This is a genomic window from Candidatus Krumholzibacteriia bacterium (assembly GCA_030748535.1).
In the GTDB taxonomy this organism is placed as follows: Bacteria; Krumholzibacteriota; Krumholzibacteriia; order JACNKJ01; family JACNKJ01; genus JASMLU01.
In genome coordinates this window covers 115,344-172,878 of record JASMLU010000003.1, presented here as the reverse complement: position 1 = coordinate 172,878, position 57,535 = coordinate 115,344, and the positions used below count along the sequence as shown (strand labels likewise).

53 protein-coding genes (2 of these 53 only partly in view) are annotated in these 57,535 nt (G+C 58.0%); 26 read left to right on the top strand and 27 right to left on the bottom strand.

Features of this window, described 5'->3' with window-relative positions; all coding sequences use genetic code 11:
- A protein-coding gene (trxB, locus tag QGH30_06025; protein ID MDP7021894.1) for a thioredoxin-disulfide reductase crosses the window boundary here: on the top strand, window positions 1-826 show its 3' portion. Its footprint begins 98 nt before the window's first position; the window shows 826 of its 924 coding nt (coding positions 99-924); its start codon lies off the left edge, out of view; the stop codon is at window positions 824-826.
- A gap of 46 nt (window positions 827-872) precedes the next feature.
- Here trxB and QGH30_06020 read toward each other — a convergent pair whose 3' ends face one another.
- The 9 genes from QGH30_06020 to gpmI all read right to left on the bottom strand — a co-directional run bounded on the left by QGH30_06020 (window position 873) and on the right by gpmI (window position 10,517).
- On the bottom strand, window positions 873-2,324 hold the full coding sequence (locus QGH30_06020; GenBank protein ID MDP7021893.1) for an N-acetylmuramoyl-L-alanine amidase: 1,452 nt from the start codon (window positions 2,322-2,324) through the stop codon (window positions 873-875).
- 9 nt (window positions 2,325-2,333) lie between these two features.
- Window positions 2,334-4,154: a choice-of-anchor J domain-containing protein gene (locus QGH30_06015; GenBank protein ID MDP7021892.1), complete on the bottom strand. Its 1,821-nt coding sequence runs from the start codon at window positions 4,152-4,154 to the stop codon at window positions 2,334-2,336.
- A 132-nt stretch (window positions 4,155-4,286) separates the two neighbouring features.
- On the bottom strand, window positions 4,287-5,339 hold the full coding sequence (locus tag QGH30_06010) for a methyltransferase (GenBank protein ID MDP7021891.1): 1,053 nt from the start codon (window positions 5,337-5,339) through the stop codon (window positions 4,287-4,289).
- On the bottom strand, window positions 5,339-6,034 hold the full coding sequence (locus QGH30_06005) for a hypothetical protein (protein MDP7021890.1): 696 nt from the start codon (window positions 6,032-6,034) through the stop codon (window positions 5,339-5,341). Before QGH30_06005 ends, QGH30_06010 begins: the two co-directional genes overlap by 1 nt.
- Entirely contained in the window at window positions 6,031-7,041 is a 1,011-nt protein-coding gene (locus QGH30_06000) for a transketolase family protein (protein ID MDP7021889.1), read from the bottom strand. Before QGH30_06000 ends, QGH30_06005 begins: the two co-directional genes overlap by 4 nt.
- On the bottom strand, window positions 7,038-7,907 hold the full coding sequence (locus QGH30_05995) for a transketolase (protein ID MDP7021888.1): 870 nt from the start codon (window positions 7,905-7,907) through the stop codon (window positions 7,038-7,040). The genes QGH30_06000 and QGH30_05995 overlap by 4 nt, the downstream gene beginning before the upstream one ends.
- 66 nt (window positions 7,908-7,973) lie before the next feature.
- Entirely contained in the window at window positions 7,974-8,171 is a 198-nt protein-coding gene (locus tag QGH30_05990; GenBank protein ID MDP7021887.1) for a ferredoxin, read from the bottom strand.
- Window positions 8,172-8,325: 154 nt separating this feature from the next.
- Window positions 8,326-8,640, bottom strand: a complete 315-nt coding sequence (locus tag QGH30_05985) for a hypothetical protein (GenBank protein MDP7021886.1) — start codon at window positions 8,638-8,640, stop codon at window positions 8,326-8,328.
- Window positions 8,641-9,002: 362 nt separating this feature from the next.
- Window positions 9,003-10,517 (bottom strand): 2,3-bisphosphoglycerate-independent phosphoglycerate mutase, encoded by a 1,515-nt coding sequence (gpmI, locus tag QGH30_05980; protein ID MDP7021885.1) that lies wholly within the window; start codon window positions 10,515-10,517, stop codon window positions 9,003-9,005.
- Between the two features lie 21 nt (window positions 10,518-10,538).
- On the opposite strand from gpmI, the gene xseA reads away from it, so the two are divergent.
- Complete coding sequence (gene xseA / locus QGH30_05975) at window positions 10,539-11,996, top strand: exodeoxyribonuclease VII large subunit (protein MDP7021884.1); 1,458 nt, start codon at window positions 10,539-10,541, stop codon at window positions 11,994-11,996.
- Window positions 11,993-12,217, top strand: coding sequence for an exodeoxyribonuclease VII small subunit (gene xseB / locus QGH30_05970; GenBank protein MDP7021883.1), 225 nt, complete (start codon window positions 11,993-11,995; stop codon window positions 12,215-12,217). The genes xseA and xseB overlap by 4 nt, the downstream gene beginning before the upstream one ends.
- Here xseB and QGH30_05965 read toward each other — a convergent pair.
- The 4 genes from QGH30_05965 to QGH30_05950 all read right to left on the bottom strand — a co-directional run bounded on the left by QGH30_05965 (window position 12,214) and on the right by QGH30_05950 (window position 16,301).
- Window positions 12,214-13,128 carry a DMT family transporter gene (locus tag QGH30_05965; GenBank protein MDP7021882.1) on the bottom strand — a complete coding sequence of 305 codons (915 nt, stop codon included), beginning with the start codon at window positions 13,126-13,128 and terminating at the stop codon, window positions 12,214-12,216. The two genes, xseB and QGH30_05965, sit on opposite strands and share 4 nt — an antisense overlap.
- Entirely contained in the window at window positions 13,121-15,028 is a 1,908-nt protein-coding gene (locus tag QGH30_05960) for an ABC-F family ATP-binding cassette domain-containing protein (protein ID MDP7021881.1), read from the bottom strand. Before QGH30_05960 ends, QGH30_05965 begins: the two co-directional genes overlap by 8 nt.
- Before the next feature lie 37 nt (window positions 15,029-15,065).
- On the bottom strand, window positions 15,066-15,311 hold the full coding sequence (locus QGH30_05955; protein ID MDP7021880.1) for a hypothetical protein: 246 nt from the start codon (window positions 15,309-15,311) through the stop codon (window positions 15,066-15,068).
- A 72-nt stretch (window positions 15,312-15,383) separates the two neighbouring features.
- Window positions 15,384-16,301, bottom strand: a complete 918-nt coding sequence (locus QGH30_05950) for a redoxin domain-containing protein (GenBank protein ID MDP7021879.1) — start codon at window positions 16,299-16,301, stop codon at window positions 15,384-15,386.
- A 218-nt stretch (window positions 16,302-16,519) separates the two neighbouring features.
- On the opposite strand from QGH30_05950, the gene QGH30_05945 reads away from it, so the two are divergent.
- From QGH30_05945 to QGH30_05895, 11 genes are all read left to right on the top strand, one after another.
- Window positions 16,520-17,347, top strand: coding sequence for a hypothetical protein (locus QGH30_05945; protein ID MDP7021878.1), 828 nt, complete (start codon window positions 16,520-16,522; stop codon window positions 17,345-17,347).
- Between the two features lie 130 nt (window positions 17,348-17,477).
- Complete coding sequence (locus QGH30_05940) at window positions 17,478-18,056, top strand: chalcone isomerase family protein (GenBank protein ID MDP7021877.1); 579 nt, start codon at window positions 17,478-17,480, stop codon at window positions 18,054-18,056.
- Window positions 18,057-19,265 carry a polysaccharide pyruvyl transferase family protein gene (locus tag QGH30_05935; protein ID MDP7021876.1) on the top strand — a complete coding sequence of 403 codons (1,209 nt, stop codon included), beginning with the start codon at window positions 18,057-18,059 and terminating at the stop codon, window positions 19,263-19,265.
- Window positions 19,265-20,380, top strand: coding sequence for a glycosyltransferase (locus QGH30_05930; GenBank protein MDP7021875.1), 1,116 nt, complete (start codon window positions 19,265-19,267; stop codon window positions 20,378-20,380). The genes QGH30_05935 and QGH30_05930 overlap by 1 nt, the downstream gene beginning before the upstream one ends.
- Window positions 20,381-20,435: 55 nt before the next feature.
- Window positions 20,436-20,681, top strand: coding sequence for a glutaredoxin domain-containing protein (locus tag QGH30_05925; protein ID MDP7021874.1), 246 nt, complete (start codon window positions 20,436-20,438; stop codon window positions 20,679-20,681).
- 22 nt (window positions 20,682-20,703) lie between these two features.
- Window positions 20,704-20,973, top strand: coding sequence for a co-chaperone GroES (locus tag QGH30_05920; protein MDP7021873.1), 270 nt, complete (start codon window positions 20,704-20,706; stop codon window positions 20,971-20,973).
- Between the two features lie 154 nt (window positions 20,974-21,127).
- On the top strand, window positions 21,128-22,144 hold the full coding sequence (locus QGH30_05915; protein MDP7021872.1) for a DUF1573 domain-containing protein: 1,017 nt from the start codon (window positions 21,128-21,130) through the stop codon (window positions 22,142-22,144).
- A 72-nt stretch (window positions 22,145-22,216) separates the two neighbouring features.
- Window positions 22,217-22,783, top strand: coding sequence for an RNA polymerase sigma factor (locus tag QGH30_05910; protein MDP7021871.1), 567 nt, complete (start codon window positions 22,217-22,219; stop codon window positions 22,781-22,783).
- Window positions 22,776-23,120 (top strand): hypothetical protein, encoded by a 345-nt coding sequence (locus QGH30_05905; protein MDP7021870.1) that lies wholly within the window; start codon window positions 22,776-22,778, stop codon window positions 23,118-23,120. Before QGH30_05910 ends, QGH30_05905 begins: the two co-directional genes overlap by 8 nt.
- A gap of 13 nt (window positions 23,121-23,133) precedes the next feature.
- On the top strand, window positions 23,134-23,691 hold the full coding sequence (locus QGH30_05900) for a hypothetical protein (protein MDP7021869.1): 558 nt from the start codon (window positions 23,134-23,136) through the stop codon (window positions 23,689-23,691).
- Window positions 23,692-23,785: 94 nt separating this feature from the next.
- On the top strand, window positions 23,786-25,459 hold the full coding sequence (locus tag QGH30_05895) for a sodium:alanine symporter family protein (protein MDP7021868.1): 1,674 nt from the start codon (window positions 23,786-23,788) through the stop codon (window positions 25,457-25,459).
- A 125-nt stretch (window positions 25,460-25,584) separates the two neighbouring features.
- Here QGH30_05895 and QGH30_05890 read toward each other — a convergent pair whose 3' ends face one another.
- Together QGH30_05890 and pabB are read right to left on the bottom strand one after the other, a co-directional pair.
- Window positions 25,585-26,925 carry a hypothetical protein gene (locus QGH30_05890; GenBank protein ID MDP7021867.1) on the bottom strand — a complete coding sequence of 447 codons (1,341 nt, stop codon included), beginning with the start codon at window positions 26,923-26,925 and terminating at the stop codon, window positions 25,585-25,587.
- Entirely contained in the window at window positions 26,922-28,430 is a 1,509-nt protein-coding gene (pabB, locus tag QGH30_05885) for an aminodeoxychorismate synthase component I (protein ID MDP7021866.1), read from the bottom strand. The genes QGH30_05890 and pabB overlap by 4 nt, the downstream gene beginning before the upstream one ends.
- A 73-nt stretch (window positions 28,431-28,503) precedes the next feature.
- Between pabB and QGH30_05880 the strand changes: the two genes are divergently transcribed.
- A complete protein-coding gene (locus tag QGH30_05880) occupies window positions 28,504-28,728 on the top strand; it encodes a redoxin domain-containing protein (GenBank protein ID MDP7021865.1) in 225 nt (74 codons plus the stop codon).
- Between the two features lie 57 nt (window positions 28,729-28,785).
- Window positions 28,786-29,499 carry a redoxin domain-containing protein gene (locus QGH30_05875; GenBank protein ID MDP7021864.1) on the top strand — a complete coding sequence of 238 codons (714 nt, stop codon included), beginning with the start codon at window positions 28,786-28,788 and terminating at the stop codon, window positions 29,497-29,499.
- 92 nt (window positions 29,500-29,591) lie between these two features.
- On the opposite strand, the gene QGH30_05870 is transcribed toward QGH30_05875, so the two are convergent.
- On the bottom strand, window positions 29,592-30,242 hold the full coding sequence (locus QGH30_05870; GenBank protein ID MDP7021863.1) for a hypothetical protein: 651 nt from the start codon (window positions 30,240-30,242) through the stop codon (window positions 29,592-29,594).
- 21 nt (window positions 30,243-30,263) lie between these two features.
- Window positions 30,264-31,628, bottom strand: coding sequence for an HD domain-containing protein (locus QGH30_05865; protein ID MDP7021862.1), 1,365 nt, complete (start codon window positions 31,626-31,628; stop codon window positions 30,264-30,266).
- A gap of 92 nt (window positions 31,629-31,720) precedes the next feature.
- On the opposite strand from QGH30_05865, the gene ispG reads away from it, so the two are divergent.
- On the top strand, window positions 31,721-33,289 hold the full coding sequence (gene ispG, locus QGH30_05860; protein MDP7021861.1) for a (E)-4-hydroxy-3-methylbut-2-enyl-diphosphate synthase: 1,569 nt from the start codon (window positions 31,721-31,723) through the stop codon (window positions 33,287-33,289).
- Here the strand turns inward: ispG and QGH30_05855 are convergent.
- Window positions 33,243-33,491, bottom strand: a complete 249-nt coding sequence (locus QGH30_05855; GenBank protein MDP7021860.1) for a hypothetical protein — start codon at window positions 33,489-33,491, stop codon at window positions 33,243-33,245. The two genes, ispG and QGH30_05855, sit on opposite strands and share 47 nt — an antisense overlap.
- Entirely contained in the window at window positions 33,488-34,513 is a 1,026-nt protein-coding gene (selD, locus tag QGH30_05850; protein ID MDP7021859.1) for a selenide, water dikinase SelD, read from the bottom strand. Before selD ends, QGH30_05855 begins: the two co-directional genes overlap by 4 nt.
- Window positions 34,514-34,688: 175 nt before the next feature.
- Between selD and QGH30_05845 the strand changes: the two genes are divergently transcribed.
- Window positions 34,689-35,345 carry a redox-sensing transcriptional repressor Rex gene (locus tag QGH30_05845; GenBank protein MDP7021858.1) on the top strand — a complete coding sequence of 219 codons (657 nt, stop codon included), beginning with the start codon at window positions 34,689-34,691 and terminating at the stop codon, window positions 35,343-35,345.
- Here QGH30_05845 and QGH30_05840 read toward each other — a convergent pair.
- The 8 genes from QGH30_05840 to QGH30_05805 form a co-directional block, all read right to left on the bottom strand.
- Window positions 35,326-35,865 carry a phosphohydrolase gene (locus QGH30_05840; GenBank protein ID MDP7021857.1) on the bottom strand — a complete coding sequence of 180 codons (540 nt, stop codon included), beginning with the start codon at window positions 35,863-35,865 and terminating at the stop codon, window positions 35,326-35,328. The genes QGH30_05845 and QGH30_05840 overlap by 20 nt on opposite strands.
- A 9-nt stretch (window positions 35,866-35,874) precedes the next feature.
- Complete coding sequence (locus QGH30_05835; protein MDP7021856.1) at window positions 35,875-36,510, bottom strand: NYN domain-containing protein; 636 nt, start codon at window positions 36,508-36,510, stop codon at window positions 35,875-35,877.
- A 14-nt stretch (window positions 36,511-36,524) separates the two neighbouring features.
- Complete coding sequence (locus QGH30_05830) at window positions 36,525-37,289, bottom strand: hypothetical protein (GenBank protein MDP7021855.1); 765 nt, start codon at window positions 37,287-37,289, stop codon at window positions 36,525-36,527.
- A 52-nt stretch (window positions 37,290-37,341) separates the two neighbouring features.
- On the bottom strand, window positions 37,342-40,755 hold the full coding sequence (locus QGH30_05825) for a methylmalonyl-CoA mutase family protein (protein ID MDP7021854.1): 3,414 nt from the start codon (window positions 40,753-40,755) through the stop codon (window positions 37,342-37,344).
- A 102-nt stretch (window positions 40,756-40,857) separates the two neighbouring features.
- Entirely contained in the window at window positions 40,858-42,483 is a 1,626-nt protein-coding gene (locus tag QGH30_05820; protein MDP7021853.1) for a zinc-dependent metalloprotease, read from the bottom strand.
- Between the two features lie 132 nt (window positions 42,484-42,615).
- Window positions 42,616-43,890, bottom strand: coding sequence for a thiolase family protein (locus tag QGH30_05815; protein ID MDP7021852.1), 1,275 nt, complete (start codon window positions 43,888-43,890; stop codon window positions 42,616-42,618).
- A 15-nt stretch (window positions 43,891-43,905) separates the two neighbouring features.
- A complete protein-coding gene (locus tag QGH30_05810; GenBank protein MDP7021851.1) occupies window positions 43,906-45,870 on the bottom strand; it encodes a 3-hydroxyacyl-CoA dehydrogenase NAD-binding domain-containing protein in 1,965 nt (654 codons plus the stop codon).
- Between the two features lie 67 nt (window positions 45,871-45,937).
- On the bottom strand, window positions 45,938-46,903 hold the full coding sequence (locus QGH30_05805) for a metallophosphoesterase (protein MDP7021850.1): 966 nt from the start codon (window positions 46,901-46,903) through the stop codon (window positions 45,938-45,940).
- 117 nt (window positions 46,904-47,020) lie between these two features.
- Here QGH30_05805 and QGH30_05800 point away from each other — a divergent pair, with 117 nt between their 5' ends.
- From QGH30_05800 to fabG, 8 genes are all read left to right on the top strand, one after another.
- A complete protein-coding gene (locus tag QGH30_05800; GenBank protein MDP7021849.1) occupies window positions 47,021-48,280 on the top strand; it encodes a 2-hydroxyacyl-CoA dehydratase family protein in 1,260 nt (419 codons plus the stop codon).
- 3 nt (window positions 48,281-48,283) lie between these two features.
- Window positions 48,284-49,078, top strand: coding sequence for an acyl-CoA dehydratase activase (locus QGH30_05795; protein MDP7021848.1), 795 nt, complete (start codon window positions 48,284-48,286; stop codon window positions 49,076-49,078).
- Window positions 49,071-51,149 (top strand): acetate--CoA ligase family protein, encoded by a 2,079-nt coding sequence (locus QGH30_05790; GenBank protein MDP7021847.1) that lies wholly within the window; start codon window positions 49,071-49,073, stop codon window positions 51,147-51,149. The genes QGH30_05795 and QGH30_05790 overlap by 8 nt, the downstream gene beginning before the upstream one ends.
- On the top strand, window positions 51,146-52,552 hold the full coding sequence (locus tag QGH30_05785; protein MDP7021846.1) for a sodium:solute symporter family protein: 1,407 nt from the start codon (window positions 51,146-51,148) through the stop codon (window positions 52,550-52,552). The genes QGH30_05790 and QGH30_05785 overlap by 4 nt, the downstream gene beginning before the upstream one ends.
- Window positions 52,553-52,638: 86 nt before the next feature.
- Window positions 52,639-53,514 (top strand): FAD binding domain-containing protein, encoded by an 876-nt coding sequence (locus QGH30_05780; protein ID MDP7021845.1) that lies wholly within the window; start codon window positions 52,639-52,641, stop codon window positions 53,512-53,514.
- Complete coding sequence (locus QGH30_05775) at window positions 53,507-56,308, top strand: molybdopterin-dependent oxidoreductase (protein ID MDP7021844.1); 2,802 nt, start codon at window positions 53,507-53,509, stop codon at window positions 56,306-56,308. Before QGH30_05780 ends, QGH30_05775 begins: the two co-directional genes overlap by 8 nt.
- Window positions 56,305-56,901: a TetR/AcrR family transcriptional regulator gene (locus tag QGH30_05770; GenBank protein MDP7021843.1), complete on the top strand. Its 597-nt coding sequence runs from the start codon at window positions 56,305-56,307 to the stop codon at window positions 56,899-56,901. The genes QGH30_05775 and QGH30_05770 overlap by 4 nt, the downstream gene beginning before the upstream one ends.
- Window positions 56,902-56,911: 10 nt before the next feature.
- Window positions 56,912-57,535, top strand: partial view of a 3-oxoacyl-ACP reductase FabG gene (gene fabG / locus QGH30_05765; GenBank protein ID MDP7021842.1) — the 5' portion only. 126 nt of this gene lie beyond the right edge of the window; the window shows 624 of its 750 coding nt (coding positions 1-624); its start codon is at window positions 56,912-56,914; its stop codon lies off the right edge, out of view.

Genomic DNA, 57,535 nt, shown 5'->3' with positions numbered 1-57,535 from the left:
GGGCATGCAGGCCGGCGGACAGCTGACGATTACCACGGAAGTGGAGAATTTCCCCGGCTTTCCCGAGGGAATCCAGGGCCCCGAGCTCATGGACAACATGCGCAAGCAGGCCGAACGATTCGAAACCGATTTCATTGCCGGCGATGTGACCCGCGTCGACCTGTCCAGCCGCCCCTTCGGGGTCTGGGTGGGGGACGAGGAGTTTCGTGCGGAAACCCTCATTATTTCCACGGGAGCCACGGCCCGCCTTCTGGGCCTGGAGTCCGAGTCGAAGCTCATGGGTCGCGGCGTCAGCGCTTGTGCGACTTGCGACGGTTTCTTCTACAGGGACAAGGAAATCGTGGTTGTCGGTGGCGGCGACTCGGCGCTGGAAGAGGCCCTCTTCCTGACCCGCTTCGGCAAAAGAGTGCGCATTGTGCATCGCCGCGACGAGTTTCGGGCCAGCAAGATCATGCGTGATCGCACGCTGAACCACGAGAAGGTCGAGGTTCTCTGGAACAAGACGGTCGAGGATATTCTTGAAGGCGAAAACGGCGCGGTTTCCGGCATTCGCCTCAAGGACACGCAAACAGGGGAAATCTCCGACACCGATTGCGACGGCGTGTTTGTCGCCATCGGCCATGTGCCCAACACAGGGATCTTCCAGGGTCAACTGGATCTCGATGAGAACGGTTACATTCTGGCCGACAACACGAAGACCAGCGTGCCCGGGGTTTTTGCCTGTGGCGATGTGCAGGACACGGTCTACAAGCAGGCGATCACCGCCGCCGGAAGTGGCTGTCAGGCTGCCCTCGAGGCCGAACGGCTTCTGGAATCCGGGGAATAATCAAAGCCCCCCGTCCTTCCGGGCGGGGGCTTTTTATAACACAAAGCTACTTCCCGAGAAGCAGTTTCCTGGTGTCGATCTTCCCCTCCACTTCCAGGCGCAGCAGGTAAAGGCCGGAAGACAGGGCGCGTCCCTCATTGTCCTCCGCAGTCCACTCCAGAGAATGGGAACCTGCCGACAGAAGGCCTTCCCGGAGGGTCGCCATCAGTCGCCCGGAAGGATCAAAGACCTTCAGACTCACCGACCCGGCCTCTTCCAGAGAAAAGTCGATGCGGGTTTTCGGGTTGAATGGATTCGGATACACCGAAAGCCGGAGAGGTGATTCAGGAGCACTCCCGGCGTACACGGGGCTATTGAGCAGCTCCAGCCAGTGATCCCAGGGAAGGGTGCCGGGGCACTGCGTCGCCGTGCCGGGCATGTCATTGTGCCCTTGTACGCCGGGCAGGGAGCGCTGCATGGGAATGTCGAGCATCTGGCAAAAGTAGTTCGCCATCAGGCTTGAGGCCTGGAGCATGGGCTCGCTGTTCCAGTTCTCCGGGTTGCTGACGGTCGCCTCATGTTCCACCCCGATCGAACGACTGTTGTTGTAGGGATAGCCATAGGCCCCGCAATGCCAGCCCGTGTCTTCAATCAGAACAATCTGGGTGATTTCCCCGTCACTGCATCGAATCACGAAGTGCGCGCTGACCTGGGCGTTGCAGTTGTGAAACCAGGAAATGGCACCAGCATAGGTGCCCACGCCAATCCAGTGGTTCACCCAGGTGTCGATCTCGTGGTTGCGTCCGTCCTGATGATTGCAGGGCGTGAGATATTCGATGGCCGGCGGGTAATCCACGGATCGCCGGCCCAGGAAGGCAGGTTCAGGGATCGAGAGTCCGGGATGAGGGGGGAGGACCAGAGTTTCTCCCCAGACGGTTCGGGAGCGGGATCCCTCCCGGAGAACCTCGAAATACCGCCTCGCCTGCATTTCCTGTAGAGCCTGCCCCGACAGCCCGCTAAAACGCGCGGCCGCCGAAAACCAGGAGGAGAGTTCCTCGCCCGCCCCGCTTTCCTCTCCAAATCGGGAAAGCAGCGCAGCCGCTCCGCGAATGTTCTCGCGGGCCTCCTGACGGAGAAGCTCCGGATCAAGCCCGAGAATCCCGGCGGCCTCTTCCAGAGTCCGGGAATAGTGGTTGTCGGTCAGGTGCATGATTCCCCAACCCTGATCAATGGAGGGGCCGATCTGCAGCCAGTTGTTCTCCACTTGCCCAATCGCTTCCAGAAGATCCCGGGGAACAGAAAACTCCTCCGCCGCTTCCACAAAATAGCTTCTCAAGGTTTGCAGATTGAGCGGAGGGCGTGAAAGAAAGGAGCGCCAGACCTCGACATCATTGCCATGATTATGTTCTGCGGGATCCAGCCGCCCGGCGACGACCTGCAGAAGTGAGTCCACGGGAAGCGAAAGGCCCGGGACCGAAACTGCAAGGACAAGAAGAACAGACAGCAAGCGAGGCTTCATCTTTCCTTCCTACTTCCCGAGAAGCAGTTTTCGGGTGTCGATCTTCCCGTCCGCTTCCAGACGCAGCAGGTAAAGACCTGAAGACAGGGCGCGTCCCTCATCGTCCACCGCTGTCCATTCCACGGAATGGGAACCTGCCAGCAGAAGGCCTTCCCGGAGGGTTGCCATCAGTCGCCCGGAAGGATCAAAGACCTTCAGACTCACCGGCCCGGTTTCATCCAGAGAGAAGTCGATGCGGGTTTTCGGATTGAATGGATTCGGATAGTTCCCGCTCAGCCCAAAGGCGGTGGGAGCGTTGCCCGAAGCCGTTGCATCTTCAACCGTACTCAAGAAAGCCGTGCCAGCCTGAAGAATGACTCGCGAGTCCATGTCCCGCACATAGACCGTGCCCCGCAGGTTCTCGTAAACATAGAGCGGATCCAGGGGACAGTCGACGATATAGGTGTGCGTGCCAACAGTGTGGGCCACAGAAACCCCGACATCCACGCCGGGGAACATGCGTCGGAAGGCCTGTTGATGGACGGGCTCTCCGTTTCCGCCATTGTGATGAATATCATCTTCGGTCAGGGAGCAGAAGAGTTGGTAGTCGCCATCGGGCCTCAAGTTTCCTGTGTTTACGACACTGACCATCAACTGCTCTGTATCCGGCAGCCAGTGAAGATCCAGATGCATGGGACTCACCCAGTCCTTGGCATTATCCAAAGCACTGACCATCCCGGGGCCGTTGTAGCCCAGCCCGACATAGCCATCGAGCCAGAAGTCGGGTACTCCACTCACATTAAACTCACCGACCAGGTAGTTGCTTTGCGTGGGATTGTGCTGGTACATGATGTCACCGGGGTTTGGCCAGGAAACATGAATCCGCAAGAGCGCCACATCGTTTCCCTGTCCGGGCATATAGGCATCCAGCGCCTCGTTTGCCTGGACACAGGGCCCGCAACCGGAGTTGGTAAAGAGCATCCCCAGCGGCACATGAGTGTCGAAATAGGTGGTGAAGCCCCCCGTGTAGGAATCATTGCCGGGATCCCCGTCACCGGCCAGGTTCGAGGTAGCGGTCAGGTCGTAATAGTGACCCGGCTGGAAGGTGTAAGGGGAAAAGCTCAGGACTTCCAGGTGCCCCGGGGCCAGACCACTCACTGTCTGGCTTCCCGTGAACACGGAAACCCCGCTCTCCAGGATTTCCAGATCCACGCTGAAAGTCTCGGTTCCCATTCCGAAGTTCTCCACCGTGACTTCCGGAGCCTGGGTGAAGGGGGCGTCCATGTTTTCCCCTTCAGGAGAAACCGCAATGACGCCTACATCGCTTCCGCTGGGCATGTAGACGCGGACATCGTCAATGATCCAGGAGTCCGTGACCCCGCCCGGTCCATAGTAGCGGAAGGCAATGTAGACCGTGGGTTCTCCTTCAAAATCTGTCAGGTTGACCGTAGCGGGGGGACCTCCGTCGAAGCCGCCGCAGTCGTGGTTGGCCGGGGTCATGTGAATGACTTCCGTAAATGCGCCGGGATCCGTCTGGCTCGTAGTACTCACCATGATGTAGTGATGGCCGCCATTGCTTTCCCAGTTGTAGCCTCGCTCAAACCACTCCAGCTTGGGTGCGACGGCCGCACTGAGGTCAATCGCCGGCGTTACCAGCCACTCGTTCTGGCTTGCCGGATTCGTCCAGCACCAGGCCGCGTAGGTTCCGGAATGGGAGTCCCAGTTGGTTCTGTTCCAGTTTGCCGAGGAGGTGTTGATCTCCGCCCAACCCGCCGGGGGCCAGCTTCCCTCAAAGCCTTCCGTAAAGAGATTGTCGTCTCGCCCATCGGCCATGGATGCAGTGGCAAGCAAGAGTGTGAACAGCGCAAGAAGAACAGTCCTTTGAAGTTTATACACGCACATTTCGATCATCCCCCCAGGTTGGTGATGGGTACAGTTGCCCCTGACAGATTTCCAAAAACTGAATCAATTGTAACATAGATCTTAGAAGGATTTCCTCTTCCGGCCCCTCTTTCGCGCCGAAAAGACGCGGTGAGAGGGGGTTTCGGCCACCAGGCGGATGTTCTTGAAGGAATCTTCCAGGAGAGGGAGCGGATCGTGAAAGCCGGGTCCCACCAGCATCAGTCGTCCCTTGCTGTCCAGAAGTCGCCACGCCCCCGCAAGAACCCTCTCTCCCGGTGCGCGGTCCTGGGAATAGTCGCGATGCCAGGGAGGGTTACAGAGAACAAGGTCGAAGGATTTTTCGGGAAGTCGGTCCCCTGCGTCTGCGGCAAGGACCGGCGCATCGATATTATTCAAAGCCAGGGTCTTGCGAGTGGCCTCGAGAGCCAGAGCGTCCGAATCGGTGAAGCTCACCGAGGCGGCGCGCTCCTCTTTGGCAAGGAAGGTTCCGACCACCCCGTTTCCACAGGCAAGATCCAGCACACGATCTCCCTCGCGCAGGTCTGCTGCCTCCAGGAGCAGTGCCGATGCCTCGTCCAACTCGTTGTAGCTAAAGACTCCGGGAAGAGCGGCCAGCTCCAGGGAATGACCCCGGGCTGTTGCATGGTATCGGTCGGGAAGCTCCGGCAGTTCCCAGTCACGCGAGGGGTCCGGCCGAAAGGAGAGGATCCTGGCTCCTCCCCGATGACGAAGCACTTCCACCCGCCCCTGTTTTTCCAGAAGCTCCTGGGCGGGAAGAACCCCTTCCTTTTTCGAACCATAGACGAGAAGCCGGCCCTCGGCTCCAATCGCCCGGGAGAGTCGTTGCAGTTCACTCTGAAACCTCAGGCGATGTTTTTCCACGGGAAGAAGAAGGCAGTCCCCCGCAGATGGCGAAGGCCCGGACTCATGCGCTATGGCGCAATCGCTGTGTCGCGCCGCCATCGCTTCCACCCTCTCCAGCATTCGCTCGGAAACCTGCAAGCGTTCGGGTTCCAGCGACTCACTGGCCCGCCGCAGGAGAAAATCCGGCGGATGAACGAGAAAAACCCTCCCCGTTTCCGGGAAGGGCAAGGCGCCTTCAAAGAGGCGCGAAAGAGTCCTTTCGTCGGGCACTAGAAGCCGAACTCCAATCCAAGGAGCAGGGAGAGAAAGCGGTTGGTCTTGTCTCCATACTCGTTTTCAGGAAGCAGGTAGTAGCGTCCTTCCAGGTTCAAGGCGACCGGCAAAAAGGCGGGAGCCATGCGAAGGGCCGCAAGAGCGTGGTAGCCGAGTCCGGCCTGCCGCGCGAGGATGTCCTGCACATCAAGGGTGTAGTTACCGTGTTCTGCCACTTCCGTCCGGAGCAGTGCTTCGCTGAAGAGGGGGGTCATCATGTGATAGCCCGCACCTCCCCCGACCTGCAACTTCAGGGTGGGAAGCTTGGCAATCGTGTACTTCGCGCTGGCATAGGCAGAGAGTCTCCCAAAGACAAGAGATTCGCTGGAGTCACTTCCCGGCTCCACACCGTCGCTATGGCTGTAGTTCAATTTGTAGGGAGAGGCGGCGACTTCTACTCCCAGCTCGAAGTCCAGTACCGGGAGCGCGTCGAACATCAGATGCAAACCCCCGACATAGGGATTTGCGATCTCGTCGGCACTTACCGAGACATCTATGTCCACTCCTCCACCCAGAAGGTCATCCGTGAAAGAATAAGTCAGGGCGGCCTGTGCGTTCTGATCCAGCCCCCCGTGAAAGCCGAAGCGGAGAAGAGCGCTGGAGGGGGCTGCGACAAGCAGGAGCAGGCTAAGGAAAATCAGTCCTTTTTTCATGATGTCCTTTCTCCACCCAGAGGGGCGGCCTTGGATCCGGATGCCAGTGCCGAATGAACCTGGCGGGCGATGTTTTCTGCAGTCAGGCCGGCGAGTTCCATGAGTTCTTCCGGTGGCCCGCTGTCCATGTAACGATCCTGAACGGCCACATAGCGCATTCGGGGCGGCCGTTCCTCTTGCACGGCCACCTGGGCGACCGCATCTCCGAGACCTCCATGCAGGTTGTGTTCCTCGGCGGTCACGATCACGCCGGTTTCGCGGGAGGCCTTGGCAATGGCATCCCGGTCGATAGGCTTGATCGTGTGCATGTTCAAGACCCGCGCACTGATTCCATCCTTTTCAAGAAGCTCTGCGGCTTCGAGAGCCTTGGACACCAACAGGCCGGCGGCAATGATCGTTGCATCATCGCCCTCCCGCAGCGTCATCGCTTTTCCGTGTTCGAAAAGATCGTCCTCCGATGTCACCACAGGAACCTTCTCCCTGCCCATGCGGAAGTAGACGGGCCCGTCGTAGTCGGCCGCCCAACGGACAAGTCGCGCGGTTTCATGCGCGTCGGCGGGCACGATTACGGTCATGCCCGGAATCGAGCGCATCAGGGCAATGTCCTCCATCGACTGGTGTGTCGGGCCGTCCTTTCCCACGGAGATTCCCCCGTGTGCGGCGGCCAGCTTTACATTCCAGCCACTGTAGGCAACGGCGTTGCGGATCTGTTCCCAGGCTCGCCCCGCAAGAAACATGGCGTAGGTGGAGCAGAAAGGGATAAAGCCCGTGGCGGCCAACCCGGCCGCAGTGCCCACGAGATCCTGCTCGGCGATGCCCATATCGAAAGAGCGTTCCGGGAACTCGGCGTGAAAGTATTTGGTCAGCGTGGAAGCGGAAAGGTCTGCGTCCAGGACAACGATTCGCGGGTTCTCTTTGCCCAGCGCCACGAGCGTCCTGCCGAAGGACTCCCGGGGGAGGGTCAGTTCCCAGTCCTTGCCCTGGTAGCCTTTCCAGAAATCCTTCATCGACTCCCTCCAATCTCTGCGATGGCTTCCGAGGGGCTTTGATTAAAGCCCAGCTCCCTGAGCGCGATGGTCAGGCTCTCCTCGTCAAGCGGCTTCCCGTGCCATCCGGGCTGGTCCTCGAAGCTGGCCACGCCGCACATCATTTTCGTTTTGAAGATCAGGGCTGTCGGTTTTCCGTTTTCCAGTGCGAGAGCCTTGTCGTAAGAGGAGAGAATGGCCTCCATGTCGTGACCGTCGCAGACCAGCACATTCCATCCAAAGGCGCGGATCTTATCGTCGAGAGGCTGGACGCCCATCACATCGGAGACGAAGCCATCAATCTGGGCATTGTTGTCGTCCACAAGCATGAAGAGCCGCTCGCAACGATAGTGGGCGGCCGACATCATGGCCTCCCAGCAGGAACCTTCCTGGAGTTCTCCGTCACCGACATTGACGAAAATCCTTGTGTCCCGATCGTCGAGCCGCGCCCCAAGCGCCATGCCCACTCCCTGACTCAGTCCCTGGCCCAGGCTCCCCGTGGAAGCTTCCAGACCGGGCAACTTCAGGCGATTGGGATGCCCCTGCAAGCGACTTCCCGTAACCCGAAAGCTGAGAAGCTCCGAAGGCTCGAAGTAGCCCCGACGCGCCATGACCGAGTAGTTCAAGGCGGAACAGTGACCATTGGAAATGATGATCCGGTCGCGGCCCTCCCAATCAGGCTTGGCGGGATCGAGCCGGGCAACCCTGAAGTACAGCGCCGTGATGTAGTCGGCGGCAGAAAGAGGCCCGCCGGGGTGACCGCTTTCTGCGACGCGGGTCATGACCAGCACATCGCGGCGGATCAGGCGAGCCACTTCCTTCAGTTCGGAAACACTCCAGTCCTTCATTTTCCCCCTAAAAAAACGCCCAAAGCAGCTGCTTCGGGCGGAGTGTACAGAAGTCCGGAAAAAAGGCTAGTCTTCTTCGATGATGATGACCTCAACAGGACAGGCCTCTACGGACTCGCGGATTTCATCCTCATTCGCGGCGAGATCTGCACCTTCCTTGATGATGCAAGTGTCGTCGGTCACCTCGAAAACATCGGGTGCCGTATCTTCGCAGAGGTTGCAAACCGTGCAGCCCTCATCGATCCAGACCTTCGTGATTCCCATGCTCACACTCCTTGCGGTGTCCATTCGGGTCGCGTTAATCGCGCCTGCAGGGGCTATGATACAAAGCCGCCCCAGAGCGCACAAGCCATGAGAGTTCCCGACACAAAAAACCCGGAAGCGCAGGCTCCCGGGTTTCGTGGTCAGAAAAAAACAGCTAGTCCTCGTCCGTAGACCGCCAACGCTGGTAGTGCATGCTGCACATACCCCGGGCAACGACGGGCCGCGTGCAGCTTTCATCGCTACAGATGCGGACCGGCCCCGGCTTGCGTCCACGGTTGGATTTACGCATGGGGTTTCCACCGGACTTCTTCAGGATATGGCCGAGAGTCGCCTCGATGTTCCTGATCCGCTCTTCGAGCGGTTTCAGATCTTCGGCGGTCGGCATTTCCCGAACGGCGGCCTTTGCTGTTCTCTCACTTACTTCAAGGATCAGTCCCTCAAGGGACTTCCCCAAATCTTTCGAGTTCATATGCACCCCATCCTTGATACATGTAATTGAAAAAGAACCCCCTTTGGAGAGGATGATTCGAACATAGTAAAAACAGAATGTTGATGCAAGAAAAGTGTGCAAAAAAACTGCCCGATCAGGGATTAAAAAACCTTCAAAACACCTGGCATTGAGGAGTGGGTTTGAGAGGGCTCTAAATGTCCGCTGAACGAGCAGCTTAACGCTCTATATGTTTCGCTTTCGCTGGATGTATCCTAACAGCTTCCCTTTCTCTTGTCCAGAGTGGGGAATCAAAAATGCCGTTCCCCTGCTTGTTTCGATAATCATAAACGAAAGCCGGAGCAGGGTCTGTAACCTGGATTACGGTATTATGAAAAGCCCGCTCAACGGCGCAAATCCTTGCCGCTCATATGGCTGGAGGCGTGAAGCCCTGCGTGAGAGAGCAGGGTGGGGATTATATCGGCGAGAATTCCGGGAGAAAGAGATCCTGTACTCCGGGGATCGGCCAGCAGTAAGGGAACATCAGAAAGGCTGTGACGGGTGTGTGGACTGTCGGACTCCCCGTCCCACATTTCCTCCACATTGCCGTGATCCGCACAGAGAAGCAGAAATCCCCCCGTGTCAAAGACCGCCTCCCGGATCTGCCCGATGGCCCGGTCCACGGCCTCCACCGCCGCAATCGCAGCTTTGAGATTGCCCGTGTGTCCGACCATATCACAGTTGGCAATGTTTACAACATGGGCGTCATGTTCCTTTGACTGTAGCGCTTTCAGAAACCCCCCTGTCAGCTCCGGAAGACTCATTTCCGGCTGCAGGTCGTAGGTCCTGACGGCGGGTGAGGGCACCAGAATCCGGTCTTCGCCGTCCCAGGGCTGCTCCACTCCTCCATTAAAGAAGAAGGTGACATGGGCGTACTTCTCGGTTTCGGCCAAGCGGAGGTTCTTCAGCCCCTCTTCGGCGAGGACATCCGCAAAGAGCCCCTCGAGGGGAAGCGGGGCAAAGGCGTGGGGTTTTTGCAGTGTGCGATCGTACTCGGTCATGCTGGCAAAGCGGAGTTCGGGAAAACGGCTTCGCTGAAAGCCCTCGAAGTCCTTTTCTGTGAGGGCGTGGCTCATCTCCCGCCCCCGGTCTGCCCGGAAATTGAAAAAGAAGACCGCGTCTCCGTCTTGCAGGGGGCAACTTACCCCCTCAATGCAGACCGGCTCCATGAACTCGTCGGTGATGTCCTTGCGGTAGGAGGCTTCGACGGCACTCACCGGGTCGTCTGCACGGGGGCCTTCAGACTCCACAATGCAGCGCCAATGTTTTTCCACCCGATTCCAGCGCTTGTCTCGATCCATTCCCCAGAAGCGTCCGCCCACCGTGGAAATGGCGAAATCCCCTCTTTGCTCGCGGATCCGGCGGAGGTAGTCGGCCCCTGAGCGGGGCGGGCAGTCGCGCCCGTCGAGAAAGGCGTGCAGGCGGACCGGGATGTTGCGTGAAAGGGCAAGGTCGATGAGTGCTTCAATATGCCGAAAGGCGCTGTGAACCCCGCCATCAGAGAGAAGCCCGAGCAGGTGCAGGGTGCTTCCCTTCGATTCGACATGATCGAGCAGGTCACGGTACACGGGATTGCCCCCCAGTTCGCCCCTGCTAATAGCCTTGTCGATGCGGGTGACATCCTGGTCGACAATCCGCCCCGCTCCCATGTTCAGGTGACCCACTTCGGAATTTCCCATCAGCCCTTCGGGAAGCCCGACGGCGCGCCCGCAGCTTTTCAGCCAGGTCCAGGGAAAACGCTCGAAGAGGGCGTCCAGATGGGGGGTCTTCGCCTGATGCACGGCGTTGAAGTCGGAGGCTTCGCCCAGACTGAAGCCATCGAGAATCAAAAGAGAAGCGGGATGCTTGAGGGAACTCACATCTTCCTTTCGGCAGAGAAAATGGAGTATAGTCCTTGCTGTGCGAGGCTGGCAAGCAGCCGTCTTGACGGGGTGCTGCGAAACGCCCTTTTTCCCCGCGGAGGAACAGTGGAAGAGCAGCTGGACATTTTCAAAGCGGAGGATCCTACTGAGCCAGGGGAGGCTTCCCCCGCCTGGACAGTTTCGAAGTTCAATGAGCAGGTGAAGAGCCTGCTCAAAAGTTTCGGAACCTTTCGCATTCAGGGTTTTGTTTCCGGCTTTGATCGCAGCTACGCCCGCCAGGGCCATGTCTACTTCGACCTGCAGGAGCGCGAGGACGAGACAGAGATCCTCGCTCAGGTGCGCATGATCCTCTGGCGCGGAAAAAGAAACTCCCTGCTTCATGCCATTAAGGAACTGGGCCCCTCGCTGGACGGCCAGGAGGTTTTCTTTCGGGTTCGCCCGGATTATTATGTGCCGGGCGGGAGCCTCTCCCTGATCGTCGAGGACATTGATCTGGAGGCCAGCCTGGGAGCGCAGAAGCTGGACCGCGATCGTGTTCTCCGCAAACTTCGCGAAGAGGGTCTGCTGGAGAAAAATTCCCTCCTGGACCTTCCGGAGCTTCCCCTGAAAATCGGCCTGATCACCAGTCTGGAGAGTGCCGCCTGGCACGACTTCCTCAAGGAAATCGAGCAAAGTGGCTTGGCTTTCCGTATCCGTGCCCGCGACGCGCGCGTGCAGGGAGAGGGAGCGGAGCCGGGCATTGTGGCGGCAATCGAGGCCTTTGGACGGGAAGAAGACCCGGTGGATGTTCTGGTGCTGATTCGCGGCGGCGGAAGCCGGGGGGATCTGGCCGCCTTCGACCGGGAAGGCGTGGCCCGGGCCATTGCCCACTCTCCCTTGCCGGTTCTGAGCGGAATCGGGCACGAGATTGACCGGAGTATTGCCGACGAGGTTGCTCACCGATCCCTGAAAACCCCGACAGCGGTGGCGGCCTTCCTGGTGGACAGGGTGGAACATGTTCTTCGGGGAGTGGAAGAAAAGGGCGCTCGCATTGTCGAGGCAGCCCGGTTTCGACTTTTACGGGAAAGCGAGCAACTCACCCGACTTTCCCTTTCGCTTAGGAGCAGCAGCCAAAAGGCAGTTCACCTCCCTCGGATCGCCTTGTCAAGGAATGCGGCCCGGCTTCGAAGGCTTTGTCGGCCAGGCGGGCAGCGCGCTCACCGGGAAGCATTGAACCTTCTTGCTGCTCGTCTGAAACGCTCTGCAAGCCGAAGCATCCGCGCCCTGCTCCTGGACCAGGAAAATCTCGAAGGTCGCCTGAACCTGCTCGACCCGAAGCAAATCCTGCAGCGCGGCTTCAGTATGAGCTATGATGAATCCGGTCGTCTCCTTCGCTCGGCTGGAGAGATCGATCCGGGAAGCAGCATGACCACAAGACTCGCCGACGGCAGCCTCCTCAGTGAAATCAGGGAGACTCGCAAGGAAGGAGACTCATGAGCAAGGAAACCAGTTCCCTTGATGAAATGAAGTTTGAAGAAGCCCGGGAAGAACTCGACACGATTCTGGAAGCGCTGGAGAGTGGCGAGGCTGAGTTGGAAGAACTGGCCCTCAGCGTGAAACGCGCCAGCGCCCTGCTCAAGCACTGCCGACAGCAACTTGTCGCCGCAGAACTGGAAGTGGAAAAAGTGCTGGAGGAAATCCCGGAAGAAGAGCCCTAGCTCTTTGCCCTTCGCGCCATCATGACACCCGGAAGAACCAGAAGGCCCCCGAGTAGGGGGGCCAGCCCCAGGCGTTCATCAAGAAGAAGAACACTCATCAGCAATCCGAAGAAGGGGATCAAGTAGATGTAGAGCGAGCTCCGGTTCGCACCCAGGCGCTTCACTCCCATGGCCCAGATGATGTAACCGATCAGGGTGGAAAAGAGGGCCAGAAAGACGAGAGCGACCCAGGCACTCGCAGGCATTGCCGCCAGGTGCTCGCCCAGCCCCGGCAGTGGCACGAAGCTCAGAAAGAAGATTCCCACAATCAGACAAAAGGCTGTGACCGGAAGGCTGCTTCGCACCTGCAGGAAGAGGGGGCGGGACACGACAGAGTTGATTCCCCATGCCATGGGTGCCAGCAAGACCAGCGCGGCTCCATGGTTGATTTCCAGATTCAATAATCCTCCCCGGGTGATGATCAGGCTGACCCCGATCAAGGCAATCCCCTGCCCCAACCATTGTCTTGCCGAGAGGGTTTCCACTCGCAAGACCCTCGCAAAAAGGCCCGTCCAAGCCGGAAGAGTTCCCACCAGGATTGAGGCAATCATCGCCGCCGACCGGGCGTTCTCCGGGTTCTCGGCCAGGATCTTTGTCCCGTAATTCAGTGGCAGGTGGTAGCCGGCGACTCCAAAGAAGGCCATCAGTAGAATGCGAACAGGAAAGCGTCGGGCCTGTTCCAACACCTCTTTTCGATGAAGCAGCACGATGGCGATCAGGATCGGCAGGATTAGCCAAAAGCGTAATAGAGCCACTTCCATGGCCGTAAGCCAGGCAAGCACCCACTTCAGGGCCGGGTAGGAAGCTCCCCAGACCAGCGCGGTGAAGACGAGAGCTACATGAACCCAGGGGGAGTTGCGGGTCTTATCCATCGGTCTCTCCGCGTTCTTCCAACTCGGAGGCCCATTTTTCCCAGCGCGCTTCCCGCCTTACGATCGTCTCCAGAATCTCCCCGTGCTTCCAGGCCAGGTCGCGGATCTTCTCCTCCTTCAGGGAAGAGGTCTCCGCCAGTTGAGATTCCAGAGCTTCCTTGTCGCCGATCGCTTCAGCAAGGCTGGCCTCCAGTTTGATCAGTTCCTGGCGACGCTTCTGAATACGGTTCTTGCTCCAGCGGGTTCGGGGAGCCTTCGGCTTTGGAGGGGGTGGGGGCTGTTCCGGCTCTTCGCTTCGAGCTTTCGGCTTCTCCTTGTGAAGACAGAACTCTTCCCAGTTTCCCGGATAGTCCGTGACGATTCCTCCCTGAATCTCCACGACACGGTCAGCAATGTTCGCAAGAAAACTCCGGTCATGGCTGATCACGATCAGGGTTCCCTCATAGGCGAGAAGAGCCTCTTCCAGCGACTCGGTGGCCGGGATGTCCAGATGATTGGTCGGCTCGTCGAGCACCAGAAGATTGTGGCGTCGATAGACCAGCTTTAGCAGGCTTAGGCGGTTGCGCTCCCCTCCGGACAACTGCCCCACATTCTTGTCCAGATCGTCATCGAAAAAACCGAAGCGAGCCAGTTGCCCGCGAAGTTCCCCTTCGCCCATCTCCGGGTTCAGGCTGCGGAACTCTTCCTCCACGCTGTTCGCATCATCGACCTGGTCCAGGTGCTGGTCGAAGAAACCGGGATCAATGTCCTTGCCGGGCCGTGTCTGGCCCTCATCGGGATCCATCTTGCCGAGCAGAATGGAAAGGAGCGTGGATTTGCCCGCGCCGTTTGGACCGACCAGGCCAATCTTCTCGCCGCGCTGGATGTGTAGGTTGAGATTGCGAAAGAGGGTCTTCGAGCCGAAGGACTTGCTGACATTCTGGGCATCGAGAACTGTGTTTCCCCCACGCTTCTCGGGGACAAGGCGAAGTTTCAGCGTGTACTCGTTGCCCGGCTTTTCGAGTCGCTCGATCTTTTCGAGTTGCTTCCTTCGGCTCTGGGCCTGTTTCGTTTTCTGGCCAGCGATGTTCCGGCGAATGTAGTCTTCCAGCCTTGCGATTTCTCCCTGCTGCCTGTCAAAGGCCTTCAACTCCAGCCGCTCCCGCTCTTTTCGCAACTTGACGAACTTCGTGTAATTCCCGGGATAGCGATGAAGGCGTGCATCGCGCAGATGCCAGGTGCTTTGGCTCAAGCGATCCAGGAAACTCCGGTCGTGACTGACCATGAGCATGGCACTCTTTTCCCGGGAGAGATAATCCTCCAGCCACTCAATGGAAGAGAGATCCAGGTGGTTTGTAGGTTCATCGAGGAGCAGCAGGTCGGCGCGGCTCAGGAGGACCGAAGCCAGAGCGGCCACCCTTCGCTCACCGCCGGAAAACTGATGCAGGGGTCGCGTGAAATCTCCCGTGGAGAAACCCAGCCCCGTCAATATCGACGCGAGCCTCGTGTCCAGGCTCCAGCCCTCCAGTGAGTCGAGAATAGTGTGCAATTCTCCCTGTCTCAGAAGGAGCCGGTCGTGAAGGGGGCCTTCGGTCTCCGTGGCGAGGGTTTCCAGAACATCTTCCAGTTCCCGTTCTGCCGCAATGAGCTCGGTCTGGCTTTTGCGCACGGCGAGAAACAGCTCGTCTCCCTCATCGAGCGACATGTCCTGCCGAAGCCAGGCGATCTTCAGCCTTCTGGAATGAGCCCGATCTCCCCGGTCGGGGCGAAGGTCTCCCTGTAGAATGCGAAAGAGCGTGGTCTTGCCGGCGCCGTTCCTACCCACAACGGCGGCTCGCTCTCCGGGTTCCAGAGAGAAGCCCACCTCCCGGAGAATCGGGAGGCGTCCATAGTCGAAAGAGACTCCGCTGAGATTAATCAAGGGCATGCGAGGAAGGTAACAAGCACTTCGGCGATTGTCAGCCCGTCTCCCCTCCGCGGAGGAGTTGACGAATCATGGCTTTCATCGCCACTTCATCGCCTTCCTGAAAACCGCGGGTCGCAAACTGGATTTTCCCCTTGCGGTCGATGTAGAAGTTCATCGGGACTCCCTGAACCCCGAAGAGATTCCCGCCCACCTCTTGATCGTCATTGAGAAGGACCCAGTCGTAGCCCTCCTTCTGCGACATTCCCCGAACCAGAGTGGGGCGGTTGCTGCTGTCCACGGAGATAACCAACCAGTCCGGGTGATCGATCTGCAGTTTCCTGATTTGCGAAAACTCCGCAAGGCAGGCCGGTCAGGTGGGATGCCAGAAATTGAGGAGCACCACCTTTCCCCGGTAATCCGCAAGGTGATGGACCTTTCCATTGAGATCCTCCAACTGGAAATTCGGTGCCGGTTTTGCCTTGGCTCGTCGAAGGGAGTGGACTTCCTCGAACCAGGCCTCCTCCTTCATCCCCAGTTCTTCCAGAAGCGCTCGGGCTCGGGATTCCAGTTCCGGCTGAAGGCTACTCTGAAGGAGGCGCCCCAGGAGTTTCAGGATCGCCGGTGAATCCCCCTGACGCTCATAGACTTTTTCCAGATGTTCGGAAATCTCCGGGTCGGGAACCGCCATTTCCTCCAGAGCTTCTTCCAGCCTCTCTTTCGCCTTGTCCAGATCTCCTGTCCGGAAGTAGCCCCAGCCCGCTGTATCCAGAATGCTGGCCTTCTCGTATCCGGCACCGGCGCCCTGAGTGCCCTGTTCCGCCAGCTTGCAACCCAGTTCGGGATCCAGACCCGGGTCCGCCACCAGTGCCCAGGCCACCCGGTTCAAGGGGCGGGCGCTTTGCAGGCCGGATTCCAGAAGAAGGCGGGCCTGTCGAAGGGCCTCTTCCATGCGCCCGTTCTCCAATGCGCTGAAAAAGAGCAACTCTCTCAGGGTCGCCCGACTTTCCGGATTTCTCTCATAACGCAATTCACCGCGAGCCCAAGCCAGATACTGCGCTCCCTCTCCGCCGGCCTCCCAGAGATCCCAGATCTCCCGGTAGGCCTTCGGCCGGTTTTCCGCCTCCGGGAAATCCGCGAGCCAGGTCTGCAGGTAGGCGATCCGGAGAACACGGTCTTCCTGCTGGAATATCTCTCTAAGTCTTTGACTGGATTCCGTTTCCCCGTTTTTTTGCCCGCAGCCGAGCAGAAAGAGGGACAGAATCATGAAAATCCAGGGAATCTGCTTCAAGGGACCTCCTGTTTCTTGCGGAGAGGATAGCCTAGCATGGGACGAAATCAAGGAAGAAAGGGGGTCCCACTTCTCAAAAATGGAACATATCTGTTTGCAAGAAAAAGCATAATGAAAGATCGCGCCCTTGATTTCCCCTCGCCGATACGCTAGAATTGACGCGTCGGTTCGTTTCATCTTGTGAAATCTCAATCGGGTACCGACAAAGGGAGAACAATATGCGCCTGTCCACAACGATTTTCGCCATGCTCGTCCTGTGCCTGGCCTTCGGAAGCGCCGGAGCCGTCACCTACACGAGTAGCCTGGCCGGAGTTATCTCCGGTAGCTACGATGCGGACCCGAACGGGATCTTCCCCGACCGGGTTACCTACGCTGACTTTATTTCCGGTCAGAGCAGCTATATGCTGAATCTGGACTATCCCCCTGTGGAGGACGGTCCCTTTGACTGGTTCATCGATCCCTTTCTCGTGATCGATGCGATGGTCATGAACCAGAATCCCACCCGCTTTATCATCGACAATTTCGGATTGACGATTTACCAGCTGGCCGAAATCACTACGCAGATCAGCTGGGCGGATATGGGTTACGACTATTATGAAGGCTATGGAATCTTCGTTGGCAATTCGCCGACGGCTGACGATGCCTTCCCCCTGAACCCCGACGCACTGGTGGGAGCCTGGGCCTTTGACCAGGATCTTGACGGCAGCAACGATATCGAGACGATCGTCTATGGCGTCGGGGGAACCCATCTGGCCTATCTGGATCTCCTGCGCTCCATGACCTGGCTCGGGGAAACCGAGACCGCCATTGGCGAGGAGCTTTCCGTCTGGATCAGCGAGAACTTCCCCGGAATGCCGACGGACTTCCTTCGCAGCGTGGACCTTTCCAGCCTGGTGGATCTGGACAATACCGTCCTGGCCTTCGGGGGCCCCGGCTATGGTCTCGATATGACCTTTAGCGGTTCCTTCAACTTCTACATCACGGCCCACCGGGATGAAACTGCGGCCGACAGCAGTAGCTGGAGTCTTCTGAAGTCGATTTACTAGTTTTACGATTCGCAACAGGCGCAAGAGCGGGTTCTTCGGGGCCCGCTCTTTCTTTGTCTATGACGGAGATCGGGATTGAATCAGTGGAGCAGGAGGGCTAGGATTCGGTGACTTTATTCCAGGAGGAAAGATGAAACACGCAATCTGGATGGCAGCCCTGCTTCTTCTGACGGGTGTGGCCCTGGGAGCCACGGTCACCGAGCCGCATTCCAAAACCGGGTTTCCCGCCAGCATTGAACTGGGAGAGGGAGACAGCGCGGTGCAGCTGGACGCCCTGGGCACGGGCCTTCGCAAGAAGTCGATCATCAAGGTCTATGCCGCCTGTTTCTACATTGCCAGAGGACAGGAATTGGGAGAAGACCGGGCCGCAGACGCCATTCATGGGGACTTCGCGAAGCGCATCGACATGTACTTTCTCCGCAAGGTCGGGGGCGCCAAAATCGCCGGTGGCTTCCGCGACGGGGTTCACAAGAGTCTCGATGGCCACGACGAGGCACTGGAGGCTTTCTGCGCCATGTTCACGGGTAAGGTCCAGAAGCATGAGAGCATCGTGCTGGAGTATCTGCCGGGACGCGGACTGGAAGCTTATCAGGGTGGAAAGAGCCTGGGTCTGGTCACGGACATGGACTTGATTGCCGCCCTCTGGGCCACCTGGTTCGGCGCAGATCCGGTGGGCGAGGAACTGAAGAAGGGCTTGCTGGCGCTCTAGATGTCTCTTCGAATCAGTATTCTGGGTTCCTATGGCACGGGGAACCGGGGGGATCATGCGATCCTCCTGCAACTTCTCCGTTTTCTGGAATCGAAAACCCGGGAAAGCCGCTACACGATTCTCTGTCGTGATGAGGACCGCTTGTCCTCGCGCCTTCGCGTGGATTTCCCGGAGGGTTTTAAGCGGGTGCGCGTCCTGCGCTCTTCCTTTCGGAAGCGCCCCCTTTCCCTGCTCTTTGCCGCCCTCCGTTGCGACCTTTTTATTCTTGGGGGTGGTGGCCTGCTCTGGGGAAAGGGACGGGGAAATCTGGCCTACTGGCTCCGGCTTCCCCGGCTGGCTCTTTTTGCCCGCAGGAAACTGGCCTTCTATGCGCCCGGCATCCTGAATATCGAGGGTCGCAGGGCTCGCCGTCTCCTGAGTTCGGTTGCCCGCCGTGCCGCGTTTCTTTCCGTGCGGGATTATGACGGACAGGAAGAGCTGCTTCGTTGTGGGATTCCGGAGTCGGACATTTTGCTCGGCGCAGATCCGGCCTTTCTCTATCCACCTGCAGAGAAGGAGCAGTCACGAGCCATACAGGAGGCCCGGGGCCTGGCGGGTCGGCGCTGCATCGGCCTGTCGGCCCGTGACTGGCGGGGAAGGCTCTCGGCGGGACTCTTCTCGCGCCTGATTTCCCGGCTACTGGAAGACGAGGACGCCAGCCTGCTCTTCTTTGCCCTGAAAACGGGAGGAAAACCCGGAGATACGGATCGCGACGACATCGCGGTTCTTCAGGCACTTCTTTTGACCCTCCCCGATGAGCTTCACCAGAGAATCCATCTCGTGGGCGAGGGAGAGTCTGTCGAGAACATCATTGCCCTGATGGGAGCCTGTGAATTTCTACTGGGAATGCGTCTCCACGCCCTGATTTTCGCCTCGCTTGCGGGAACCCCTTTCGGCGCCCTGCCCTACGATCGGAAAGTGGAGGCCTTTATGGAAATGCTGGGTCTTCAGGACTCACTGCTTCTTCCCGATGAATTCGGACAAGTCGAGGCCATGGATGCCCTGGTGTCACGACTTCGGGATGCCAGGAAGCGGGGGGGAGAGGACGGCCCCCGGGAGATTCGCATTGCCGCCGCGCAATTGTCCGTGCGCGCGCAGGACATGCACCGCAAACTTGGGGAATTCCTGGAAGTCAGCTTTCCCGATTCTGTCCGTCGCGGAGATTCCTGATGCCGCGCCCCGTGGTTTACTTTTCGCCCATTCCCTGGAGAGGGCTTTACCAGCGCCCCCAGCACATGTGCCGCTTCCTGGCCCAGGACCGGCAGGTTCTGTTCGTGGAGCCGAAGACCCTGTCTTCTTCGGAAGCCCCGGATGCGATTGAGAATCTGGACTTTCTCACGCTCCCCGTCTTTCCCTTCAATGCCAAGAACCCCCTGATTCGTGCGATGGCCTTTCTGGCGGGAAGCCTCCCTCCCCTTCGCTTTCTCCTGGAAAGAGTCCAGGCTCGTCGTCTTCGGCGTGCCCTCAAGAGCCGGCACCTGAATCTGCCCGTCTTTCTTTTCGGGCACCCGGAAATGCAGGGACTTCGAAAGCACTTTCCGGGAACGCCCCATGCTTATGACCACATGGACGATGTTCTTCAGTTTGGAAGAGTGTCCACTTCCCTGCGGCGGGATTTCCAGGAGATGATTCGCGATGCCTCCTTTGTGGTTTGCACAAGCGAGGAACTGGAGGCACAGATCCGGCTCGCAGGTGGCGACCCGATTCTTCGCATCGGAAACGGTGTCGAGTGGGAGCGCTTTGCCGAGTCCTGGAAACTGCCAGAGCCTCTCGCCCTGACTGCAATTCCCGTGCCTCGCGTGATCTACACGGGAAGCGTGGCCGAGTGGTTTGACTTCGACCTGCTCTATGAAACGGCCAGGCTGATTCCCGAGATGTCCTTTGTGATCGTGGGTCCCCTTCGCCCCGCCCTGGAGAAGAGGAAAAAGCAGGCACCGGAGAACATTCACTTTCAGGGAGCCAAGCCCTACCTGGAACTACCGGCCTGGTTGGGCCACTCCGATCTTGCCATCATTCCTTTTCAGTGCATCCCGCTGACCCGGGCGGTGGATCCGGTGAAGCTTCATGAATACTCTGCGGCCGGGCTTGCTGTCGTTGCGACTCCCTTTTCCCATGAAATCCAGTCCGGGGGAGTTCGAACTGCGAAGAATGCCGAGGAGTTTGCCGGGGCAATTAAGGAGGTCCTGAAGCAGGCAAGAGACCCCGAGGCCCTGCGGAGGAAGGCCCGAAAGAAAAGCTGGGAAAGGCTTCTTGAACCCCTTGACCGTGCTTTGGACGATTTCTAGTTTCCTGTCGAACAACAGCAATGACGCCCTTTGGGGCAAAAAAACAGGAAACACTATGGAATCAGCAAAAAGAGTGATTATCTTCAGCACTCCCACCTGCAGTTTCTGCAGGAAAGCGAAGTCTTATCTGAAGGAAAAAGGAGTTCGCTTCAAGGAAATAGATGTCTCCCGCGACCTGAGCGCAGTCTGGGACATGGAGAGACGGAGTGGCCAGCGGGGAGTCCCCGTAATCATGATCAACAATCGCCCCGTTGTGGGATTTGACACTGCCAAGATCAACCGGCTTTTAGGTCTTCACTAGCCGGAAAAGCAAAGGAGCCCTCATGAATATCAAGCCTCTTGATGACAGAGTTTTGCTCGAGGTTCTCGAGGAAGAGCAGACCAGTAGCGGCGGGATCATCATCCCCGACACTGCGAAAGAGCGTCCCCGGATCGGCCGGATTGTGGCCGTCGGTACCGACGAAGAACTTCAGGAAGTGGTCAAGGAAGGGAACCAGGTTCTCTTCGCCAAGTACAGTGGCGACGAGATCAAGGTGGCCGACCAGGAGATGTTGATCGTCTCCCGTGGCGACATCCTGGCGGTGGTGGAGTAATTCACCGAAAGATGTGTGTGTAAATCTTCGGCCCGGACCCCATGGTCCGGGTTTTTTTGTATCCGGAACCAGACTCTGGCAGCCAGCCATCGAAGATCCCCGCGTTGACTCTCTCCGGTTTTCGCCCTAGATTCCGTCAATCAAGGAGTGATTCATGAAGTTTCTGTTCTGCATTCCGATCCTGGCGGCCTTTCTTTCGAGTCCCCTCCTGGCCGAGGAGGGCGAAGGCGTACCGATCCTGGTGATCCCCGAAGCCGAGTTCGACTTGGGCGAGATTCCGCAAAGTCCGCGCGTAAGCCATGTCTTTCGCTTCGAGAACCACGGCGATGCGCCACTCGTGATCCACGAAGCGAAGGGAACCTGAGGTTGCACGGCTGCCGTCGCATCGACGGAGCCTGTTCCCCCGGGCGGGGAAGGCGAAATCACCGTGACCCTGAATCCGGAAGGCCGTTCCGGTAGAACCGTCAAGAAAATCAAGATCAAGTCCAATGACCCGAAGAACCCCTTGCTTCGGGCGACCCTGATTTCCTACATCATTCCCGATTTCGGTTTTGAAAAGAAAACCCTGAGCTTTGGCAAAATGAAGCAGGGAGAAGTCCACCGAAAGACCGCGAAGCTGATCACCTACTATCCCGAAGAGGCGAAGATTCGGGAGATCAAATGCTCCGCTCCCTGGCTGTCGGCGCGCGTTCTGAAAGAACTGGCGCCGGGGAAGTACGAAATCGAAGTTACGGCGGGTGAGGAGATTCCTGCCGGGCGAGCGAACGAGACGCTCACGGTTTTCGGAACCCTGGAAAACCCGGACCGGGCCCGGCTGCGAATCACTGGCATGGTAAGCGGAGACATTGAGATCAATCCCGCGCAGGTCACCTTCAAGCTGGAATCTCCCGAGATCGACGACCTTCCTCCCGAAGAGATCGTCCTGCGGGGAAGCCCCAAACGACCATTCCAGATCATCGACTTCGAGGATCAGGAGGGACGACTGGAGCTGGAACTGGAAATTCTGGAAGAGGGAAGCGTGTACCGCCTGAAAGCATGGCTGGCCGAGGACTTGCCCGAGGGTGAGCGCTGGCTGCAGGGCACGATCCAGGTCCAGACAGATGCAGTAAGCCAGAAGGAAATCCTGATTCCCTATCGGGTGGTTCTCTTGGGTCTCACTCGAGGTAAATAAGCTTGGAACCCTGCCACGAAAACCATGGCCCCCCTGTCCTGCTTTCAGAAGAGGACAGGGGAGTTTTATTTTATGAGAGAGTTGGCTTTGACAAAACCCGATCTTCGAAGTAGCGAGCGAGAGAGAACTCTCGCGGGCGAGCCCTTCGAGCTTTGGGTTCATAGAAGCCGGGACACCCTCTACGCCACGCTCCTTCGAATCCTGCGCAACGAAAGTGAAGCAGAAGACCTGCTTCAGGACACCTATCTGCGAGCGCTCTCCCGCCTTCACAGTTTTCGCGGAGAAGGGGATCCTGTCGGCTGGCTTCGCCGCATCGCCGTTCGATTGGCCCTGAACCACCTGAGGCGGAAGTCGCTTTTGCGCTGGATTCCCTTTGCGGAATCAGGAGAGCAGCCCGTCGCTGAAGTTTCCTCCCGGGGAGCGGAACATCGACAACGCCGCGAACGCCTGGAGGAACTTCTTCGCAGGGAGTCCTCGCGCTCACGAGTGGCCTTCTCCCTTCGTGTTCTGGATGACCGCCCCTACGCAGAAATCGCAGAACTCCTGTCCTGTTCTGAAGCCTCCGTGCGCAGCATCGTTTCTCGCACACGGCTTCGACTGGAAGAGGAGATTCGCAAACGAGGTTGGAACGATGACTAAGCCTGTAGACTGGAAATCAATGCTGGAAGATCGGGAACCCCGCTTGGGCGACCGGGCCGCCGCAGACATCGAGGAGGCTGTTCGCAATGCCTCCAGCGGCTCGCGTTTCCGCTGGCCACGGCGTGCCTGGCTATTGGCACCCGTTCTGCTGTTTCTGCTTCTCGCCTGGCCCCCCGCCGAGCCGGACATTCTGCTTCTCGATGAAGAGAGCTTCCTGACCTCTCTAGCAAACTGGGACGGGGAACTCACCGAATATACCGAAATCAACTGGGAGGGAGACTGGAGCTCCAAGGACCTTCTCTCTCTCGGTGAGGAACTGGAAACCTTAGACTTCTGAACCTGGAGGAATGATGAAAAAGTGGATCCTGTGTTTGTTGATTCTCCTGATTGCCAGCTCCGGCATGGCCCGCCCCCGGGACCGGAAGCCGGAGAAATGGCGTGGACACGAGAAGCCCCGCGAAATGGTGGACGCCTTCCGCCTCTATCGCCTGACCGAGGAACTGGCACTGAATGAAGAACAGACCGCCAGGATCTATCCGCGTTATGCGGAGATCGCGCGAAAATCGGAGGAACACCGCGAGGAAACCGGCAAGGCGGTCAAGGAGCTCAAGAAGCTGCTCGAGGATGGAAAGACCGGCAAGGCGGCCGATCTGGCAGAATCCATTCATGCCTCCCGTGCGGAGTTTTTTCTGGAACAGCAAGGTCTTCGGGACGAGATCTTCCAACTCTTCGATGAGGAGCAGAAGGCCCGCTTCATTCTTTTTGAGCGGAAATTTCAGAAGCACCTGAAGAAGGTCATGGACAAGCGCGAGAGAGGCCGTCGCGGCCGCAGAGCGGGAAAGCCGGGCGCAGAGCGCGGGCCCGGACGCCCCGGTGGACCCGGAGTCCCTCATCCCGGAGGCTGGTAGCCTTCCCTGCCCCCTCCTTCGGGAGGGGTTTTTTCTTCTCACTTCCGCCCTGTCCCGCTAGGCTCCCTCCACAATTCCAGGGAAAGGGGTTTTCGTGGAAGGGAACTTCATTCAGCGTCTGTTCTCAAGCCTTGACCAGCTCTTTTCATCCATGGAGGCCTGGGTCACACCCTCCCCGGCTCTGGACAGCTTCCTGAGCCGTCTGGATTCCTGGGTCTGGGGCAACTTCCTGGTCTTTCTGCTGGTTGCCACGGGTCTCTATTTTGCCCTCCGCAACCGATTTATCCAACTTCGCAAACTGCGACACGCCATCGACCTGGTTCGCGGGAAGTACGACAATCCCGACGATGAAGGCGACATCAGCCACTTTCAGGCTCTGGCCACGGCGCTTTCGGCAACGATCGGAACGGGGAACATCGCCGGAGTAGCTACGGCCATTGCTGCCGGAGGCCCGGGAGCGGTCTTCTGGATGTGGGTCACCGGGTTTTTGGGAAGCGGGATCAAGTTTGCCAGTTGCACGCTGGGAATGCGCTTTCGGATTGTTCACGAAGACGGATCCGCCTCGGGCGGGCCGATGTACTACCTGGAACATGGCCTGGGGCGTCGCTGGTTTTCCTCCCTGTCCACGCTGGCAGCCCTGGTGGGCGCCTTTCTCCTGTCCTGGCAGGTGGGAAGCGAGAGCATGAGCGCACCCCTTCGCGCCCTGTTGCAACTGATGGCATTCTCGGGGCTTCTTTTGATCTGGTTTATCGCTCTGCGTCTGCTTCGATCCTGGAGTGCGCCCCTTGCGCCGCGCTTCGATCCCCTTCTCCGCGCTCTTCACTTCCAGAAATGGCTGGCCGTGCTCTTTGCTCTCTTTGCCGCCATTGCGAGTTTTGGAATCGGAAACATGATCCAGGCGAACAGTCTGGCCCTGCCGCTGTACGAGGATCTCGGGGTTCCCAAGAGTCTGACCGGGATTATTCTGGCCCTTCTGGCCGGTCTTGTGATCATCGGGGGAATCAAGCGCATCGGCCGTTTTACCGGGAAACTCACGCCGGCCATGACCATAATCTATGTGATCGGTGCAATGGCGATCCTGATCAAGAATGCCTCTGCCATCCCCGGCGCCTTCGAACTGATTTTCTACCACGCCTTCCACCCGACGGCCGCCGCCGGAGGATTTGCGGGTGCAGCGGTATCGCTGGCAATTCAGAAAGGGGTCGCCCGGGGTGTTTTCAGTAATGAGTCTGGTCTGGGAAGTGCGCCCATCGCCCATGCGGCGGCAAAGACCCGGGAGCCGGTGCGCGAGGGGCTCGTCGCCATGATCGGACCCTTCGTCGATACGCTCCTGATTTGCACGATGACGGCCCTGGTGATTTTGACCACCGGCGCCTGGACCCTGACAGACCCCGGCACGGGTCTGGGCCTCACCAGCACGATTCTCTCGAAAACAGCCTTCGAAATGGGACTTCCGGGATTCGGAGGATGGATCGTAACCTCCGGCATCCTGCTCTTTGTCTTTTCGACGATTATCGGCTGGAGCTATTACGGTGATCGCAGCGTGGAGTATCTCTTTGGAAGCAAGGGGATCCGGGTCTACCGCTGGATCTACATTCTCCTGATTCCCCTCGGTGCGGCCATGAAGGTGGAAGTGATGTGGACGATTGCCGACATCACGAACGGACTGATGGCCTTTCCCAACCTGGTGGGCCTGATCTTCCTGAGTCCTTTGGTGCTTGAAATGACCCGCGAGTACTTCAGTCGCGAGCAAAAACGGACAGGGTGATTTTTTACATGAGCTGCGAGAGGAAGGTTCTCGCGGGTACCACGACCGGTCCCCTCGCATCGTAGAATAATCGTGATAATTCTACGATAGTATCGATTTTAATCACGACCCCCGGGGGCATCCCCTCAACGCAGCCCGATGTCCCAGAGGATCACCGGCTTTCCATCCTTTGCTTTTTCCAGACGGAGACCGCGCATATTACCCAGATCCAGGGTCTCGCGGGGTAGTCGCAGAAGAATCACTCGCTCTTCCTTGTCCAGAAGCCGGATCTTCCAGCGCCATTCCCCGCCACGCCGGGCCTTGCTTTCCAGCACCAGATCAAGCTCTGTGGCCCCCTTGATCGCTTCCACTGTAATTTCGATCTGCTCAAAGAGCCTCCAGTCCCGAAGCTCCGGCCGAAAAGTGGCACTGGAATCCAGCGTCAGGACTCCATCGGTCTCACGAACCCCACCCTTCCAGCCCCGGGAAACCGCTTCCTCCTCCAGAAGGGAATGAAACTCTCCCGAAAACGCTTCCCGCCTTCGCCTCAGAAAGTCCTCCGCGTATCGATCATCTCCGGACAGGAGATCCAGTGCCGCCCTGCGCCATTGAAGCAGCCAGCCCGGAGAAGGAAGGCTTCGCCCCCGCGCCGCATCGCAATCCAGACTCCGGGCCAGGGGTCGCGAGAGGGGACTTCGGGAATGCTCCAAAGCCGACAAAAGACCAAGATCCTCCAGGCCGTCCTGAAAGCGGCGGGCGAGCAGGGTATTAGCTTCCGGTAAATCGACAATCAATTCCGAGAGCCAGGAGAACCAGGCACAAAGAGGAAGCAGGCGGGCAGAGACGGCGGCGGCCCGGGGGTTCAGGCTGGGGATGTCGCCGGGGGGAAGATGCGTGGCTCGCGCACGCTCTCCTTCTTCTCCATTGAGAATCAGTTCTTCGAGGGAAGGCGCTCTTCCCCTGTCCAGAATCCGAAGAGGGGCACTTTCGATTTCATAATCCAGAAGCTCCAGGGCCAGGGTGAAGCTCTTTTGGCCGTGCCGACTGTGAATCGTGATTTCGCTTTCGTAGTAACCGGGCCAGCTGCCATGGGGAATCTTCGCCTCCAGCCATAGTCGCAAGATGTTTCCGTACTTCAGGGTCTGTCGGGAGACCGGGCGGAGAGACTCGTCACGATCAACGACGAAGAGAGACAGGCAGTTTGCAGGGAGAGAGTCCCCTTCTTCGCTGAGCAGCACCCCTGCTGTCAGGCGGAGATCTTTCAGGGTTTCCCCGGCCTCGATCAGAAGCTGGAGAGCCTCACTTTCACCGATGGCCATATGAAGCGAGGAAGAAGACTCATCTTCGACCGAGGGAAGGACTTCCGGAAAGTTCCGCGGAGGGCTGGCAAGGGAGTGAAGGAAGGAAAGACGCAGGTCGGGTTCCGCGAAGGAAGAGGAGACCATCAGCAGAAGCGGGAGCAGAATGAACCGGGTTCCTGTTTTCATCTTCCCTCTCCTCGCTGCTTTCCTGAGGCCTTTACGAAGTGAAAGGCTTCCTTGCCCTGGGCATGGGCCAAGGCTTCCAGCGGCCTCTTTGCTTTTTGAAGAGCCTCTTTCCACTCCGACTCCGGGTCACTGTCGTAGACCACGGCTCCACCTGCCCCGACCAGGGCGCGCTTTCCGAGAATCTGAACGGTCCGGATGACGATGTTCAGGTCCATCCCGCCATCGAAACTCAGGTATCCGATGGCACCGGAATAGAAACCTCGTTCGCAGGGCTCCAGTTCCCCGAGAATCTGCATGGCGGCGATTTTCGGGGCCCCTGTCATGGAGCCACCGGGGAAGGCGGAGGCGAGAAGATCCAGCCGGTCACGCCCGTCGGGAAGTTGTCCGGCAATCGTGGAGACCATCTGGTGAACGGAGGCATAGGTTTCCAGGGCGCAGAGTTCCGGGACATGAATGCTTCCCGTCTGACAGACCCGGGAAAGGTCATTCCTAAGAAGATCGACGATCATGATGTTTTCGGAACGGTCTTTCTCGCTTCCCCGTAAGTCGTCCTTCAGGGCACGGTCTTCCCGGGGGCTTGCCCCGCGAGCTCGTGTTCCCTTGATCGGACGGGCTTCCACACGACCCTCCGGACTCACAGAAAGAAAACGCTCCGGACTCGAGGAGCAGAGCGTGGCTTCCGGCAGTTCCAGATAGGAGGAAAAGGGAGCGGGATTGCTTTTTCGCATTTCGAGAAAAAGATCCACCGGTCGGCCTTCGAAGCTAGTTTCAAAGCGGGTGGTCAGGCAAAGCTCATAGGCGTTGCCATCGAGAATCTCTTCCCTGCATCGGGCAACGGCCGCCCGGTAGGACTCCCCGTTCAGACTTGTTCTGACTTCGAGGCTCTCGCCGGATCTTTTGTGAACAGGTTCTGCTTGCTGTTCCGAAGGGATCTCATCGCGAAGGGACTGGGCCAGTTCCTCCGCCTTTTTCCCGGCAGACTCCGGGCTGTCTCCAAGACCGTATCCCAGGGCAAAACCAAGACCCTCCCGGTGATCCAGCAGGAGAAACCGTTCGTAAAACTGAAGGGAAATCTCCGGCAGTTCCAGGCACTCCTGACTTGCTGCCTTCAGGGGAAGAAGCTCCCGGCCCAGTTCATAGGAGAAAACACCGATCGCTCCTCCGGGAAAGGGAACTCCCGGTTCAGGATCCGGAGCGGGAAAGCGGGAAAGAACTTTCCGAAGTGCCAAAAGAGGCGCTTCATTCCACTCTTCCCGTTCTCCGCGAAACTCAAAACGGTTTCTCTTGTTCAGGCTTTGAAAACGGGCAAAGGGGCTGTGGGCCAGCAAAGTCCAGCGACTTCGTTCATTGTGCTCTCCGCCGCTTTCCAGCAGGGAGAGTCCTTGACCACTCCAGGACAGAGCCAGGCTCTCTAGATCGGGAAGCCCGGAAAGGGGGAGTTTGCACAGAGAGGAGAAGATCCTGTTATGCCCGTTCATGTCATCAGAATACGCGAGCAGGGTCACAAGCTCAAGGCTCCTCGTTGACGGATGGGCATTCTCGTCCTACTTTCGCTCCGTCTCAGGCCAAGGGAGGGCCATGATCCTGCCCGTTGGACACATTGCCCCGGACTTCAATCTCATCAACCAGACCCATCAGCGCAGCAGGCTCTATGATCTGTCGGGCCCGAAGGCCATTCTCTTCTTTCCCACAGCCTTTTCCTTTTATTGCGGGAACAAGATCCCCGGTGTTGATGCACTGGGCGCGGATCTGAAAAAAGCAGGGTTTCAGCATTTTCTGGCGATCAGCCGGGAAAGCCCCTGAGCCAGTCAGGGTTTTGCCAAGGCTCTCAATCTGGAGCATTTCACCCTGCTTTCGGACATGGACAATCGCGTGGCTTGCGAGTGGGGGACCTACATTCCCTCCGGAACACAACGAGTAAACAAACGCGCCTTCTTCCTTCTCGATGAAGAAAACCGGATTCGCTACTCCCATGACATCACCCTGAAGCCCTCCGGTTTTGATCTCGTCTGGATTCTTTCAAACCTGGACAGCATTCTCGGCGATCCTCCCCCGGAGCCCGCACCCTGGGACGGCCCGATCCCGGAGGAAGAGGAAATGCCGACAGGAGAGATTCCGGCACCCGGAGAAGAGGCCCCCGATTTCGAAGTCATGGAAAGCCATATGAATCCGGTAGCTCTTCAGGACTTTCGGGGCCGGCGCGTGGTTCTGCTGTTTTACCAGCATGACTACTCTCTTGCCTGCAGCGAACTGCTTCTCGACTATGCGTCTCAGCGCGGGGAATTCGAAAAACGCGACACCGTGGTTCTCGCCATCAACCGGGACAACCCCTACACGCACCGGGCTTTTGCCAAGGAGTTTGGTTTTAACGACAGCCATCTTCTCTCGGACATGAACGGAGCGGTGGCTCGCCGCTGGGGGCTCTTCGTCGGAGGAGCTGAGCGTGCGCACAAAAAGGCCGTTTTTCTGCTGGACGAAAAGGGGCGGGTGCTCTGGAGCGAGGTTCTGAAAACGCAGGAGTCCCTGCTTCCGGCAAGAGAGATTCTCGCAAAACTGGACGAATTGGCTGATTGAAAAAGCGGGCCGGAAATCCGGCCCGCCCGCTTCACGTCTCAAGCCAAGGAGGGTTGCTCGATTCAGTACTCCCTCTACACGGCCCGGGAAGTTCAGTTCCCGTTTATTTTCGGATTCTCTTTCCGGAGCGGAAAAACTTCGAACTCATCCAGAGTTTTCAGGCTCTCCGCCGCTTCTTCGGCTCTTCCCAGTTTCTCCAGCAATTCCGCTCGAAGATGGTGGTATTCCGCATAGCGATCAAAGCTCGACCTTGATAAGTCCAAATGTTCCAAAGACTTGTCCCATTGTTCAGACTGGGCGAGGCTTAGTGCGAAGATCCAGTTCAAACCCTCATTGTCGGGGAGAAGTTCGAAGGCCTCGCTACAGGCGGCTTGGGCCTCTGCGGATTTTCTGGTGGCGAGATGGGCCAGGGCAATCGAGAGAAACTCACCTGCCTGTCGGCGTGGATGACGGTAGGCGGAGAAATAGGCGATCAGGGCCAGAAGAACATAGAGAAGAGCCAGTTTCGTGGATGCGACGGCGATCAGAATCGCCAGTCCGAAGAGAGCAAAGAAGAGACAGCCCCAGGGGGTCTTCCCGGCAGGTGCCAGAATACCATGCCGGTTTTCCTTTTCCCGAAGAGTCAGAGAGAGGGGAGCTCCGCCGGGAGCTTCCAGGGAAGAGGGCTCGCGCACGGGAATGCTGAGCCGGATGATGCCCGGAGCCACGGGCTGTCGTATTTTCGTTGTACTGGAAAAGATCATTTTGTCCTCGGGGACAGGAAATCAGGTGGACTGACCCCAGAGTTCGCCTCCGCCAGTTCCTTCTTTCTCTTCACCCTCGTCTTCGCTGTCCTCTTGTCCCGGAAGGACAGCGTTCATGGTCTCTCGGTCCTCTTCCGGGAAACACCACATGTGCATGGGATACACCGCTTCCAGCGCCTGGATGCTGGGGCTGATTTCGTCGATTTCGCGAATGCTCCCGTCTCTTTGCCTCACCATGATCCCGCTCGAGGCCAGTTGGCCCGGATCATACTGGCGATAGAAAATGTCCGTCGCATCCTCAAAGAGAAAACGGTACTTCACCTCAGAGCCGTACTTCTCCCGCATGAGGTTCCAGGCCCTTTCCCTCAGTTCCTTGAACTCGGTTTCACTTGCAGGGGCGTGGAAGAGGCGAACCTTGTAGAGGTCCCGATGAATCAGACGGCGTGCCATGTCGCTGAGAACGGGATCTTTTTCGCGCATCCAGATTTTCATACAGACCTTCAGTTCTGCGTCATCAAGCAGCAGGTAATCGGTAAGCTCCATTTCCTCTCCTGCCAGAATACGGATCACCGGATGACCATCCGGGGCATAATGCAGCTCCTCCCGGCGGAGAAGCTCCTGAACCCGGCGAATCAGGGAGATGAACATGGCCTGAGCGCTCCAGACCGTCTTGTGAAAATACACCTGCCGGTACATGTGATAGCGGGCGAGCAGGTAGGCCTCCGTGGGATGGAAGCCCTTCGCGCCGATGATCACCGAATCGTGATCTTCATCGCGCAGAGCTTCCAGTCCGAGAATCAGTCTCTCCAAATCGAAGATCCCGTATTTCACCCCTGTCATCGTGCTGTCGCGAAGCAGGTAGTCCAGGCGGTCTGCATCCAGTTGTCCGCTGATCACTCGGCTGAGGAACTTCTTCTGCAGGCGGTGATTCAGGACATCGATAATCCGGCGCGGAAGCTGCGGATGAAACTCCCGGAGAACCCGGTTCACCTCTGTGGAGGAATCCAGAATGATGCGTCGGGTCCACTCTTCGTGGCTCACCCCGAGGACAGCTTCAGAGACATGGCTGAAGGGGCCGTGCCCGAGGTCGTGGAGCAGGGCGGCCACGCGAGTCCAGAGTTTTTCCTTGGCGGTGATCTCTTCGCTCTTGGAAAGCTGCTCCAGAATGCGACCGGTGAGGTACATGACACCGATACTATGGGCAAAACGGGTGTGCTCGCCGCCCTGGTAGACCAGGTTCGTCAGCCCCAGTTGCTTGATGCGCCGCAGGCGCTGAAACTCCGGCGTATTGACCAGATCCCAGATCAGTTGATCAGCCTGGCTCTCAAGGTCCAGAGTGATAATTCCGTGAATCGTGTCGCGAAGGAAGATTTCTCGTGAAGCCATGCGATGAAGCTAAAGGCTTGGAGGGTACAAGTCAATGCGGTGCGATAAGATCCCCGCTTGTGAGCTATGCTTCCGGACAGTATTCTCTTTCCATGCACCCAAGGATACTCCTCAGCCGCGAAGTGGATCTTGGCACCCTGAAGATCGGGGGCCGGCAGCCCCTGTCCTGTCAATCCATGATCACGGCACAGACCGAGGACAGCGAGGCGGCCTACCGGGAAATCAGCGAACTGGAAGAAGCGGGAGCGGATCTGGTCCGGCTAACGGTTCCTGGCCTGAAGGCAGCCGCTTCTCTTGAGTCCCTTCGCGAGCGAATGGCAAGGGCAGGGATCTGCACTCCCCTGGTTGCAGACATTCATTTCAGCCCGGAGGCTGCTATTCTGGCGGCGGACTTTGTCGAGAAAGTCCGCATCAACCCCGGCAATTTCTCCGACCGAAAGCGCTTTGAAGAATCGGAATTCACGGACGAGCATTACCAAAGGGAGCTGGAGAGGGTGGCGGGCCTTTTCACGCCTCTTGTGGAAAAGTGCCAGCGACTGGGCCGCGTCCTTCGCATCGGAGCAAATCATGGTTCCCTTTCCGACCGCGTGATGACGCGCTTTGGTGACACTCCCCGGGGCATGGTGGAAAGCGCTCTCGAGTACGCCCGCATCGCAGAGTCTCTCGACTTCCACGACCTTGTGTTTTCCATGAAGGCCAGTTCCGTGCGAACGGCCATCAATGCGGGCCGCCTGCTTGCCCTGGAGCAACTACGCCGAAGCGAGGAAGAGGGTCTGCCGGTGTATCCCTTTCATCTTGGTGTGACAGAGGCCGGGGAAGGGGAGGACGCTCGCATGAAGAGCTTCCTGGGAATCGGGGGGCTGCTTCGCTGGGGAATTGGCGATACTCTTCGGGTGTCCCTGACCGAAGAAGCGGTGCGGGAGATTCCTGTGGCCCGGGAATTGGCAGCGCATTTCGAGGAAGCCAGAACGGATGCAGTTCCCTGGACTCTTCAGGAGCTTGTCGAAGCCCTCCAGGGGGAGAAGCTTCCCGCAGCCCGCGCACTGGAGGATCCCGGACACCGTCACCCGGTGATTCTATCACCGGTTCACTGGAAACCCGGAGTGGAGGATCTGAGATCTACCGACTGGGATGAAAGCGCCCCGGACCACATCAGCACAGAGGAGCGTGGTGGCTGCTCAGAGGTCGACAAGGAGGATGTCCTGGCCCTCTGCCTCGGCCCCGGACTCGATCTTCTGGAGGGTCGCAGCGGAGGACTCAGGGTCTTGGCAGACAGCGCGGAATCTGCCCGGGAGCGATGCCGCCTCGCCTTTTCGCTCTTACAGAACACAAGGCTCCGCATGAACCGTGCTGACTTTATCACCTGTCCCGGATGCGGGAGGACTCACTTCGAACTCCAGGAAGTAAGCAGGAAGTTGCGCGACAGGTTTGCCCACAGAAAAGGACTGAAGATCGGAGTCATGGGCTGCCTTGTGAACGGCCCCGGGGAAATGGCCGATGCGGACTACGGCTATGTGGGTGCGGCTCCCGGTCGCGTGGACCTGTATCGAGGGCAGGAATGTGTGGAAAAGAACATTCCCGAATCAGAGGCAGTGGAGAAGCTGGAAGAGTTGATCAACTCCCGGGAGCAAACCAGCGACCCCCGAGATACTGGGCAGTAATCGCGAAGGCCAGTGAAAGCAGAATCCACCGCGCGTCCATACCAAGCCAGGTTCTCATCCAGAAGAGAAAAGGAATGGGAAGGTGAATGGCCAGAAACCATCGCAGGCTTCTATTGGGAACACGGACTCGCCAGGCACCAAAAGGAAGGTTCAGCAGAAAAACGCTGACGGCCAGAAGCACCGCTTTCTGAAACAGAATCATCCCAGAACCACGACCTGACCCGCGCTACCTTCCAGGACGCGCCCCACGAAACAGGCATCGGCAACTCCGGCTTCCAGAAGTTCCGACAGAAGGTTGTCTGCATCGGACTCTGCAACGGAAATCAGAAGCCCCCCGCTGGTCTGGGCATCGCAGGCCAGCCAGAGATCCTCTTCACGCGCACCTTTTGAAACCAGAAAGCCCTTAAGTGCCTTGCGGTTTGTGCGGGAACCTCCACAGAGGCGCTCCTGCAATATCATGTCTCTTGCGCCGGGGTATTCCGGGAGATCTTGACCGAAGAGTTCCACGGTGAGCCCGGAGGCCAGTGCCACTTCATGGACATGACCCGCCAAGCCGAAGCCGGTGACATCGGTAAGGGCGTGAACCCCGCGGGAGGGATCCGCCTCACTGCGAAGGGCCACATCTTCGACAAAGGGTTGCAGGGTTTCCGCCGCCAGTTTGTTCAGGGTCATCATGCCCTGAACCGCCGGCTCCATGTCCTCTTCGCTTAAATCACCGGAACCGTAGCCGGAGAACAGGGCTGCCGTTCCCAGAGCCTTGCTGAGAATCAGACGATCACCGGCCTTTGCCCCGGAATTGGGAAGAACGCGCAGGGGCGATACAGTTCCGGTCACGGAAAGACCGTATTTCAGTTCGAAGTCCTTGATCGTATGCCCGCCCGCCAGCACAGCCCCCGCCTCGCGAATCGCACTTTGCCCTCCCCGCAGAATCTCCGCGAGAATCGACTTCTCCAGCTTCGGAGGGAAGCAGCAGATGTTCAAAGCCGTGAGCGGTGTGCCGCCCATGGCGTAGACATCGCTGAGTGAATTCGCTGCGGCGATTCTGCCAAAGCGGAAGGGATCGTCCACATTGGGGGTGATAAAGTCGAGAGTCTGTACCAGGGCTAGCTCCGGGGAGACCGGGCAGACCCCGGCATCGTCGGAATGCTCGATTCCCACGATCAATTCCGAACTTTCCTCCGGGGAAAGCTTCGAGACGATTTCCGCCAGGTCCTCCGGACCCATCTTGGCAGCTCAGCCGCCTGCGCCGGCGAAATCCGTCAGCCTGATTTTGCGATCTTCTTCCATGGGGAGAAGCTAACGGTTTTCGGGGTTTGATCAAGGAAAGACGAGAGGATTGACAGATGACCCCCCCTTTTCTTTCTTAGTGGAGGTTGTTAACTCTTTTACACTTTGGATTATGCCCCGATCAAAACAGAACCGGAAAGTAAAGGGTGTCCCCGAGGCCACGATCCTGCGGCTTCCGCTCTACCTGAATCGCCTCCGTGCGCTTCAGAGAGCCGGCGCGGAACAGGTCAGCAGCCGTGAACTCGCCGATGGTCTGCAAATCAAGGCCGGACAACTTCGCCACGACCTCCATCACTTCGGTGGTTTCAGCCGCCCGGGTCACCCCTATGAAGTGGACGCACTGATCCTTCGCCTCATCGAGGTTATGAAGCTCGGCCACTGCCCCTACATTATTGCAGGAGTGGGACAGCTTGGTCAGGCTATCGCCAACTACACACACTTCGACGAGTACGGTTTTCGCCTGAAGGGCCTCTTCGATGTCAACCCACGCATTCAGGGCATGCTGGTTCGAGACATTCCCGTGCGAGGCCTTCTGGAGATGGATTCCTTCATCCGCAAGGAGAAGATCGAGATGGGGGTTCTCGCCGTGCCCCCTTCTGCGGCCCAGGATGTCGTGGATCGAATGGTGAAGGCGGGAATCAGGGGGATCTGGAACTTCGCTCCCGTGGAACTGGAAACTTCCCCTGATGTCGTGGTTCAGGAGGAGTTTCTTTCGGTGAGCCTTATGGCCCTGAACTTCAAAATGAAGTCTATTTCTTCAGGGTCTTGAAGGGCTCGAAAGTCATGAAGTCCGCGTGGTGGGCGATCAGCCCCTCGATCGTTCTCGGAAAAGCGTCCCCCTCCTTTGAATGCACTGCAATCAGGTGACAGACTTCCGGCGGCAAACCAAAGCGTTGGGCAACAGCAACCCCGGTGAAGGGGTGGCGAAGGAGCTTGCCCAGATCACTGACCTCCACGCGACCGTCCCTCTTTGTGTATTCCTGTAACTTGCCCACATCAATCAGGATGCTTCCGGCGATCAGCACATCCAAGTTGATGGGAAGGGCGTCGCCGTAGAACTCCTGCATCTTGAGAGCGCTGTCCCGGCAGATATGCACGACACTTCGCTTGTGTGCCATGAAGCTGACGGCTTTTTCCGTAAGCAAGGTAAAGGGAATCTCTTCGAGGTCCGAAGCATCGAGATCACTTTCCTCGATGGCCACTTCCCAGCAGCGAGCTGTTTTCTCACGCAGCCCATCGTCTTCAATCCAGTCCAGTTCCGGCCAAAGGGCGCGTATTTCATCCGCCATTCTTGTCCCCTATTGGTTGCTGAATTCGTTTGGCTCCCGATTGAACCCCGCATCCGTCCTTCGGGTGTTGTGGGACCGCCTCACTTCATCAATAAACTCCGGGTCCATGTCGATTCTCTCGTCGCATTCCCTTCGCAGGTCAACGCTTGAAGTCATGTTTCCGGCGTGAACCAGATGCACGATCACTCCCATGTCCTTGATCTGCCGGATCACCGGAACAAAGCTGGAGTGGGGCGCGAGGAGGATCAGGTGTTCAATCATGCCGCGCGCCGCCAAGGACACCATGTCAGCTACCATGAGCACATCCACGCCCTGTTGTTCGTAGTCCGCATAGCCTTCCTCGTCCACATAGCGAAGAGTGCGGCCCAGCTTGACTTCAAAGCGGGGAAGGAACTCAAGGCGATGGAAGAAACCCTGTTTCTTCTGCACCCTTTCCAACTCTTCTTCGCTGGGGTCAGGCGCGGCCCAGGGTAAGGCGTGGTAGTAGAGGGTGCGAAGCAGGGTGAGGTGACGACCGGTCTGTCGGCCTGCCTCAAGCACCAGTTCCCTGGCAAGTTTGTGGTAGTCCACCTGCGCCCGGTCGTACTCCTTGATCAGAAGCATCTCCAAATACGCACCATCAATAAGAATCGCAGCTTTCGACATGTGTCACTCTCAATCTATGGAATGTTAAACTCAAAGACCCGCCCCGCGAAGGCGGCATCTACCTGAACCAGCCTCTCTTCGTCAAAGTGAAAGCGCCCGAAGGCCCTTCGTCGATGAAGCGGAAGTTTCACTGACTCCGTCTTTACCTCATACAGATAGAGAAAGCGTTCGCGCCGGTCCTTTCTTTCGATCCATCGTGCCGTGGGCTTTCCCAGAGCTGTTTCGACCTGTTTCTTGTCGGGCATCAGGCTTCGGAGCTGTTGCCGGAGAGTCATGGTCCGCAAGGTGGATTGTGATCGATCCACATCTGCAGAACCTATTCCCTCGAGCAGGTTTCGCAAGGCTTCCGCAGGGAAGAGTTGGTTGAACTCTTCAGGAAAGTGAATTCCGCAGAAAAGCTCCTCGTGGAAATCGAGCGTGTAGTCAAGGTCCCGCCCTGGCTGTTCACCCCAGCCAAACTTCAGTCCCTCTGTTTCTCCCAAAGGAACCCGCTCTGCGAGAGGAGCGATCCTCAGGAAGGAATACACACGGCTCGTGGTCTGCTCTTGCGAGCGGATCAACTCCGACGGGGTCACTTTCATGACCCGGTCAATATCGTCCCCGCTGAGAATCGGGTTCAGACATGAAACGGAATAGTGACTATCACTGAGAAACTCAAAGTTCTCGGAAAAGTCCTTTAGCTGGTTTTTGAGTTTTAACAGTCTCCAGTAAACACAACCGCTTGATGAAACCACTCCGGCTATCAACAGGGCGAATAGAATCCAGCGTAATAATCGCATGGCAGTAATCTAGCGAGGAAGACAGGTGCTGGCAAGGAAGGAGATTTCCGAATCACATTCCGCGGCGGTACTGCCCCCCGATGTCGTAGAGCGCACGGCTCATCTGGCCGATCGTGCAGACCCGGGCAGCATCCATCAGGGCTTCAAAGATGTTGCTCCCGGAGAGGGCCGCCTCGCGGAGTCTCAATAGAGCCGCTCCAGAGCGATCTCCGTGGAGTTTCGAGAGGTTTCGAACCTGCTCAACCTGCCCTTGCTTTTCCTCTTCCGTGGAGCGGATCATTTCCGTTTCCTCTACGCGACCTTCCTCGGTCTCCGGATTCTGGAATGTATTGACTCCCACAATGGGAAGTTCGCCGCTGTGCTTGAGGGTTTCGTAGTGGAGACTCTCCTCCTGGATCTTCCCCCGCTGATACATGGTTTCCATGGAACCGAGGACGCCGCCGCGGTCGGTCATCGCATCGAATTCCCGAAGCACGGCCCCTTCCACCGCATCGGTCAGTTCGTCAATGATAAAGGCACCCTGCTCCGGGTTCTCGTTCTTTGCCAGACCAAACTCCCGGTTGATGATCAACTGGATTGCAAGGGCGCGGCGTACAGACTCTTCGGTCGGCGTGGTGATCGCTTCATCATAGGCATTGGTGTGCAGGCTCTGGGCATTGTCATTGATGGCGTAGAGGGCCTGCAGAGTGGTGCGAATGTCGTTGAACTGGATCTCCTGAGCGTGGAGGCTGCGTCCGCTGGTCTGAATGTGGTACTTGAGTTTCTGCGAGCGCTCGTTTCCTCCGTAGAGATCCCGCATGGCAATCGCCCAGATTCTCCTTGCGACACGACCGATCACGGAATACTCGGCGTCCATTCCATTGCTAAAGAAGAAGCTCAGGTTCGGGGCAAAGCGGTCAATCTCCATGCCCCGGGCACGATAGTACTCCACATAGGTGAAACCGTTGGCAAGGGTGAAGGCCAACTGGCTGATGGGATTCGCCCCCGCCTCGGCAATGTGATAGCCACTAATGGAAACACTGTAGAAATTACGCACACCGTTCTCAACGAAGAACTCCTGGACGTCCCCCATCATTTTCAGGGCGAACTCCGCGCTGAAGATGCAGGTGTTCTGGGCCTGGTCTTCCTTGAGAATGTCGGCCTGAACGGTGCCACGGATATTGGCAAAGACCTGATCACGGATCTCCCGGTACTCCTCTTCCGGCAGCAGGTCTTCTCCGCTGACCCCGAGCATTCCCAGAAGACTTCCGTCGTGTCCCTCCGGGATATCCCCCCGGTATTGCGGCTGTTTGCCTTCACAGAGGGATGAGATTTTCTCTTCGTCCCAGCGCCCGCTTTCCTTCAGGCGTTTTTCCACCGCCTGATCCACGGCGGCATTCAGGTAGAAGGCCAGCATCATGGGTGCCGGGCCGTTGATGGTCATGGAGACACTGGTTTTCGGGGAACAGAGATCGAAGCCGGAGTAGAGTCGCTTGACATCGTCGAGCGAACAGATGCTCACGCCACTGTTTCCAACCTTGCCATAGATGTCAGGACGCTCGTTTGGATCTTCTCCATAAAGAGTCACGGAATCAAAGGCCGTGGACAGGCGAACGGCCGGAAGTCCCCGGCTCAGGTAATGGAAGCGGCGATTCGTTCTCTCCGCAATTCCCTCTCCCGCAAACTGTCTCGTCGGATCTTCTGCGGTACGCTTAAAGGGAAAGACACCCGCAGTATAGGGGTAACTACCCGGCAGGTTTTCTCTTGCGAACCACTGAAGCAGTTCTCCCCAGTCTCGGGTCGAGGGCAGGGCCACCTTGGGGATCTTTGTTCCCGACAGACTTTCCCGGTAGTTTTCTACCCGGATTTCTTTTCCCCGAACTTCGTAGGAGCTTTCATCCTGCTTCAGGGCATCCTTCCGGGACTCCCATTCGGCCAGTTGTTTACGGAAACCGGGGTCCAGTTCGGATAGCAGTTCCTGGTATCTTTGCTTCAGGAGTTGAATCTCTGGCTTGCCCACGAGAAGGGCTTCCGGCTTGTAATCCTGATCGACGGGCGGGGGCTCTTCGCCCCACTCACGAAGGGCTCGCGCCAGACCGTCGGCGCGAAATGCCAACTCGGCCTGTGACCCGGATTCCTTGTGGTGGCTGCGAACAGCCTCGGAAATCTCCGAGAGATAGCGAACCCGACTTCCGGGAACCACGCTGGGAACATCCGTCGCCCGCTCGGGCATTTTCCCGGCCTTCCATTCTCTTTCTTCAGCGGCTTCCAGTTGCTTCAAGGTCCATTCAAAGAGACGGTCGACTCCCTCATTACCAAAGTGGTTGGCTGCGGTCAGAAAGACCGGCATGCTATCAAGGGGCATTTCAAAAAGATCCCGATTCCGCTGGACCTGCTTACGCACATCGCGAAGGGCGTCTTCTGCGCCACGCTTGTCGGCTTTGTTAATGACAACGCCCCGGGCAAAATCGAGCATCTCGATCTTTTCCAGTTGGCTTGGCGCACCGAACTCCGGAGTCATGACATAGAGGGACAGGTCGCAGAGGTCTGCCACCTGGGAGTCACTCTGTCCGATTCCCGCTGTCTCGAGAATGACAAGATCAAAGCCCGCGGCACGAAGCGCGAGGAGTGCGTCCTCGACCACGACGGAGGTGGAGGCATGGGCGCGACGGGTTGCCATCGAATGCATGAATGTTCGAGGGCCATGGACAGCATTCATCCGGATTCTGTCCCCCAGGAGTGCTCCTCCGGTGCGGCGGCTGCTGGGATCCACCGAGAGGATGGCAAACTCGCGCTCGGGAAAATGGTGAAGAAAGCGGCGAACCAGTTCATCGGTCAGGGAGCTTTTTCCGGCTCCACCGGTTCCGGTGATTCCCAGAACAAGAGGGGCCGGACTGCCGAGACGCCCGGAGAGGAAGTCCCGATATTCTCCGGGTTTGGATTTCTCCAGCAGGGTGATACTGCGAGCCAGGGCCAGAGAATCGCGGGCAAAGAGGCCTTCGGGAATCGTGTCGAGATCATCCGTGGTGGAAAAGTCTGCGCGAGTCATCATGTCCCGGATCATTCCAAGCAGACCCAGAAGCCGGCCGTCTTCTACGGAGTAGATTTTCTCCACGCCGTCCGCTTCCAGTTCCCTCGATTCTTCATCGGTGATCGTGCCTCCGCCACCACCGAAGACCCGGATATGACCAGCTCCCCGTTTACGAAGCAGATCCACCATGAAATGGAAATACTCAAGGTGTCCGCCCTGGTAACTGGAAACCGCAATTCCCTGAGCGTCCTCCTCAATGGCCGCTTCCACGATTTCCTCAACCGAGCGGTTGTGCCCGAGATGAATGACCTCGGCGCCTTCTTGCTGGAGAACTCTTCGCATGATGTTGATGGATGCATCATGTCCGTCAAACAGGGAAGCTGCGGTCACAAAACGAAGCTTGTGCCTTGTGCCGAATTGGGTCTCGCCCGCTGATTCCGTTTTTGTCTGTTTCATGCTCCCACGGTATCCAAGTCACTCGAAAGCGTCAACTACCAGGCAAGGAAAAGCCCCCCTCAAAAGAGAGGGGGGGCAGCATGCTCAGGTGCTCATCGGCGGCTACTTCAGAAGGACGCCGCGTACGGTTTCCGTCATTCCGCCGGAACGAACCCGGAGGAAGTAGATTCCACTCGGAACAGATTCGCTCGCATTGTCCATTCCCGTCCAGTCCATCTGCATCCAGCCATCCTGAGAGGCGAGGGTCTCGGAACTGTGAACCCTCCGTCCCAGAGTATCGAAGATCTCCAGGCCAACCGGACCTTCAGAGGCATAGAAGCGGAGAGTGGTCTTCGGGTTGAAGGGGTTCGGGAAGGCGCTCAAGCCCAGCGAGGCCAGAGGAGCATCGCCTTCGCCAACACCGGTGAAGTCATCATAGGTGTTGTAGAGCCAGAACTTGTAGAGCTGGACATCACCGGTTCCCCCGGCACTCTGGATGCGGATGTAGTAGATGCCCGCGTCCATGGCGAAGTCATCGAGAACCTCGTTTTCCCCGAGGCCCGTGTCATTGACGGTCGCCAGGGTGACAAAGTTCTCATCGAAGATGATCATGGAAAGATTGTGCTGCTCATCCGTGTGGATCCAACTGGCGGAACCACCTTCGGGGCCGACCTGATAGTAGGATCCCACCGGAGCAAGCGTGACATCGAGGGAGGCGTGAGCAGACATTTCGAAGCGGAAGTAGTCCTTGTCGTTGCTCGCGTCGATGGAGAAGCCACTATCCAGAATCGTGAGACCATCACTGATCGTTCCCCAGTCCGTGGCATCGGCGAAGTCATCGTTCTTCTCGAAAGGATCTCCATAGTTCTTCTGGCCACCGCGGACGTCGTCTTCCTTGGGACCTTCAAAGTTGCTGTTGTAGTAAGCTTCCATCAGCTTCGTGTAGTTCGTGGGAATTACATGGCCGAGTCCCATACCGTGACCGTGCTCATGGGAGACGACATTGGTGATGAAGCGATAGTTCTGGGAAGAGTTGCCCCAGTTCTCCGAAGAGTCGAGAACCATGTCTCCGCCACTGCTGGGGTAGTAGTTGTAGGCCAGGGTATTGCTCGAACCGTCGATGTTGCAACAGGCAATCCTGACATCTCCGCGGACACCGATCACGCCGGTGGAGTTAGGGAAGGAAGCTCCATCATCCGGCTGCTCCACATAGGTGAGCCCGGCCTTGGCAGACCAGAGACCCAGAATATCGGCAAACAGGGCCTTCCAGGTTGTTTCATTCGGGAAGTGGCTGTTCATTTCCGCATAAAGAGTGCTGGACTGCCCTTCGGCGGGAACCCAGGTTCCATCGGGCACGAAGCTGTAGCCAATAGTGACCGGGTCGCCGAGATAGCCGGTCCAGCCATAGGAGGTCGTACTCCAGCGGCTTACGCGATTGTAGCGGTCTCCCTCATCACCGGTCCAGGTGGGGAGGCTGCGGAGAATCTCTTCCACACGCTCTTTCGGGGTTCCGGGGGCGATACAGAAGGCACGGTCAGCAGTTTCCACGCAGGTGGAGTAGTGCTTCCCGGGAACCGGAAGTTCGAGGCGGCAGAGATCGTCCACCACGCGCTGGAAAGCGATCTCGTTCAGAAGTTCATAGCCTTCGGAGCAACTCTGGCGAGCCAGAGCAGTATTCATGGGGATCGCCAAAACCAGTAATCCGAGTGCGAAAAGGATCCGGATGGCGGACAATGAGATGCGAAACATGGAAACCTTCCTGTTGCAGGGGCCTGAGCAGGCAGTAATTAAACAAAGTCCACGGGAATTATACCATGTTCAGCCAGCCATGGAAAGGGCTGCGAGAGAATCATCATTATTGCAGATAGTGGAGTCCGAAATCTAGGCCGACTCCAGAATCAGGGCGATTCCCTGCCCGCCCCCGATACACATGGTGACCAGCCCGTATCGCTGCCTTTTGCGGCGAAGGGCATAGGCACAGGTCAGCGTGAGAATGGAGCCAGTAGCACCCAGCGGGTGCCCGAGCGCAATGGCGTTTCCCATCGGATTCACTTTCTCCGGGTCGATTCCCATGTCACTGAAATCCCGGATGCAGGCCAGGGCCTGTGGCGCAAAGGCCTCGTTCAGTTCCACATGCTCAATCTCTGCACCGGTGATTCCGGCAGAGGCCAGCGCTTTTTCCGTGGCGGGGACAGGTCCCCACCCCATGATCTGCGGATCACAGGCGGCGACACCCATTCCCGCAATACGAGCCAGGGGGCGTGCACCGTGCATCTCGGCATCCGCTTCTCTTGCGATCACCATGGCCGCCGCACCATCTACAACAGCACTGGCATTTCCCGCAGTGATGATTCCGCCGGGCTCAAAGGCGGCCGGGAGCCGCGCCATTTTCTCCCTGATGATTTCGTCCATGACATGGGTGTCCCGGGAGACCGTAATCGGCTCGGAAGCTCCTTCCCGGCGGAAGGAGAGGGGAGAGATTTCCTCATCAAAGTGACCGGCATCCCGGGAAGCGGCGGCATTCTTGTGGGAGCGATAGCCGAAAGCATCGGCCTCCTCGCGACTGATTTCATAGCGCCGCGCCAGTTCCTCAGCCGTATTGGCCATGGACATCCCGGCGCCCGGGTCATAAAGCCCTGCAAGCAGGGCATCCTGAAGATGTTCCCCGGGCGGAAGCGAGGAAGCGGCAATGGGTCCGTACTTCTGAACGCTCTGGCCGATCTTCCTTCCCCGGTAGTTATAGAGAATAAAAGGGTACTGCATACTCTCTGCGCCCCCGACAACAAGGAAGGGGCGTTGGGAATCGTGCCGCATTCCCGCCAGAATCATTTCTGCCCCCACGGCCACGGATTCTGCTCCACTGCCGCAGATTCTTGCTACGGTCAGCGCGGGAACATCATCGGCAAGGCCTCCCCGCCAACGCATTCCCTGTGCTGCATAGATAGAATCGCGGTGGCTGTGGGTTGCCATTCCCATTACCACATGACCCACAAGCCCGGATGGAATCGCCGTGTTCTCCAGCGTGGCGGCAATGGCCATACCCCCGAGTTGTGTTGTACTGAAACGGGAAAAGAGACCGGGTCTGCGATTATCCTCCAGAATATCCGCACGGGGGGTTCTGCGCCCACCATCGAGAATGACAACCGATTCCGACATACCCGTTTCCTCCCCCTACTCGTTCATAAAGACGGCCGGAACCCGCGGGCCGTTTTGCAGGAAGTTGTTCATTCCAACGTCATAGTCCACCAGTCTGCGGCAGGTGGCAAAACCATCCGCCTCCACCAGGATTCCCTCTTCCAGGGGAAGCGAAAGCCCCTCTCGAAGAACCTTCACGAGAAGAGCATCCACAGCCAGAGAGTGGTGACCAATGTCCAACGCGGGGAACTCATTCGGAAGTTCCATGGGTGAAGAATCCAGTGCCTGAAGAGCCCGCTCTCCGGCCAGACCTTGAGCAATCAATTTCCTGGCGCCGGCCACCGGGTCGTCCACCGCTTCCCCTTCAGCCCAGCCCCACAGGCAGGCCTCTTTTGCGCCGACCGGACGACCTGTGCGAAGAAGATCCAGACTTCTTTCCAGCCCGATCAGGCGCGGCAGGCGCTGCGTTCCTCCATAACCAGGAATGATTCCGAGATTCACTTCGGGTTGCCCCAGCATGAGTTTCCGCCCAACCACGCGCGCGTGACAAGCCATCGAAATTTCAGCCCCTCCCCCTAAAACAGGCCCGTCGAGCGCGGCCACTACGGGTTTTGGGAAAGCCGCGATGCGAAGCAGCACCTTTTGGCCAGAAAGGCATTTGGCTCGAGCTTCCTCTGCGGTTTCAAGAGCGGCGAGTTCCAGAATGTCCGCGCCGGCCAGACTTCCCCCGAAACTTGTCAGGACGACACCCTTCACCGAATCGTCTTTTTCCAGAAGATCAAGTTCGGCGTCCAGTTCCTGAAGGGTCCGCTCATTCAGGGCGTTCATGGCTTCCGGCCTGCGGATCACCAATTCTGCGATCTCCCCCTCAAGGCGGGTCTCCACATTTCGGGCGAAGAGGGGCCTGCGTTTTTCGAGAATACTCTCGCTAAGCTCAAAACCCGGGTTGTTCTTCGCGTAGGCGGTACAAATCTCGTGAACCTTCTCCATTCCCATCTCTTCGGCCAGATCCAGAAGTCCCTTGCTGAACCCCAGGGCATTGCGAGTGAGCCAGTTCAGTTCCCGGGGGTGACATATCTCCCTGTCAAACACGAAGAAGGTGCGTGCCATCAGGACCGCAAGAATCCGATCCAGCACTTCCCGCTCGAGCGCTTTGTCGTAATCCGAAGGTCCCGGGTTTTTCCGGTCGTGCCAGGGAGTATTTGCCTGCTCGGAGAAGATCGGGGGAGGAGCAAACCAGTCACTTCCCGTCTCGGCCTCTTTCATGAGGTTCTGGCATTTCACATTCAGGAGATTCCCGCGCGTGAGGTCCATGACCAGAAAAGGTCCCCCTCCTCCGATGGCACCGTTGACGATGGCGTCCACCTGTTCGACCGAAGCCTTGCCCTCGGCGAAGATCCTGGCAGCTTCCGAACAGTAGTTGCAGAAGATGTCGTCGGCCGCAAAGCAGGGGACATCGGAAGTAATGATGGGCACTTTCCCCAGAGAGGAAAGGGTCTCCAGCATTCGCTGCCCCAGTGCCTCATCCTCCGAAAGAACCACTTCCACAGGAGTGGCCCGCCATGCGGGAAAGAAGGGATGGTTTACGAAGCATCTCTCCGGATGCCGGGCATCGGATGCAATCTGTGACCGGGGAATCCCGGAGGTGGCAAATCCGATCAGACAGTCGGGGCGAACCACATTTTCCAGATCGGCGAGGATCTTCTGTTTCAGGGAAAGCTCTTCGGTGGCGGCCTCCAGGACATAGTCGCAATCAGCCAGGTCCCGGATATTCGTACTGGTTTTCAAACCGGCTTCAATCGCCTTTGCCGCTTTCGGGCTGAGTTTGCCTCTTCCCAGTCCCTTTGCGACATAGGCCCGGATTCTCCCGAGTCCCGCCTCCAGGGCTTCCTCCCGGATATCCTGCAGGGTTACCTTTCCTCCGGAACTCGCAATGGAAGAAATAAAGCCATAGGCCAAATCAGGGCCAATCGAACCCGAACCAATGACACCTATCTTCATCACCGTCCTCCTGTGAAATCAGGAAGATCTTTCCACAAAGCGAGCTGGATTCCAAGAGCAAAGGAAATCAACGCGTGTAGGAGAACTGCTCGGCGAGCTCAAACTGCCCCGGGGACAGCCTTCTTTTGAAACGGAAAGTTGCCTGAGATCCCTCCACTTCCACCAGAAGATAGCCGTGGGAGGACTCGGAGAAAATCCGCTCCGGGGTCCAGAGGCCGTTGTCTCCATAGTAGGTCATGGGAACCGGATAGAGCGGCGCCCCTGCGGTTCCCACGACAAACTGATGGACATCATTGTCGGGATTGCCGTCGCCGTCATCAAGGCGGGCGTGGTCATAGAAATGGTCATGTCCTGTGAAATACGCCGCCACACCGGCATCGGACATGCTCTGCCAGAAGGTGTTTCTCTCCTCCGGGTAGTTTTCCAGGCAGTCAGTGTGAAACACCCGAAAGGCCGGCTCGTGACCCAAAACAAAGACATGGGGCAGAGCATTGGAGGAAAATTGCCCGTTCAACCAGCCCTGGTTCACTCTGGAGTCGGTCACATACTGGTCTACAACCACGACAAAGAGGCTGTCCCGTGAGAAGGAGTAGCTCAGGCCCCGTTCCCCCACCGGCCCGTTTTGGGGAAGGGACCAGTCTCCACTGAATACCCGATTCCAGGCCCGGTCGGGCTCTGAGTCGTAGAAGGCATCGTGGTTGCCCCGGCAAGGGTAGACTGCGATCCCGGCATCGCAGAGAGGCTGAAGGGTTTCCCGGAATGTGAGGAGTTGGGAATAGAGGGTATCAGGAACATCGTAGCCATTGACAAAATCACCGGTTAGCAGGACGAAGTCCACCGCCTCATCGAGACCGGCCTGCACAATTTCTCCCAGGACTTCCGTATTTACTCCGTTGTCATCACCCCGACAGTCCCCGGTGACCAGGAAGACGATTTTTTCTGCAGGGGGAACCACCGGACCTCCGTCCTCAATGCCACAGTGCAGAAAGAGCGGGAAAGCCAGAAGCGGAAAGAGTGGTAAGTATTTCTTCATTCTGGGTCCAGGTTGGGGTTTCGGGAATCTTACACTCCCGGAGCGACTTTCCGCAAGTCCCCCTGCCTTGACATCGCCCCCTCCAATTCGGTCTAATCTGTATGAAAAGGAGGGATAATGCCGGAAGAACGGAAAACAGCGATCAAGAAGATCCAGTCCACCGGTCCCATGAAGAAGCTGATGGCAGACTATTTCATGGAACTCGATGAGGCATCCAGGGATGACAAGCGCAAGGTGGCCTGGTGTACCAGTGTTGGACCCGCCGAGTTGCTTCGCTCCTTCGGCTTCGATGTCTACTTCCCGGAAAACCATGGTGCCGTTCTCGGATCATCCCGAATGGCCGCCGACCTGATTCCCGCGGCCAATGCCGCCGGCTATTCTCCCGACATCTGTTCCTACCTGACCAGTGATGTGGGGAGCTACCTGCTCGGAAAGACTCCCCTGACGCCGGCCTTTGGAATGGAAAGTGTCCCCAAGCCGGATCTTCTCGTGTTCAACACAAATCAGTGCCGTGATGTGAAGGACTGGTTTGCTTTCTACGAACGCGAATTCGGGGTTCCGATGGCGGGGATCGACACCATGAGAGCCATTGAGGAAATCACTCCTTCGCACCTCCAGGGGCTCATCGCCCAGCACCGGGATCTGCTTCCGCTGATGGAAGAGGTGAGTGGCCGCAAGTTCGACATGGATCGACTCAAGGAAATAACGGCTTCCTCCTATCGATGCACTCTTCTCTGGAAGAAAGTACTTCGTCTTGCAGAACAGCACCCGTCGCCGATCACCTTTTTCGATGGGACCATTCACATGGGCCCCGCTGTGGTGCTAAGAGGTGACCCTCGCGCGGAGCGTTACTACGAGATGCTGATCGAAGAACTGGAAGGGCGGGTGGCCGAACAGGTGGGGGCCGTGGACGGGGAAACCCTGCGCTTCTACTGGGACGGAATGCCGGTCTGGGGGAAAATCCGGGAGCATGCGGAACTGTTTGCAAGCCAGCAGGTCTGCGTAAGCGCTTCCACTTATTGTAACAGCTGGATTTTCGAAGACCTTGCTCATGAAGACCCTTTTGAGGGAATGGCACGGGCCTATACCGAGCTGTTCATTGTCCGCGGCGAGAAGTACAAGCTGAACTACCTTGAAGGCATGGTGCGAGATTACGGCATCGACGGGATCATCTATCACGATGCCAAAACCTGTCCGAACAACTCCAACAACCGTTACGGACTGCCCGAGAGAGTGGTGGAAAAGCTCGGGATTCCCTATGTGGTGATCAATGGGGACCTCAACGATCTCCGGCTCTATTCCGAGGAGCAGGCCAGGACACAGTTCGAAGCCCTGGTCGAGCAGTTGCACGAGACAAAACACCATTCGCGGGGGTAGTCCTTGGCTCAGGTCTTTTGCGGGGTAGATGTCGGAGCTTCTGCCACAAAGCTGGTTCTGGTCGACCGGGAGGGAAAGACTCTCGCTCGCTCGGTTCACACTTCAGGAGTGGACTACCAGGCCACTTCCCTTCTCTGTCTTGAGGAATCTCTGGCAGAAGCCGGCGCATCGCGGGACGAACTGCAGGCGACGGTCTCCACGGGTTACGGGCGGCACAATGTGGCCTTTGCCGACAAGACCCTTACCGAGATCCACTGCCACGGGCTTGGTTGTTACCATCTGGCTCCCCGGGCAATTTCCATCGTGGACATCGGGGGCCAGGACAACAAGGTGATCCGCCTTGAACCCGGAGGCCGCCGCGCGAACTTCAAGATGAATCGCAAGTGTGCTGCAGGCACCGGGGCCTTTATCGAAGAGATTGCCCTTCGTCTGGGAGTGAATCTGGAGGAGATGGATCCGCTTGCCCGGAGCGCGGAGAAGGCGGTCAAACTCAGCAGTTTCTGTACGGTGTTTGCGAAGACGGAGATTCTGTCCCACCTGCGGCAGGGAGCCGCAGTGGAGGGCATCATTCGCGGAGCCTTCGAGTCAGTGGTGGCCCGGGTTATTGAGATGGATCCTCTTGAGGGGGAGGTTCTGGCCACCGGCGGTGTCGTGGCACACAATCCCGTAATCGTGGAGATCCTTTCGGAAAAACTGGACAAGGAAGTCAGCGTTCCTCCCCACCCTCAGTTTACAGGGGCGCTCGGCGCGGCACTCGCAGCAATTCAGGAATCCAACCATGGAGACGCCAATGCTTGATGGACTTTTCAGGCCAGGATCGGTTGCGGTCATCGGTGCCTCGAACAATCCCTTTTCAATCGGTAACATCGTCATTCGCAATCTGGCAGCCTATGGCTTCAAGGGCCCGATCTATCCGATCAACCCAAAGAGCCGACAGATCCGCAGTTTCAAGTGTTTCCAGTCCGTGCTGGATGTTCCTGACGAAATCGACCTGGTGAACATCTCGGTCAAGCACTCTCTGGTTCCCCAAGTCATCAAGGAGTGTGGCGAAAAGGGCGTGAAATTCGCCATTGTTCACACCGCCGGATTCAAGGAAGTGGGAGAAGAGGGGATCCAGCGCGAGAGAGAGATGGTCGAACTCGCCCACTCCTATGGAATGAGAATCTTCGGACCCAACAGCCAGGGAATCCAGAACTCCGATCCCGAAATCTCGGTCTATGCAAACTTCACCTTTGTGCCCATGAAGCCCGGGAATATCTCCATTATCGCCCAGGGCGGCGGAATGGGGGAACTGCTGAAACTCCATTTGCACAATGTGGGGCTGGGTCACCGGCTTTACTGTTCCTATGGGAACGAGTGCGACCTTAGCATGCCGGAGATTCTGGAATACTACGGCCAGGATGAAGGAACCCGTGCCATCATGATGCAGATCGAGAGCTTCAAGGATCCGCAGGCTTTTCTTGAAGTGGCTTCGAAGATTACTCCGCACAAGCCGATTCTTGCCATCAAGGCCGGGCGCACCCACGAAGGCTCGGTGGCAGTTTCCAGTCATACGGGTACCCTGGTGAATCAGGCCGCCATGGCAAGGGCCATGTTCCGCAAGGCGGGCGTTCTGGAGTTTCATGACAGCGAGCGAATGATCAAGACCGCCATTGCCCTGAACAGCCAGAATCCGCCGAAGGGCAAGCGAATCGGCATGGTGACCAATACCGGAGGCCCCGGAATTCAGATGGTGGATGAGGCCGTACATCACGGTCTGGAACTGGCCCAATGGTCCGATGCGGGACGCGAGCGACTGAAGGAGAGCCTTTACGCGGAAGCCAGTCTCGGCAACCCGGTGGATGTCGTGGCCACCGGCGGTGCGGAGCATTACTTCGCGGCCGTGGACACCCTTCTCCAGGAAGAGGGTGTGGACATGGTCTGTGTCTTTTTCGTTACCGCACCCTTTGTGGATCTCGATGCGATTGCCGCGAAGATTCGGGAGGCTGCCGACAGCTCCGGGAAACCTCTGGTCATGGTGGTAGAGACTTCCAGCGAGTACTATCCCCTGATTGACCGCCTCCGCGAGTCGGAGATTCCCGTTTACGAATTTGCCGAGGACGGCGCCCGCTCTCTGGCTTTCATGGCTCAATACGCCGCACTTCGCGATCGGGACCGGGAGGACGCTCCCGAACTGTCTGTGGATCGACAGGCCGCGGAGAAGATTCTCGCTGAATACCCGGAGCAGTACCTTCCCCAGGACAAGGCCCTCGATGTTCTGGCGGCCTATGGTCTGCCACTCCCTGCTTATGCGGGGATCAGGGGCGAGGAGGATCTGAAGTCCGCCGCGGAGAAGACCGGCTTCCCCTGTGTCCTGAAGGTGGACTCCCCGGATCTTGTCCATAAGAGCGACGAGGGAGGTGTGATTCTCGGCATTGAAGATGAGGAAGCACTGGCCGCCGCCTTTGCGGACATGGAAGAGCGATTTTCAGGGAAGCAGCCCGGCTACCTTCTGATGGAACAGAAAGAAACCGGGAGAGAGGTGATTCTGGGGGTCAATGCGTCGCCGGGCCTGGGGAGCCTGGTCCTCTTTGGCCTCGGAGGGGTCTTTGTGGAGGTCATGAAAGATGTGATTGTCGGAGTGGCTCCCCTCAGCCGCCCCGAGGCTCGTGAGATGATGCAGGGGATTCGCGCCTGGCCGATTCTCGAGGGCATTCGCGGGGAAGATGGTGTGGATCTGGAAGCACTGGAGGATCTTCTTCTCCGCGTGTCCCGTCTGGCTGCCGACTTTCCGCAGATTGCCGAAATGGACCTGAACCCCGTCTTTCTTTATGCGCCCGGAGTGGCTCCCTCGGTGGTGGATGTTCGAATGAAGGTCAATTCCTCGTGACGCACTGGGTTCCTGTTGCGGTGATCTCGGTCTATGTGACCGCCCTCTTTGCCGTGACCTGGTGGGCGAGAAAGCTGACGGCCCGCGGCGGTGGGGGCATGGTAGGCTACCTTCTCGCCGGAAGAAGCCTCCCCGCGGGTGTGGCGGCGGCCCTCTTGGCAGGACTTGCGGTCGGGGGAGCTTCCACCATCGGGGTTGCCGAAAGGGCGTATACAAAGGGCATTTCCGCGGGCTGGTACAATGCCGCCTGGGCCTTTGGCGCTGCGGTAATGGGGCTTCTGGCGGCTCGTCGCTATCGCCGACTTGAGATTACCACCCTCCCGGAACTTTTCGAAAGATACTACAGCGTGGCGGGCCGTGTGATCGGAGTTGCCGGGCAGCTTCTTTTGCAGTTGGTGATCACCTCTCTTCAATATGTCGCCGGGGGAGCAATTCTCTCCTCCCTGATGCCGGGGGTGTTCAGCTTTCGGGCGGGCATGGCCGTAACGGCTCTGGTCTTTGTCGGTATCACGCTGATCGGGGGTTTCTGGGCTGCCGGACTCACGAATGTCATCAATGTTCTGGTGATCTATGGCGGCATCTTGCTGGCGGCGATCCTGACTCTTGGAAAACTGGGGGGAGTTTCAACGCTGGCCTCGCAGTTACCGGAAGCACATGGCGGCTTTGACCTTCTTGCTGTGGGCCCGGGCCTGATTGTGGCCTGGTTTCTCGTGATGTTGACCACCACGCACTCCACACAATCGATTATCCAGATCGGCTTTGCTGCAAAGAACGAGAACAGCGCGCGCCGGGGCTTTCTTCTTGGCGCCCTCATTATCGCCCCGGTGGGTTTTATCAGCGCCCTGCTCGGAATGAGTGCGGCTGTCCTCCACCCCGGCATTCTCCCCGCGGAGGCCTTGCCTCGCGTGGTGCTCGACCTTCCTCCCCTGGCCGCGGGACTGGTTCTCGCGGGACTGTGGGCTGCCGATGTCAGCACGGCATCGGCACTTCTGATGGGCAGTGCCACCCTGGTTTCCCATGATATTGTGAAACGTTTTTTTGCCCCCGATCTCTCCGGGGCCGGAGAACAGATCCTGAGCCGGGTAACGGTTCTGGCCCTGAGTGCCTTGACCTTTCTGCTGGCGATGACCGTGAGCGGGATTCTGAAAATGCTGCTGATCGGCCTGACCCTGACAACGGCCTATACCCTGATCGTCCTGATGACGATGTTCTGGCCCGCAGTCTGCCGAAAAAGTTCTGCCACCTGGACCCTGTTGAGCACCATGGCGGCCCTGGGTCTCTGGCTCCTGGCTCCGGAATCCTGGAGGATTCTGCCCCACCCGATCTATTTCACCTGGATTGTCAGCCTGTTGACTTTCTTTCTGGTGACACTCTTCGACAAGCGACGGATTCTCCTTCGCTAGGTCTCGAAAAAACCCGACAAACTTGACTTTTTTGGAGACCCTGCTAGGCTATCGAACGTTAGTTCGACAATTCAGGAAGGGTCACTGTGAGCAGCTTTCGTTTCCATCGTCCCGGGAGCCTGGAGGAGGCCTGCAAGCTCGGGGAGAAATTGCAGGATCGGGCTCGCTACCTTGCGGGAGGAACAGAACTGGTTCCCGACTTCCGAAGTGGTCGGGACAGTGCGGAAGACCTGATCAGTCTCAAGGACATTCCGGGCCTCGACTCCATCCAGGCAGAAGAAGAGGGTCTGCGAATTGGCTCCATGGCCACCTTGGCTCAAATCGCTCATTCCGATGATGTCCGACAACATTCCCCCGCCCTTGCCCGCGCGGCCTCCCTGATGGCAGGGGAGCAGATTCGTAGCCAGGCCACAATCGGCGGCAACTTCTGTCGCGCGGTTTCCTGTGCCGACACTCCCCCGATTTGCATTGTGAGCGAGGCGCAACTCCAGCTGCATTCCTTGAGCGGAGTACGGACGATGCCGGCCGAAGATTTCTTCACCGGCCCCCGGCAAACCCTTCTGCTGCCCGGGGAAATCCTCCACTCTCTCTTTCTCCCGAATCCAGGCAAGGGATTCGGGGCCAGTTATCAGCGCTTCACCCTGAAACAGGGACAGGCTCTGGCGGTTGCTGCCGTGGCGGCCAGTCTTCTTCTCCGGGAGGGCAAGATCGCAAGAGCCCGGATCGCTCTGGCTGCCGTAGCTCCCACGCCCCTGCTTGTTCCCGATGCGGGCCGTTTTCTGGAGGGCAAGCCGGCGGACGCGTGCCACTTCCCGAAGGCCAGCGAACTTGCGGAAGCCGCCGCTTCTCCCATCTGCGACCTTCGCGGAAGCGAACAGTATCGTCGCGATCTCGTGAAAATCCTGAGCCTGCGCGCCCTGGAAGAAGCTCTGGCCATTGCAGAAGGAGGCAAGGATGAGTGAAAAGATCCTTGTCACCCTGAAAGTGAATGATGAAGAGCGATGCCTTGCCGTCAGCCCGAACCTCTCTCTCAAGGATCTGATTCGCGATGAACTGGGTCTTACCGGTACCAAGGGTGGCTGTGAGGCGGGAGACTGCGGAGCCTGTACGGTCCTGCTGAATGGTCGGCCGGTGAACAGCTGCCTGGTCCTCGCCGTGCAGGCGGATGGGCAGGAGGTGCAGACCATTGAGGGGCTCGGGGAAAATGGCGACCTGCATCCCCTTCAAAAGTCATTCATTCACCACGGCGCCCTGCAGTGTGGCTTCTGCACTCCGGGTATGATTATGGCTGCGAAGGCCCTGATTGACCGAAATCCCGACCCGACAGAAGCAGAAATCCTGTCCGCGCTTGGCGGGAACCTTTGCCGCTGTGGAACCTATCCCCGGATTATCGCCGCGATTCAGGACTGGAAGTCGGGTGGCGAAACGGTGATAGACGGTCACCGACTTCAGGATCGTGATCACAGCAGCGTAGGAATCGGTGTTCGTCGGAGTGATGCCCCGGACAAGGTGTCGGGCAGGGCGAAATACACGGCGGATCTTCGTCTTCCGGGAATGCTCTACGGGAAGATCCTCGGAAGTACGGTGGCCCACGGGAAGATCCTCAGCATCGACACAGAGCGTGCCGAAGCCATGCCCGGAGTTCTGGCCGTGATTACCGGCAAGGATGTTCCGGACATTCCCTACGGGGTGAGTCCCGCGCGTTATGACGAACACATTCTTGCGAAAGAGCGGGTTCGTTATGTCGGCGATGAGGTGGCTGCTGTCGTCGCTGTCGATGAGGCAAGCGCGGAAGCGGCCCTGCTTGAAATCGAGGTACTCTACGAAGAACTCCCGGCTGTTTTTGACGCAGAGGAAGCCATTGCGGATGGCGCCGTTCAGATTCATCCCGAGGATTCCCGTTTCGAAAACAACATCAACACGGCGGTGAACTGGCACTTTGGAGATGTGGAGAAGGGCTTTGAAGAAGCGGACCACATTCGCGAACAGCGTTTTGTTGGCAATCGCCCCTACCAGTCACCAATCGAACCCCATGCTGCCATAGCACGCTGGGAGCACCCGGGCGACAGGCTCAGTGTCTGGATGTCTGCACAGGCTCCCCACTACACTCACCACATGCTGTCCCGGGTCTTTGATCTGCCGCAGGGAAACATCCGAATGATCAAGCCCGCCGTGGGCGGCGGTTTCGGCGTGAAGGCAGAAACAACTCCCCTGGAGTTCTGCTCGGTGATCTTTGCAAAAATGACGGGCCGTCCCGTGATGATGAAATACTCGCGAGAGGAAATGTTCCGACACTTCCGCGGGCGGCACAAGCAGACCATGGATCTGAAGATCGGGGTCAAGAAGGACGGACAGATCTGCGCCGTGCAGTCCAGAATCCTCCTGAACGGGGGAGCCTACACTTCCTATGGCATCGTGACGGCCTACTATGCGGGGTCAATGACCCCGACTCTCTACAAGATTCCCAACTACCGCTATGATGGATATCGGCTCTACACAAATCTGCCGGCCTGCGGAGCCATGCGCGGCCACGGGGTTCCCCAGCCCCGTTTTGCCTTCGAGAGTCTCCTGGACATGATTGCCGAGGATCTCGGCATTGACCCCGTGGAAATTCGACTGCGTAATGCCATGACTCCCGACAGCAGCACCTGTAATGATCTCGACATTTCTTCCTGCGAGTTCACCGCCACCCTGGAGAAGGCTCGCAAGCTGACGGGATGGTCCGGGAAATACGGAAAGCTCCCGGCGGGAAAGGGAATCGGTATCGGTTCGGGTGGATTTGTTTCCGGAGCGGGCTATCCGATCTACCGTTCTGATTTTCCTCATTCAAATGCCGTGATTCGCGTCCATGAAGACGGGATGGCGGTTTCCCTCCACATTGCAACTGCGGAAATCGGACAGGGCTGTGACACCGTCCTCCCGCAGATTGCGGCCGAGGAACTGGGCATTCCCTACGAGCGGGTCTGGATGCTTGAATCCGACAGCGTTCAAGGTCCCCTGGATCTTGGTTCCTACGCCAGTCGTGTCACCCTGATGGGCGGCAATGCCGTGAAAATGGCGGCCTCTGTAATCAAGGAGCAGATCCTGGAAGAGGCGGCCCGGATTCTGGATTGTATGTCCGGCGACTTGAAAGCACGGGATGGCAAGATCTTCCGGACAGGTGTGGAGTCCCCGGAACTGGACTGGGACGAGGTCGCTCGCAAGCTTTTTTCAAAGGAGGGCCCGATCATCGGCAAGGGCCATTACTCGCCTCCCCCGGGACTGGGGGGAAACTACAAGGGTGCGGCCGTGGGAACCTCTCCCGCTTACAGTTTCTCGACGGCGATCGCGGAGGTTTCCGTTGATCTTGAAACCGGACTCGTCACCGTGGATCACTTTACCGATGTCAGTGATGCGGGGACCGTGATCAACCCGACGACCTTTCACGGGCAGGTGGAAGGTGCCGCCATTATGGGAATGGGAGAAGCCCTGATGGAAGACACTCTTTTTGATGATCAGGGAAGAATGATCAATCCGGATCTGCACGGCTATCTCCTTCCTTCGATCGCCGACACCCCGAAGATCGATTCGCAGGTTGTGGAAAGCTACGAGCCCCTGGGTCCCTTTGGTGCCAAGGAGATCGGCGAGGGCTGTATCGTCCCGATGATGGGTGCGATTGCAAATGCCATACATGATGCCTGTGGCGTTCGCATTACGGAACTCCCCATTACGCCGGAGAAGATTCTCGCTGGCCTGAAAAAGAAAGAGCAGGAATGAGCAGGATGGAAGCATCGTCGAAAAAGGGCGAGAAGCTCGATCACCTTTTGGCATCGGCCGCTCGACTGATGTCAGAGCAGGGCTATGCCCAGACGACCATTCGTGATGTGGCTCGGGAGACCGGGTACAGCCTTGCCGGCATGTACTACTACTTTGAAAACAAGGAAGACCTGCTCTACCAGATCCAGCAAAGGACCTTTTCCTCTCTTCTCGGTGAACAGGAAGAGGCGGTCAGGGTTGGCAGTGCGGAGGACAAGCTCCGCCGGCTTCTGGAAAACTATCTCTCCTACTTTAGTCGCCATTCCAATGAACTGAAGGTTTGCACCTACGAGATGCAAACCCTGGGAGCAGAGCGATACGAGACAATCGCAGATCTGAGAAAGCGATACTTCAGGTGCGTGGCTCGCGTCGTTGGGGAAATCATGGGAGGCGAAGAGGCCGACTCCGCTGCAGTTCGCAGGCACACCCTGTTCATCTTCGGAATGATGAACTGGATATTCATGTGGTACGAGCCGGATCGTGACGGTGATGTGAAGTCGCTCGGGGAGGAAATGATTAAGCTGATCCTCCAGGGACTTCCTTCGGAGAAATGAAAGGATTGCCATGAATCTGGGACTGGAAAACCGAAAGGCACTGGTTACAGGCGGGAGCCGCGGGATCGGCGAGTCAATCAGCCTGGTCCTGGCGGAACAGGGCTGCGATGTCGCCCTGACCTGCCGCGGTCGCATTGAGGCCGCCGAAGCCGTTGCCGGAAAAATCAAGGCTCTTGGTCGCCGGGGGCTGGCCATACAGACGGATGTTGCAGACTTCCAGGCCGCCGAAGACACGGTTCGTTCGGTGGCCGATCAACTGGGTGGCCTGGATATTCTGGTATGCAACGCGGGAATCACCTGGGACGGGGTGATCTGGAAGATGAGCGAGGAGCAGTGGGATGCGGTGATCGACACGAATCTCAAGGGCTACTTCAACTACAACCGGGCTGCCGCGCAAATCTTTCGCGACCAGAAGTCGGGCAAGATCGTGAACCTCTCATCGATCAATGGACTTCGGGGCAAGTTCGCCCAGAGCAACTACTCTGCGTCCAAGGGGGGAAACAATGCCCTGAGCAAGGCGCTGGCCCGAGAGCTGGGCAAGTTCAATGTCAATGTGAATGCCGTTGCTCCGGGGATGGTCATGACGGAAATGGCCGAGAGTATTCCGCCGGAGTTTTTGAACAAGGCGATAAAC

Coding starts and splice junctions, on each gene's coding strand:
- QGH30_05875 (MDP7021864.1), top strand. CDS start 28,786: ATGGACAATCGCGTGGCTTGCGAGTGGGGGACCTACATTCCCTCCGGA.
- QGH30_05965 (MDP7021882.1), bottom strand. CDS start 13,128: ATGGATAAGACCCGCAACTCCCCCTGGGTTCATGTAGCTCTCGTCTTC.
- QGH30_05855 (MDP7021860.1), bottom strand. CDS start 33,491: ATGATTCTGTTTCAGAAAGCGGTGCTTCTGGCCGTCAGCGTTTTTCTG.
- xseB (MDP7021883.1), top strand. CDS start 11,993: ATGAGCAAGGAAACCAGTTCCCTTGATGAAATGAAGTTTGAAGAAGCC.
- QGH30_05945 (MDP7021878.1), top strand. CDS start 16,520: ATGCGCCTGTCCACAACGATTTTCGCCATGCTCGTCCTGTGCCTGGCC.
- QGH30_05820 (MDP7021853.1), bottom strand. CDS start 42,483: ATGTTTCGCATCTCATTGTCCGCCATCCGGATCCTTTTCGCACTCGGA.
- QGH30_05910 (MDP7021871.1), top strand. CDS start 22,217: ATGAGAGAGTTGGCTTTGACAAAACCCGATCTTCGAAGTAGCGAGCGA.
- QGH30_05805 (MDP7021850.1), bottom strand. CDS start 46,903: ATGAAGAAATACTTACCACTCTTTCCGCTTCTGGCTTTCCCGCTCTTT.
- QGH30_05940 (MDP7021877.1), top strand. CDS start 17,478: ATGAAACACGCAATCTGGATGGCAGCCCTGCTTCTTCTGACGGGTGTG.
- xseA (MDP7021884.1), top strand. CDS start 10,539: ATGGAGTATAGTCCTTGCTGTGCGAGGCTGGCAAGCAGCCGTCTTGAC.
- QGH30_05865 (MDP7021862.1), bottom strand. CDS start 31,628: ATGGCTTCACGAGAAATCTTCCTTCGCGACACGATTCACGGAATTATC.
- QGH30_05835 (MDP7021856.1), bottom strand. CDS start 36,510: ATGTCGAAAGCTGCGATTCTTATTGATGGTGCGTATTTGGAGATGCTT.
- QGH30_05985 (MDP7021886.1), bottom strand. CDS start 8,640: ATGAACTCGAAAGATTTGGGGAAGTCCCTTGAGGGACTGATCCTTGAA.
- ispG (MDP7021861.1), top strand. CDS start 31,721: ATGCACCCAAGGATACTCCTCAGCCGCGAAGTGGATCTTGGCACCCTG.
- QGH30_05905 (MDP7021870.1), top strand. CDS start 22,776: ATGACTAAGCCTGTAGACTGGAAATCAATGCTGGAAGATCGGGAACCC.
- QGH30_06005 (MDP7021890.1), bottom strand. CDS start 6,034: ATGAAAAAAGGACTGATTTTCCTTAGCCTGCTCCTGCTTGTCGCAGCC.
- QGH30_05800 (MDP7021849.1), top strand. CDS start 47,021: ATGCCGGAAGAACGGAAAACAGCGATCAAGAAGATCCAGTCCACCGGT.
- QGH30_05790 (MDP7021847.1), top strand. CDS start 49,071: ATGCTTGATGGACTTTTCAGGCCAGGATCGGTTGCGGTCATCGGTGCC.
- QGH30_05920 (MDP7021873.1), top strand. CDS start 20,704: ATGAATATCAAGCCTCTTGATGACAGAGTTTTGCTCGAGGTTCTCGAG.
- QGH30_05815 (MDP7021852.1), bottom strand. CDS start 43,890: ATGTCGGAATCGGTTGTCATTCTCGATGGTGGGCGCAGAACCCCCCGT.
- QGH30_05810 (MDP7021851.1), bottom strand. CDS start 45,870: ATGAAGATAGGTGTCATTGGTTCGGGTTCGATTGGCCCTGATTTGGCC.
- QGH30_05880 (MDP7021865.1), top strand. CDS start 28,504: ATGATCCTGCCCGTTGGACACATTGCCCCGGACTTCAATCTCATCAAC.
- selD (MDP7021859.1), bottom strand. CDS start 34,513: ATGGGTCCGGAGGACCTGGCGGAAATCGTCTCGAAGCTTTCCCCGGAG.
- QGH30_05995 (MDP7021888.1), bottom strand. CDS start 7,907: ATGAAGGACTGGAGTGTTTCCGAACTGAAGGAAGTGGCTCGCCTGATC.
- QGH30_05890 (MDP7021867.1), bottom strand. CDS start 26,925: ATGAAAACAGGAACCCGGTTCATTCTGCTCCCGCTTCTGCTGATGGTC.
- QGH30_05825 (MDP7021854.1), bottom strand. CDS start 40,755: ATGAAACAGACAAAAACGGAATCAGCGGGCGAGACCCAATTCGGCACA.
- QGH30_05840 (MDP7021857.1), bottom strand. CDS start 35,865: ATGGCGGATGAAATACGCGCCCTTTGGCCGGAACTGGACTGGATTGAA.
- QGH30_05770 (MDP7021843.1), top strand. CDS start 56,305: ATGAGCAGGATGGAAGCATCGTCGAAAAAGGGCGAGAAGCTCGATCAC.
- QGH30_05830 (MDP7021855.1), bottom strand. CDS start 37,289: ATGCGATTATTACGCTGGATTCTATTCGCCCTGTTGATAGCCGGAGTG.
- QGH30_06000 (MDP7021889.1), bottom strand. CDS start 7,041: ATGAAGGATTTCTGGAAAGGCTACCAGGGCAAGGACTGGGAACTGACC.
- QGH30_05925 (MDP7021874.1), top strand. CDS start 20,436: ATGGAATCAGCAAAAAGAGTGATTATCTTCAGCACTCCCACCTGCAGT.
- QGH30_05990 (MDP7021887.1), bottom strand. CDS start 8,171: ATGGGAATCACGAAGGTCTGGATCGATGAGGGCTGCACGGTTTGCAAC.
- QGH30_05930 (MDP7021875.1), top strand. CDS start 19,265: ATGCCGCGCCCCGTGGTTTACTTTTCGCCCATTCCCTGGAGAGGGCTT.
- QGH30_05900 (MDP7021869.1), top strand. CDS start 23,134: ATGAAAAAGTGGATCCTGTGTTTGTTGATTCTCCTGATTGCCAGCTCC.
- QGH30_05870 (MDP7021863.1), bottom strand. CDS start 30,242: ATGATCTTTTCCAGTACAACGAAAATACGACAGCCCGTGGCTCCGGGC.
- QGH30_06020 (MDP7021893.1), bottom strand. CDS start 2,324: ATGAAGCCTCGCTTGCTGTCTGTTCTTCTTGTCCTTGCAGTTTCGGTC.
- QGH30_05935 (MDP7021876.1), top strand. CDS start 18,057: ATGTCTCTTCGAATCAGTATTCTGGGTTCCTATGGCACGGGGAACCGG.
- QGH30_05845 (MDP7021858.1), top strand. CDS start 34,689: ATGCCCCGATCAAAACAGAACCGGAAAGTAAAGGGTGTCCCCGAGGCC.
- QGH30_05775 (MDP7021844.1), top strand. CDS start 53,507: ATGAGTGAAAAGATCCTTGTCACCCTGAAAGTGAATGATGAAGAGCGA.